General features: G+C 40.2%; 60 protein-coding genes (2 of these 60 running past the window's edge). 39 read left to right on the top strand and 21 right to left on the bottom strand.

The features are described 5' to 3' along the window. From CVS91_RS04180 to glyS, 17 genes are all read left to right on the top strand, one after another. On the top strand, nt 1-657 hold the 3' portion of the coding sequence (locus tag CVS91_RS04180; protein WP_107830516.1) for an AzlC family ABC transporter permease. Its footprint begins 6 nt before the window's first position; 657 of the gene's 663 nt are visible here — the last part of the coding sequence; the start codon falls outside the window, past its left edge; the stop codon is at nt 655-657. Beyond that, a complete protein-coding gene (locus tag CVS91_RS04175) occupies nt 654-989 on the top strand; it encodes a branched-chain amino acid transporter permease (protein ID WP_107830514.1) in 336 nt (111 codons plus the stop codon). The genes CVS91_RS04180 and CVS91_RS04175 overlap by 4 nt, the downstream gene beginning before the upstream one ends. A gap of 85 nt (nt 990-1074) precedes the next feature. Beyond that, nucleotides 1075-2121, top strand: a complete 1047-nt coding sequence (locus tag CVS91_RS04170; RefSeq protein ID WP_107830512.1) for a type II asparaginase — start codon at nt 1075-1077, stop codon at nt 2119-2121. A gap of 83 nt (nt 2122-2204) precedes the next feature. Then, a complete protein-coding gene (locus CVS91_RS04165; RefSeq protein ID WP_107830510.1) occupies nt 2205-2696 on the top strand; it encodes a DUF1877 family protein in 492 nt (163 codons plus the stop codon). A 291-nt stretch (nt 2697-2987) separates the two neighbouring features. After that, nucleotides 2988-3587, top strand: a complete 600-nt coding sequence (locus tag CVS91_RS04160) for a LysE family translocator (protein WP_107830508.1) — start codon at nt 2988-2990, stop codon at nt 3585-3587. Nucleotides 3588-3660: 73 nt separating this feature from the next. Then, nucleotides 3661-4020, top strand: a complete 360-nt coding sequence (locus tag CVS91_RS04155; protein ID WP_107830506.1) for a DsrE/DsrF/TusD sulfur relay family protein — start codon at nt 3661-3663, stop codon at nt 4018-4020. A gap of 17 nt (nt 4021-4037) precedes the next feature. Further along, nucleotides 4038-4931, top strand: coding sequence for a DUF4299 family protein (locus CVS91_RS04150; RefSeq protein ID WP_107830504.1), 894 nt, complete (start codon nt 4038-4040; stop codon nt 4929-4931). Between the two features lie 132 nt (nt 4932-5063). Then, a complete protein-coding gene (locus CVS91_RS04145) occupies nt 5064-6611 on the top strand; it encodes a flavocytochrome c (RefSeq protein WP_021084358.1) in 1548 nt (515 codons plus the stop codon). A 124-nt stretch (nt 6612-6735) separates the two neighbouring features. Next, nucleotides 6736-7221 carry a 3-isopropylmalate dehydratase small subunit gene (locus CVS91_RS04140; protein WP_107830502.1) on the top strand — a complete coding sequence of 162 codons (486 nt, stop codon included), beginning with the start codon at nt 6736-6738 and terminating at the stop codon, nt 7219-7221. A gap of 9 nt (nt 7222-7230) precedes the next feature. Next, entirely contained in the window at nt 7231-8298 is a 1068-nt protein-coding gene (gene leuB / locus CVS91_RS04135; protein WP_009294095.1) for a 3-isopropylmalate dehydrogenase, read from the top strand. Next, the gene (locus tag CVS91_RS04130; protein WP_002941772.1) at nt 8295-8540 is read left to right on the top strand and encodes a hypothetical protein; all 246 of its coding nucleotides are present in this window, start codon (nt 8295-8297) and stop codon (nt 8538-8540) included. The genes leuB and CVS91_RS04130 overlap by 4 nt, the downstream gene beginning before the upstream one ends. Then, nucleotides 8522-8962 (top strand): CiaD-like domain-containing protein, encoded by a 441-nt coding sequence (locus CVS91_RS04125; RefSeq protein WP_199906228.1) that lies wholly within the window; start codon nt 8522-8524, stop codon nt 8960-8962. The genes CVS91_RS04130 and CVS91_RS04125 overlap by 19 nt, the downstream gene beginning before the upstream one ends. Further along, nucleotides 8922-10094 carry a CCA tRNA nucleotidyltransferase gene (locus tag CVS91_RS04120; protein WP_107830498.1) on the top strand — a complete coding sequence of 391 codons (1173 nt, stop codon included), beginning with the start codon at nt 8922-8924 and terminating at the stop codon, nt 10092-10094. Before CVS91_RS04125 ends, CVS91_RS04120 begins: the two co-directional genes overlap by 41 nt. A gap of 74 nt (nt 10095-10168) precedes the next feature. After that, a complete protein-coding gene (locus tag CVS91_RS04115; RefSeq protein WP_107830496.1) occupies nt 10169-10648 on the top strand; it encodes a tRNA (cytidine(34)-2'-O)-methyltransferase in 480 nt (159 codons plus the stop codon). Then, entirely contained in the window at nt 10645-12027 is a 1383-nt protein-coding gene (locus CVS91_RS04110; RefSeq protein ID WP_107830494.1) for an endonuclease/exonuclease/phosphatase family protein, read from the top strand. The genes CVS91_RS04115 and CVS91_RS04110 overlap by 4 nt, the downstream gene beginning before the upstream one ends. A gap of 3 nt (nt 12028-12030) precedes the next feature. After that, the gene (locus CVS91_RS10285; RefSeq protein ID WP_199906227.1) at nt 12031-12183 is read left to right on the top strand and encodes a hypothetical protein; all 153 of its coding nucleotides are present in this window, start codon (nt 12031-12033) and stop codon (nt 12181-12183) included. Continuing rightward, nucleotides 12180-14198, top strand: a complete 2019-nt coding sequence (gene glyS / locus CVS91_RS04105) for a glycine--tRNA ligase subunit beta (RefSeq protein WP_107830492.1) — start codon at nt 12180-12182, stop codon at nt 14196-14198. Before CVS91_RS10285 ends, glyS begins: the two co-directional genes overlap by 4 nt. Nucleotides 14199-14239: 41 nt before the next feature. Here the strand turns inward: glyS and CVS91_RS04100 are convergent, their stop codons facing one another. From CVS91_RS04100 to alaS, 6 genes are all read right to left on the bottom strand, one after another. Then, nucleotides 14240-15748 (bottom strand): phosphoethanolamine transferase, encoded by a 1509-nt coding sequence (locus CVS91_RS04100; protein WP_234409661.1) that lies wholly within the window; start codon nt 15746-15748, stop codon nt 14240-14242. A 123-nt stretch (nt 15749-15871) separates the two neighbouring features. Next, nucleotides 15872-16186 (bottom strand): ComEA family DNA-binding protein, encoded by a 315-nt coding sequence (locus CVS91_RS04095; RefSeq protein WP_107830488.1) that lies wholly within the window; start codon nt 16184-16186, stop codon nt 15872-15874. Between the two features lie 8 nt (nt 16187-16194). Further along, nucleotides 16195-18123, bottom strand: a complete 1929-nt coding sequence (locus CVS91_RS04090) for a transglycosylase domain-containing protein (protein WP_107830486.1) — start codon at nt 18121-18123, stop codon at nt 16195-16197. Further along, nucleotides 18120-18662 (bottom strand): septum formation inhibitor Maf, encoded by a 543-nt coding sequence (gene maf / locus CVS91_RS04085; RefSeq protein WP_107830484.1) that lies wholly within the window; start codon nt 18660-18662, stop codon nt 18120-18122. Before maf ends, CVS91_RS04090 begins: the two co-directional genes overlap by 4 nt. Continuing rightward, nucleotides 18659-19159 (bottom strand): 3-isopropylmalate dehydratase, encoded by a 501-nt coding sequence (locus CVS91_RS04080; protein WP_107830482.1) that lies wholly within the window; start codon nt 19157-19159, stop codon nt 18659-18661. The genes maf and CVS91_RS04080 overlap by 4 nt, the downstream gene beginning before the upstream one ends. Continuing rightward, nucleotides 19156-21714 (bottom strand): alanine--tRNA ligase, encoded by a 2559-nt coding sequence (alaS, locus tag CVS91_RS04075; protein WP_107830480.1) that lies wholly within the window; start codon nt 21712-21714, stop codon nt 19156-19158. The genes CVS91_RS04080 and alaS overlap by 4 nt, the downstream gene beginning before the upstream one ends. Nucleotides 21715-21886: 172 nt before the next feature. On the opposite strand from alaS, the gene CVS91_RS04070 reads away from it, so the two are divergent. Genes CVS91_RS04070 through CVS91_RS04060 form a run of 3 tightly spaced genes read left to right on the top strand, consistent with a single transcriptional unit; the run spans nt 21887 to nt 24218 of the window. After that, nucleotides 21887-22756, top strand: a complete 870-nt coding sequence (locus CVS91_RS04070) for a Gfo/Idh/MocA family protein (protein WP_107830478.1) — start codon at nt 21887-21889, stop codon at nt 22754-22756. Continuing rightward, nucleotides 22756-23709: a ferrochelatase gene (gene hemH, locus CVS91_RS04065; RefSeq protein WP_107830476.1), complete on the top strand. Its 954-nt coding sequence runs from the start codon at nt 22756-22758 to the stop codon at nt 23707-23709. The genes CVS91_RS04070 and hemH overlap by 1 nt, the downstream gene beginning before the upstream one ends. 47 nt (nt 23710-23756) lie before the next feature. Beyond that, nucleotides 23757-24218, top strand: a complete 462-nt coding sequence (locus CVS91_RS04060) for a hypothetical protein (RefSeq protein WP_021084467.1) — start codon at nt 23757-23759, stop codon at nt 24216-24218. Nucleotides 24219-24306: 88 nt separating this feature from the next. Here CVS91_RS04060 and CVS91_RS04055 read toward each other — a convergent pair whose 3' ends face one another. The 13 genes from CVS91_RS04055 to sstT all read right to left on the bottom strand — a co-directional run bounded on the left by CVS91_RS04055 (nt 24307) and on the right by sstT (nt 36049). Further along, entirely contained in the window at nt 24307-26139 is a 1833-nt protein-coding gene (locus tag CVS91_RS04055) for a peptidoglycan D,D-transpeptidase FtsI family protein (protein WP_103611221.1), read from the bottom strand. An 8-nt stretch (nt 26140-26147) separates the two neighbouring features. Further along, on the bottom strand, nt 26148-26441 hold the full coding sequence (gene fliE / locus CVS91_RS04050) for a flagellar hook-basal body complex protein FliE (RefSeq protein ID WP_107830474.1): 294 nt from the start codon (nt 26439-26441) through the stop codon (nt 26148-26150). Continuing rightward, on the bottom strand, nt 26441-26941 hold the full coding sequence (gene flgC, locus CVS91_RS04045) for a flagellar basal body rod protein FlgC (RefSeq protein WP_012139981.1): 501 nt from the start codon (nt 26939-26941) through the stop codon (nt 26441-26443). Before flgC ends, fliE begins: the two co-directional genes overlap by 1 nt. An 8-nt stretch (nt 26942-26949) precedes the next feature. Continuing rightward, a complete protein-coding gene (flgB, locus tag CVS91_RS04040) occupies nt 26950-27384 on the bottom strand; it encodes a flagellar basal body rod protein FlgB (protein ID WP_009294075.1) in 435 nt (144 codons plus the stop codon). Between the two features lie 62 nt (nt 27385-27446). Continuing rightward, the gene (locus tag CVS91_RS04035) at nt 27447-28043 is read right to left on the bottom strand and encodes a thioredoxin (protein ID WP_012139980.1); all 597 of its coding nucleotides are present in this window, start codon (nt 28041-28043) and stop codon (nt 27447-27449) included. 8 nt (nt 28044-28051) lie between these two features. Beyond that, nucleotides 28052-28504 (bottom strand): SsrA-binding protein SmpB, encoded by a 453-nt coding sequence (gene smpB / locus CVS91_RS04030; RefSeq protein ID WP_035142320.1) that lies wholly within the window; start codon nt 28502-28504, stop codon nt 28052-28054. A 14-nt stretch (nt 28505-28518) separates the two neighbouring features. Beyond that, complete coding sequence (locus CVS91_RS04025; protein WP_107830472.1) at nt 28519-29262, bottom strand: 4-(cytidine 5'-diphospho)-2-C-methyl-D-erythritol kinase; 744 nt, start codon at nt 29260-29262, stop codon at nt 28519-28521. Then, complete coding sequence (gene csrA, locus CVS91_RS04020; protein ID WP_002941828.1) at nt 29259-29489, bottom strand: carbon storage regulator CsrA; 231 nt, start codon at nt 29487-29489, stop codon at nt 29259-29261. The genes CVS91_RS04025 and csrA overlap by 4 nt, the downstream gene beginning before the upstream one ends. Then, nucleotides 29483-30304 (bottom strand): tRNA pseudouridine(55) synthase TruB, encoded by an 822-nt coding sequence (gene truB / locus CVS91_RS04015; protein ID WP_107830470.1) that lies wholly within the window; start codon nt 30302-30304, stop codon nt 29483-29485. The genes csrA and truB overlap by 7 nt, the downstream gene beginning before the upstream one ends. Then, a complete protein-coding gene (locus CVS91_RS04010; protein WP_107830468.1) occupies nt 30301-32370 on the bottom strand; it encodes an ATP-dependent helicase in 2070 nt (689 codons plus the stop codon). The genes truB and CVS91_RS04010 overlap by 4 nt, the downstream gene beginning before the upstream one ends. 51 nt (nt 32371-32421) lie before the next feature. Then, nucleotides 32422-32871, bottom strand: coding sequence for a hypothetical protein (locus tag CVS91_RS04005; RefSeq protein WP_107830466.1), 450 nt, complete (start codon nt 32869-32871; stop codon nt 32422-32424). 1 nt (nt 32872) lies between these two features. Then, nucleotides 32873-34594: a M3 family oligoendopeptidase gene (locus CVS91_RS04000; protein WP_107830464.1), complete on the bottom strand. Its 1722-nt coding sequence runs from the start codon at nt 34592-34594 to the stop codon at nt 32873-32875. Between the two features lie 87 nt (nt 34595-34681). Then, entirely contained in the window at nt 34682-36049 is a 1368-nt protein-coding gene (gene sstT / locus CVS91_RS03995; protein ID WP_413784152.1) for a serine/threonine transporter SstT, read from the bottom strand. Nucleotides 36050-36187: 138 nt separating this feature from the next. Between sstT and metK the strand changes: the two genes are divergently transcribed. Continuing rightward, entirely contained in the window at nt 36188-37393 is a 1206-nt protein-coding gene (gene metK, locus CVS91_RS03990) for a methionine adenosyltransferase (protein WP_002942025.1), read from the top strand. Between the two features lie 41 nt (nt 37394-37434). Here the strand turns inward: metK and CVS91_RS03985 are convergent, their stop codons facing one another. Further along, nucleotides 37435-38727, bottom strand: coding sequence for an apolipoprotein N-acyltransferase (locus CVS91_RS03985; protein WP_199906226.1), 1293 nt, complete (start codon nt 38725-38727; stop codon nt 37435-37437). Between CVS91_RS03985 and yajC the strand changes: the two genes are divergently transcribed. The 14 genes from yajC (at nt 38703) to CVS91_RS03915 (ending at nt 54044) form a co-directional block, all read left to right on the top strand. Beyond that, the gene (gene yajC / locus CVS91_RS03980) at nt 38703-38975 is read left to right on the top strand and encodes a preprotein translocase subunit YajC (protein WP_002941849.1); all 273 of its coding nucleotides are present in this window, start codon (nt 38703-38705) and stop codon (nt 38973-38975) included. The two genes, CVS91_RS03985 and yajC, sit on opposite strands and share 25 nt — an antisense overlap. After that, the gene (gene secD, locus CVS91_RS03975; protein ID WP_107830460.1) at nt 38975-40555 is read left to right on the top strand and encodes a protein translocase subunit SecD; all 1581 of its coding nucleotides are present in this window, start codon (nt 38975-38977) and stop codon (nt 40553-40555) included. The genes yajC and secD overlap by 1 nt, the downstream gene beginning before the upstream one ends. A gap of 2 nt (nt 40556-40557) precedes the next feature. Continuing rightward, on the top strand, nt 40558-41529 hold the full coding sequence (secF, locus tag CVS91_RS03970; RefSeq protein WP_021092267.1) for a protein translocase subunit SecF: 972 nt from the start codon (nt 40558-40560) through the stop codon (nt 41527-41529). Between the two features lie 9 nt (nt 41530-41538). Then, nucleotides 41539-41877, top strand: coding sequence for a DUF6394 family protein (locus CVS91_RS03965; RefSeq protein ID WP_002942000.1), 339 nt, complete (start codon nt 41539-41541; stop codon nt 41875-41877). 8 nt (nt 41878-41885) lie between these two features. Further along, nucleotides 41886-44351: a leucine--tRNA ligase gene (gene leuS / locus CVS91_RS03960; protein ID WP_107830458.1), complete on the top strand. Its 2466-nt coding sequence runs from the start codon at nt 41886-41888 to the stop codon at nt 44349-44351. Nucleotides 44352-44354: 3 nt separating this feature from the next. Beyond that, complete coding sequence (lptE, locus tag CVS91_RS03955; protein WP_087580875.1) at nt 44355-44894, top strand: LPS assembly lipoprotein LptE; 540 nt, start codon at nt 44355-44357, stop codon at nt 44892-44894. Continuing rightward, nucleotides 44875-46449, top strand: a complete 1575-nt coding sequence (locus CVS91_RS03950; protein ID WP_107830456.1) for a diguanylate cyclase — start codon at nt 44875-44877, stop codon at nt 46447-46449. The genes lptE and CVS91_RS03950 overlap by 20 nt, the downstream gene beginning before the upstream one ends. Then, entirely contained in the window at nt 46446-47648 is a 1203-nt protein-coding gene (locus CVS91_RS03945) for a Mur ligase family protein (RefSeq protein ID WP_107830454.1), read from the top strand. The genes CVS91_RS03950 and CVS91_RS03945 overlap by 4 nt, the downstream gene beginning before the upstream one ends. Beyond that, nucleotides 47629-50574 (top strand): transcription-repair coupling factor, encoded by a 2946-nt coding sequence (gene mfd, locus CVS91_RS03940; RefSeq protein ID WP_107830452.1) that lies wholly within the window; start codon nt 47629-47631, stop codon nt 50572-50574. Before CVS91_RS03945 ends, mfd begins: the two co-directional genes overlap by 20 nt. After that, nucleotides 50571-51335: an ATP-binding protein gene (locus tag CVS91_RS03935; RefSeq protein ID WP_107830450.1), complete on the top strand. Its 765-nt coding sequence runs from the start codon at nt 50571-50573 to the stop codon at nt 51333-51335. The genes mfd and CVS91_RS03935 overlap by 4 nt, the downstream gene beginning before the upstream one ends. Then, a complete protein-coding gene (locus CVS91_RS03930) occupies nt 51332-52000 on the top strand; it encodes an endonuclease III domain-containing protein (protein WP_107830448.1) in 669 nt (222 codons plus the stop codon). Before CVS91_RS03935 ends, CVS91_RS03930 begins: the two co-directional genes overlap by 4 nt. A 94-nt stretch (nt 52001-52094) precedes the next feature. Continuing rightward, nucleotides 52095-53000 (top strand): cysteine synthase A, encoded by a 906-nt coding sequence (gene cysK / locus CVS91_RS03925; protein ID WP_107830446.1) that lies wholly within the window; start codon nt 52095-52097, stop codon nt 52998-53000. A gap of 4 nt (nt 53001-53004) precedes the next feature. Next, nucleotides 53005-53556 carry a serine O-acetyltransferase EpsC gene (epsC, locus tag CVS91_RS03920; protein ID WP_009294053.1) on the top strand — a complete coding sequence of 184 codons (552 nt, stop codon included), beginning with the start codon at nt 53005-53007 and terminating at the stop codon, nt 53554-53556. Nucleotides 53557-53765: 209 nt separating this feature from the next. Next, nucleotides 53766-54044, top strand: a complete 279-nt coding sequence (locus CVS91_RS03915; protein ID WP_234409659.1) for a hypothetical protein — start codon at nt 53766-53768, stop codon at nt 54042-54044. Between the two features lie 24 nt (nt 54045-54068). Here CVS91_RS03915 and CVS91_RS03910 read toward each other — a convergent pair whose 3' ends face one another. After that, the gene (locus CVS91_RS03910; RefSeq protein WP_009294052.1) at nt 54069-54371 is read right to left on the bottom strand and encodes a c-type cytochrome; all 303 of its coding nucleotides are present in this window, start codon (nt 54369-54371) and stop codon (nt 54069-54071) included. Between the two features lie 92 nt (nt 54372-54463). On the opposite strand from CVS91_RS03910, the gene gmhB reads away from it, so the two are divergent. The 4 genes in view from gmhB to gmhA are tightly spaced (each overlapping or abutting the next) and all read left to right on the top strand, a layout consistent with a single transcriptional unit that may run on beyond the window. Next, nucleotides 54464-54979 carry a D-glycero-beta-D-manno-heptose 1,7-bisphosphate 7-phosphatase gene (gene gmhB / locus CVS91_RS03905; RefSeq protein ID WP_107830442.1) on the top strand — a complete coding sequence of 172 codons (516 nt, stop codon included), beginning with the start codon at nt 54464-54466 and terminating at the stop codon, nt 54977-54979. Beyond that, nucleotides 54976-55965: an ADP-glyceromanno-heptose 6-epimerase gene (gene rfaD / locus CVS91_RS03900; protein WP_021091057.1), complete on the top strand. Its 990-nt coding sequence runs from the start codon at nt 54976-54978 to the stop codon at nt 55963-55965. The genes gmhB and rfaD overlap by 4 nt, the downstream gene beginning before the upstream one ends. Next, the gene (gene rfaE1, locus CVS91_RS03895) at nt 55958-57376 is read left to right on the top strand and encodes a D-glycero-beta-D-manno-heptose-7-phosphate kinase (RefSeq protein WP_107830440.1); all 1419 of its coding nucleotides are present in this window, start codon (nt 55958-55960) and stop codon (nt 57374-57376) included. The genes rfaD and rfaE1 overlap by 8 nt, the downstream gene beginning before the upstream one ends. Beyond that, nucleotides 57351-57417 carry the 5' portion of a D-sedoheptulose 7-phosphate isomerase gene (gene gmhA, locus CVS91_RS03890; RefSeq protein WP_002942109.1) on the top strand. 503 nt of this gene lie beyond the right edge of the window, so 67 of the gene's 570 nt are visible here — the first part of the coding sequence; its start codon is at nt 57351-57353; its stop codon lies beyond the right edge, outside the window. Before rfaE1 ends, gmhA begins: the two co-directional genes overlap by 26 nt.

The raw sequence follows: 57417 nt of genomic DNA, 5'->3' as shown, positions 1-57417 counted from the left end.
TTTAGCTACGTTTTTAAACTATCCATTCCTATTTTTATGGGCTATTTTCCGCTTGGTGTCGCCTTTGGCGTGCTGGCAAAGAGCATGGCAGTGAGTGCATTTATCGCCATGGCGCTTAGCATGCTTGGATACGGCGGAGCAGCGCAGTTTATGATGCTCTCGCTCTTTAGCGTGGGCACGAGTTACGTTGAGGTCTTTATCGTGAGCTATCTTGTAAATTTGCGCCACACTTTTTATGGGATTTCACTTTTAAAAGAGTATAGCGGGATCAAATTTAAGCTTTTAAACATCGCTTTGCTAACAGATGAGACCTTTGCGATATTTAAAAATTTAGGGCTAAAAGATGCAAGTGATCGAAGTTTTGTCTTTACCTGGCTAAATCTTTTATCTTGGTCATACTGGGCGGCTGGAACGCTGCTTGGAGCGATACTTGGTGACTTTATAAAGACCGATACAAGGGGACTTGAGTTTAGCTTAACAGCGCTTTTTACAGTAGTCGTCATTGAGATGTTTAAAAGTGATAAAAACTACCGCGTGCTCTTTGCGGCGGTCTTTTTTGGAGTGCTTGGAGTGAGCCTCTTTCCAGCTAAATTTGTGCTTGTTGGCTCAATGGCGCTTTGTTTTGTATTTTTGCTTTTGTTTAAGGATAAAATTTGATAAGTGTAAGTTCAAGCGAGATGGTGCTTTTTGTGGCGGTGCTTTTAAGCGCCTTGGCTACTTTTATAACGAGGGTGACGCCATTTTATGCGTTAAGAAACTATAAGTCAAACCCATATTTAGACGCCATTGAGAAGCACATGGGTATGATGATAATGGTCGTTTTGGTCTGCTACGGGCTAAAAGATACGAAATTTAGCGAGTTTCCATATGGCTTAAGCGAGATAGTGGCGGTTTTTACGGCTATTTTGGTGCATTTAAAGTTTAAAAACGCCCTTCTTAGCATAGTCGTTTCGACTGGAATTTATATGTTTTTGATAAGAATTTTTTAAATAAATATAAATTTTGAAAATTAATAAATTTTTTAAATATATGACGTTATAATGCTCTAGCAAATTTTAATGCAAAGGAGTTAAAATGCGTTTAATCTTTAAGGCGGTGTTACTCATGATTTTAGGTGCTACTTTAGCGGTTGCTAAGCCAACCATCTACATCCTAGCTACTGGTGGAACGATAGCAGGAAGCGGCTCAGGCTCGCTTGATTCAAGCTATACTTCTGGAACTGTTACGGTCGATAAACTAATCGCAGCCGTGCCAGATATCAACAAGATCGCTACCATAAAAGGCGAGCAAATTTCAAATATCGGCTCACAAGATATGAACAACGAAGTTTGGCTTAAGCTTGCTAATAGAATAAATGAGCTTCTAAACAGCGGCAAAGCTGATGGTATCGTCGTTACTCACGGCACAGATACTATGGAAGAGACAGCTTACTTCTTAAATTTAGTCGTTAAAAGCGACAAGCCAGTCGTGCTTGTAGGTGCGATGAGAAATAGTGGCTCACTAAGCGCAGACGGCCCACTAAATTTATTTAACGCTGTAAATGTAGCTATCAGCAAAGATAGCGTAGGCAAGGGCGTTGTAGTTGTAATGAATGATGAAATTCACGCGGCTCGTGAGGTTACAAAAACTAACACAACAGGCGTTGATACATTTAAATCACCAAACAGCGGCAAAATCGGCACAGTCTTTTATGGCAACGTAAAATACTATATGAATCCGATCAGAAAACACACAGCAAGCTCAGCTTTTGACCTAAGCGGCGTAAAAGAGCTTCCAAGAGTTGATATCATCTACTCTCACGCAAATGACAACCCTGACTTTGTAAATGTAGCTGTTAAAAACGGTGCAAAAGGTATCGTTAGCGCTGGTCTTGGCAACGGCAACCCTTACTTTAGCGTGCTAGACGCACTTGGCGAGGCTTCAAAAGCTGGCGTAGTGGTAGTCCGTGACTCACGTGTGGGAAGTGGCGAGACAACTATGAACGGCGAAGTTGATGACGCAAAATACGGCTTTTTAACAAGCGACAACCTAAACGCTCAAAAAGCTAGAGTGCTTTTGATGCTTGCTCTTACAAAAACAAGCGACAAAGCTAAAATTCAAGAGTATTTCTTAACTCACTAAATCTAAATTCTCGTGGCGGAACTATTAAATTTATAGCTCCGCCCCCTCTTTTTTCAAATTCAAATTAAATTTAAGGCTCTAAAATGGGTATCAGTGCGCACTACTACGCCTACTTGCAAGATGATATAGAAAAGATCAAAAATGGCGATGTCGGCGAGCTTTTGGACGAATACGACTTGAATAATTTTTGGGACGCGATGTGTAAGATGCTAACTGGTAAAAATTTCTCCCAGAGGCTTAAGACTGGCGATATTTTTAGCTCAAATGAGCCTTTTAGCTGGGCTATTTTTGGGCGTAGTGCGCTAAACGAAGAGCTAAGCGAGATGATCTCTTACACAAATGCCACAGATGTAAAAGAGGTGGCTAGGGCGATGAAAAATGTTGAGATTAGCGCACTTTTAGCAAAGATAAATTTAAAAGAATTTGCAAGCTCAAAGACATATCCTGACATTTTTGGGAGCGAGAGCGAATTTGAAGATATAAGGGCGAGTTTAAAAGAGCACTTTACTGGACTTTTAAAATTTTATCAAAATGCCGCCAGTAAAGGGCTTGGCGTGATAACAGTAATAGCCTAAATTTATAAATTTAAAAATGAAAAATGAGCTATTTTGCTTTAAATTTAGCCAGCTTTAAAGGCAAATAAATTTATAGAGTGCCTAGATGGCAAAAGATAAATTTGCCATCTAGGCTGCGAAACACATATAAAATTGCCTTTGTTTTTGCACTAAATTTATTAAATTTATATGCCTAGCGCCAAAAGCCAAATTTCTCACGTCCAAAAGCAGGCTAAATTTGTTAATAAAGCGCTCTTTATCATAAATTTATAGATTTTGATTTAGCATTTCACTAAAATTTCAAGGCATCTCATGAATTTCTTGCTATTTTTTATCACCCTTGCGCCCATCTCGATGATGCCAGGCATCAACATGACTTATGCGATGAGCGTTGGTATGAGCTTTGGCTACAAGCACTCGTTTTTCGTGATGGCTGGGCAGCTTTTAGCGATCACGTTTGTCTCGTTTAGCTGTATGCTTGGCGTGGGCGCGGTGCTACATCATTTTGAGTACGCATTTAAGGCGCTAAATATCATCGCAGGCCTTTATATGCTCTATCTTGGCGTGATGCTCTTTTTTGGCAAGGGCGAGCTTAGCATCACAAAGGTCTCAAATTTGCCAAGCAAAAAGCAGATGTTTATAAATGGCCTCATCGTTAGCGTCTCAAACCCAAAGGCGTGGATATTTTTCTCAGCCTTGCTGCCTACATTTTTGGATAAAGACGATCCATTTAGCCTCACTCGTATGTGCATGATCACCGTAACGCTCGTTTTCATCGAGTTTTGTGCGCTAAATATCTACGCACTTGGCGGAGCTATGCTAAAGAAATTTTTACAAACGCACCTAAGGCTACTTGAAATTTGCACTGCCATCATCGTCTGCACGATCGGCGTGCTCTTGCTTTTTAGATAAATTTATCCCCATTTTACCTAGCTTGGCTAAAATTTGTCCAGTTTGCACTACATTTTTAGCAAAAGGATAAGAGATGAAAAAATTTCTATTTATATTTACAAATCAGCCATATAACGGCACAGATAACGCTTACAACGCACTAAGGCTGGCTAGAGCGCTAAAAGAAAAGGGCGAAGAGGTTAGGATCTTTCTTATGAACGACGCAGTCGATCTTGCGCGAAATAGCACTAAAAAGCCAGAAAACTACGACGTCGATCTAGTAGCGATGCTAAAGGAGCTTTACGCTGGTGGCGCGATGCTTAAGGTTTGTGGCAGTTGCCAAACAAGGTGCGGTTTGCATGTGGGAGAGCCTTATTTTGAGGTTGAGGTGAAAGGCAGTATGGATATCTTATCCGAGTGGGTGAGAGAGTGCGATCAGGTGATGACATTTTAGAGCAAAAAGGAGAATTTATGAGTTTGACATTTAGTGTAAAAAATAAAAAGAAGCTGCTTGGCGGATACGCAAAGCCGCTAAGCGAGCGTGAAATTTCAGCTCTTGTTGAGGGGCTTTTCTTTTTTAACAGCGAGCAAGAGGAGCCAAGCGCAAATGAGCTGGGCGCTGACGTGATGATAGCAGGCGTGTGGCAAAAGAGCGCTCGTGGTTTTGAGCTAAACTACGAAGATGGCGAGTATATCGTGCGTGTTTATACTCCAAGTGGCGTCGGCGACTGGCAGATCGCACTTGAGCTACTCTCAAAGCTCTCAGCTCAAACTGGCTCAAAAATAGAGTGTGACAACGAAAAAATTTATGATAGTGAGCAAATTTTAAAATTTGACTACGAGACTGACATCATGTGGGGGCTTGAAGCGTTAAAAGATGCAAAAGAGAAAAATCAAACGCTTTATATCTCTGGCGTGGAGCGAGACGTGGCGTTTGACGCGGTTATGGTAGATGAAATCTTTACAAGTGCCAGCCCTGCGGCTAAATTTGATGAGATGATGAGGCAGGTGCAGTATCTTGACGCATACAGCGCAAGAGAGCACCTCTATCAAGACAAAGACGGCAACGAAATTCTTGGCACATATACACTTAGTGAAAATTTACCGACCATCTTGCCTTATGCTCCATCTCCGTCGTGGCAGGCGCAAGAGGCGCTTGGGGATCGCAAGGTATCGCGCTGGGTGCTTACGCTAGTTGTGGGCGTGGATGATAGTGACGCTCACGTGCTTGATGAGTGCGAATATGGAGCTTTCATGGCAAATTTACCAAAAGAAAAATACCACTTCATCGACGCTGCAAACGTGCTTGTTGAGCCACTTAGTGAAGATGAGATGAAAGAAATTTTGCAAAAGGCAAAGGCTTAAATTTGGAGTTTTAAGGGCTAGTATTAAAATTTGCTTTATAAATATTTTTAGTCAAATTTTCATAATTAAGTTTTATTTTATGCGTAATTGACGTATAATTTACTCCAAGAAATTTAAAAAAAGGAGCAAACAATGAAAGAAATTTCAAGGCGAAATTTTATGAAAATGGGTGCTACTGGTGCATTGGCACTTGCTGCTAGCAGTGCAAATGCTGGAGTTTTAGAGGCAAAAGATATTAAATTTGACGAGGAGTATGACGTCATCGTCATAGGCACAGGCTTTGCAGGATCGATGGCTACTTTGCAAGCGCTAAAACGCGGTAAAAAGGTGCTAATGATCGAGAAAATGGGACGAAGCGGCGGCAACTCAGTCATAAATGCTGGCAATATGGCTGTTCCAAATAATGAATTTCAAAAAGCAGCAGGCATAAAAGATAGCAAAGAGGCTTTTATCGCTGACTGCCTAAAAGATGGTCAAAATTTAAACCATGTCGATCTGCTTGAAGTCATCTACGACCGCGCAAATGACGCTTTTGAATACCTAAAAACGCTTGGCGTTGAATTTACTGGCAAGGTGATCTCAGCGAGCGGTCACTCTATAAAACGTGCTGTTCAGTCTAAAAACACAAGTGGTGCAGGATACGTTTTGCCTATGCACGATGCGATCGATAAAAATCCAAATGCCGTGACAAAAAGAAGGACTAAATTTGATGATTTTATCATCGATGAAAATGGCAGGGTTGTTGGCATAAAATGCAGGGAGGATTATAGATTTGATCATCAGCTTGCAAATGATGATAAAGAGAATAAAACTGGCACGCCAAAATGCTTTAAAGCAAAAGATGGCGTCATCCTTGCAGCAGGAGGTTTTAGCTCTGATAAGTGGTTTAGGATGCAGCAAGTGCCATATCTAAAAGATAATATCGAGACAGTTAGTCAGCCAGGTGCAACCTCTGGAGCGCTAGTAGCTGCGATGAAGCTTGGAGCAAACCCTATCCAACTTAGCTGGATCCAGCTAAACCCATACACAAACCCAACTGAAAGAGGCTTTGGCACATCTGCACTTTTTACAAATCACTGCGCAAATGACTACGGCTTAAGCGTCAATCCAAAAACTGGCAAACGCTTTATGAACGAGCATGCAGGCCGTAAGGTAAAGAGCGATGCGATCTTTGCTTGTATGGCGCAAAGCGATAAAAACGATAACTATCCAGTAAATATCTGCGATCAAGCAGCCGTTGATGCAAATAATATCGCTTATACTAAAAAGGGCGTTGAAGAGGGTTCTATAAAGAAATTTAACACACTTGAAGAGCTTGCAAAAGCTTATAATATCCCGCTTGAGCCATTTTTAGAGACTATTAAAAATTTCAACGAATATGTCAAAAATGAAAAAGACCCTGAGTTTGGCAAACCTTTGACAAAAGCTGATGTAAATGGCATTGGCATTACAAAAGCACCATTTTATGCGAGTGAGACCACGCCAAAGATCCTTTACTGCATGGGTGGTGTCGAGATAAATACAAAAGCGCAAGTCATAAGCGCAACTACTCACGAGCCTATCGCAGGTCTTTACGCAGCTGGCGAGATCACTGGTGGCGTGCATGGAGCAAGCCGTCTTGGCACGATGAGCATGGCTGATTGTATGGTATTTGGCATGGTTGCTGGAGAGAATATCTAATTTATTTTTACTTAAATTTAGCGGTTTAAATGCCGCTAAATTTAGCTTGCAAGAGCGCTTTTGATTATTTATTTAGCTTCTTTTGGTTAAAATCAGCCCAAATTTACAAAACTAAAGGTTAAAAATGAAACAAGGCAAAGTTTGGAAATTTGGCGATAACATCGACACTGACATCATCATCGCCGCAAGATATTTAAACACTTCAGACGAAAAAGAGCTAGCAAAACACATCATGGAAGACGCTGATCCTAAATTTAGCTCAAAAATAGCAAAAGGCGACATCATCGTAGCTGGCGAAAATTTTGGTTGCGGTAGCTCAAGAGAGCACGCCCCACTAGCGCTAAAAGAGGCTGGCATAGCAGCTGTTGTGGCTAAAAGCTTTGCTAGGATTTTTTATAGAAACAGCTTTAACACAGGGCTTTTGATACTTGAGATAAAAGAGACTGACGAGATAAACGAGAGCGATACGCTAAAGATCGACGTAGATAACGGCGTCATCGTAGATGAGAGCACAAAAAAAGAGTATAAATTTAACGCTATCCCGCCATTTATGCAAGAGCTTTTAAACGCTGGCGGCCTTATAGAGTACGCAAAAGCGAAGATGAACTAAGGAGCGGCGATGAAAAACTATAAAATTTGCGTTATAAAAGGCGATGGCATCGGCCCTGAGATCATCGACGAAGCGATAAAGGTTTTAGACGTTGTAAGCGCTGAGTTTGGTATCAAATTTGAGTACGACTACAAGCTTATGGGCGGCGCAGCCTACGACGTTTTTGGCGAGCCATTACCTGATGAGACGCTAAGCTCAGCGCTTAGTAGCGACGCTGTGCTTTTTGGTGCGATCGGTGGCGAGAAATGGGACAGCCTGCCAAGACACCTAAGGCCAGAGAGCGGACTTTTAAAGATCAGAAAAGAGCTAGAAGCTTATGCAAATTTACGCCCAGCTATCATTTTTGACGAGCTAGTGGATGCTAGCACGCTAAAGCCAGAGGTTTTAAAGGGCGTTGATTTTGTCGTGGTTCGCGAGCTAACTGGCGGGCTTTATTTTGGACAGCCACGTGAAAAAGGCGAAGATAGAGCGTTTAATACGATGGTTTATACTAAATTTGAGATCGAGCGCATCGCAAAGATCGCCTTTGAGACGGCTATGCTTCGCAAGAAAAAGGTCTGTATGGTCGATAAGGCAAATGTCCTTGAGACTAGCCAGCTTTGGCGCGAGGTGACAAGCGAGGTGGCAAAGGGCTATCCTGAAGTAGAGCTTAGCTTTATGTATGTCGATAACGCAGCGATGCAGCTAGTAAGAGCGCCAGCAAATTTTGACGTCATACTTACTGAAAATTTATTTGGCGACATTTTAAGCGACGAAGCGAGCATGGTTTGTGGCTCGATAGGACTTTTACCAAGCGCTAGCATGGGCGGCAAAGTGGGAATTTATGAGCCAATTCACGGCTCAGCTCCAGACATCGCAGGACAGGGCATAGCAAATCCGATCGCGACCATTTTAAGTGCAGCGATGATGCTAAGATACGCTTTTGGCGAGAGCGAAGCTGCAAATGCTATAGAAAATGCCGTAAAAACAGCGCTTGCAAAGGGATATAGAACAAAAGATATCGCCGCTTTTAACGCAGTTGAAATTTGCTCAACAAGCGAGATAGGCGACGTGATAGCAGGATTTATCAAAAAATGAAAAACACGATCACTGAAGCACTGATCTACGAGGCGCAGGGGTTAAAAGACGATGCGCTTGAAATTTACAAGAACATCTTAAAACAAGACCCGTCAAACAAAGACGCCCTTAGCGCGATAAACCGCCTGAGCGGACTTCGCAAGGAGCGCGTGATAAAAAACGAGCAGATGAAAGAGTTTTTTATCAGGATGAAAAGTGACGAAGAGATAAATGAATTTAAAAGGTGGTTGATAAGATTATGAAGCTTGATGATATCGCTAGGATGGCCATTAGTGAGGTTAGCGCCGAGCTTGAAAAGATAGAGGCACTGCAAAACAAAAAGCAAGAAGAGTTAGAGAGAGAAAATTTAAAAAAAGAGTTTTTAGCAATAGAAACTGCTGATGAGCAAGTGCTTGAAGAGCCAAAAGTAGAGGCAAGCGTGCTAAGCGTGTCAAGTGTGCAAAGCGAGCCAGAGCCAAAGATAGCGCAAATTTCGCCAAAGAGCAGGGAGATAAGTGATGAAGAAATTTTCTTAGCAAACCTTGCTGAGCGCATCGAGGTGCTTTTTGAGGGGCTTAAACAAACTAGCGAGCAAGACCTTAGCCAAAGACTCGAGCTAACGACTAAATTTTTAGAATTTACCCTTGCAAACATCGAAAATAGACTACAAAATCTCTCAAAATAATAAATTTGAGGCAAAAACTGGTACAAGCATTTACAAAAATAGCGAGCTAGACTTTTTTAGGTCGCTATTTGCCCCTTTTAGCAAGCGCGTCTATCTAGTCGGTGGCTGCATGAGAGATGCACTTTTGGGGCGAGAAATTTATGATTATGACATCGAAGTTTATGACATAAGGCCAGCTAAATTTGACGAGCTAATGGCTGGCATAAGAGCTAGTGGTGTTGGCAAAAGCTACTTCATCTACAAATACAAAAACTACGATCTTGGTCTGCCACGAAGCGAGAGTAAGACTGGAAATTCGCACAAAGACTTTGCCGTAAGCTACATAAATGATCCAAGCCTTGCAAGTCTTAGGCGTGATTTTACGGTAAATGCCATGATGATGAACATCTTTAACGGCGAAATTTTAGACTTTCATGGCGGCAAAAAGGACCTTGAGAGCAAGACGCTAAGGCACATAGATAGTGAGAAATTTAAAGAAGATCCGCTAAGGGTGCTACGTGGCGTGCAGTTTAGCGCGAGACTTGATTTTAGCATAGCTGACGAGACGCTAGAGCTTATGAAAACGCTTGATCTAGCGCATCTAAGTAAGGATAGGATAAATACCGAACTCATTAAATTTTTTCGCTCAGAGCATCTTGAAAAAGGAGCGTTTTATCTTTTTAAACTTTCACTTTTTAAAGAAATTTTTGGCGTGCAAATTTGCGAGAATGATGAGTTTTTGTCTGAGCTAAAGAGCGCTAGAAATTTCGTGGATGATGAGAGACTGTTTTTGTATATGCTTTTTGGTAAATTTGAGCTCGACGCAAAAGAAATTCTAGAGAAAATGCGCCTGCCAAAGAGCTACTTTTCTATCTTAAAAGAGCCATTTTTTAAAGGTATGCCAAGCGATAGAGAGCTACTAGAAATTGCTCTAAATATGCCCTTAAAATCGTGGCTTGGAGGTTATAATAAAGAGCGCATTGAGCGTGCAAAAGAGCTTGGGGTCTATGAGCGTAAATTTGAGCCAAAGATAGATGTGAGAGATATCTTGGCGGCTGGCTTTAAAAATGAGATGATCGCAGCTGAGATAAAACGCAGACAGGAGCTTGAAATTTCAAACTATCTTAGCGAGCACAAATTTAGAAAATCTTAATCTTTAAAACTCTTAAAAGCCCATTTTGGCTAAAATGAGCCAGTTTATAACACTTTTTAAGGCAAGAAAAACTTATGTTTAACATAGTCCTAGTCCATCCTCAGATACCGCAAAACACCGGAGCTATCGGCAGAATGTGCGTAAATGCAAATTTAAAGCTGCACATCGTTAAGCCAACTGTCTTTGATCTGAGCGAAAAGGCTGTTAGACGGGCAGGGCTTGATTATTGGAAAATCCTAAAGCCACAAATTTGGGAGAGTTTGGATGAATTTTTACAGGCAAATTTAAGCCACAAAGAGCGATTTTTCTTTGCTACGACTAAGACAAACAGACTTTACTACGACGCTAAATTTGAGCCAGGAGATTTTATATTTTTTGGCGGAGAGAGCACGGGACTGCCAAGAGAATTTATGGATATAAATTTCAAAAACGCCATAACGATTCCAATGGGAAAAGAGGGCAGGAGCTTAAATTTAGCCATGAGTGCTGGCATCATCGCGTATGAGGCGATCAGGCAAAATATCTCTAAATTTGACTTTAGGAGCGAGGTTTGAGAGCGCTCTTTGCACTAGTCTTTGCCGTTTTAGTCGCGTTTGCAAGCGAGATAAGTATCGCAACTTATAATGTGCAAAATTTATTTGACTGCAAGGATGATGGCAGCGAATATCCTGACTTTAAATCTAGCACTTCAAAGTGGGACTGCGAGGCGGCTAGCTCAAAACTAAAAAGAACAAGGCAGGTCATAGACGCCCTAGATACCGACATCATCGCACTTCAAGAGGTCGAAAACGAGCAGGTTTTAAAGGCTTTGGTTGATGGCAGTGGGTATAAATTTATAGCTTTTAGCAAGGCAAAAAACTCTCCAGTTGGGCTAGCTCTTATATCAAAGATAAAGCCAAGTGGCAGTGAAATTTTTGAAGTGCCAAATGTAAAAACTAGAAACATTTTAAAGGTTGTTTTTGAAGTGGATGGTAAGAAATTTAGCGTTTTTGTTAATCACTTCCCAGCTTATAAAAACGGCATAAATATGCAAAAAAAGGCTGAAAGAACGCTAAGAGCGGCCCTTGGCAATGAGCAAAATGCCATAGTTTTAGGTGATTTTAACTCACCTTATGGGCAAAAATCCATCTTAAACGATATCATCGCAACTCGTGGATTTTATGATCTATATAGCTTTTTAGCCCCAAAAGATAGATACTCTCATGCAGTCCATGGCAAAAAGCGAGCTATTGACCACGTTTTGCTCTCGCCTAGCTTTATGGCAAATGGCGATCTAAGCTACGCCCATGGCAGTTTTGAAGTCTTTAAACCAAGCTTTGTGCTTGATGAGCATGGCTTTGCAAAGAGTGATCTTTATTCAGACCACTTTGCACTTAAATTTAAAATCTCAACCAAACCAAGTCCTGCTAAATCAAATGAAAATTTAAAAAAAGAAGCTAAAAAAGTAGAAGAACAAAACTATAAAAAAACTGACATAGAGACGCTTTTTGAACGTCCTGAGGATGTGCCAGTCGTGATTGAAAGAGCCGTTGTCATCTTAAAAGATAAGCATGGCTTTATCATCTCAAAAAATCGCCGTGGAATTTACGTTTTTGATCCTAAAAATAGCGTCGGTGTGGGCGATGAGCTAGACATTTTGGTCAGGCGAGTGAAATTTTACAAAGAGGCGCTTGAAGTAAGCTCTTATGAGATCATAAATGAGCATGGCACAAAAGATGTAAGCGAAAATTTGCTAGATAGCTCAAAGCTAAGCATTGCAAGAAGCGGCGATGTGATCGCTAAAATTTCAGGCAAACTAGAGGGCGGCTACTTGCATACACTGCATGGCAAGATCAGAGTTTATAGCAAAAAAAGACTAAAAGATGGCGAGTATGGCTTTGAGAGGGCGAGGGTGAAAATTTATAAAAACGAAAAAGAGATCGTTGTGGAGTAGATGGTGCAAATTTTAGATATTTTTATGATCGCAGCGTTTGTTTTGTTTGTGATATTTATGATAAGAGGCGTCATTTTGCAGGCGCAAGAGAAGGAGAGAGCAAGAGAGATGATAAGAGAAAAAAGAGAAAATCTTAATAAAAAGAGTGAGATATGAAAGAGTTGTTACTAGAGATCGGAGTCGAGGAGCTTCCAGCGATACCATTTTTAAGGGAGCTACCAAACATCAACGCTAAATGGCAGGCTGTGCTTGAAAAATATAACATCAAAAGCGAGTTTAAATTTTACTACACTCCGCGCCGTTTGGTCTTTTTCCATGAGAAATTCCCATTAGCTCAGCCAGATAGCGTGGCTAGTTTCGTTGGCGCGCCAAAGCAAGTGGCTCTAAAAGACGGAGCTTTTACAAAGGCGGCACTTAGCTTTGCAAATAAATGTGGCATAAGCGAGAGTGAGCTTAAATTTAAAGAGATAGACGGCAAAGAGGTGCTTTACTACGAAAAAGAGGTGAAGGGCGAGCCGGTTGCTAAGATAATGGGCGACATGATCGAGGAGTTTTTAAAGAGTCTTAGCTTTGGCAAGTCTATGCGCTGGGGCAACGGCGAGTTTGAATTTATCCGCCCGATAAGATCGTTTTTGTGTTTGCTCGGCGATGAGGTCATTAAATTTAACAAATTTGGCGTAGAGAGCAGTAACTCTACCTATCCTCACAGAAGCATCAGCTACGATAAGATAAAAATTTCAAGTATAAAAGAGTATTTTGATGGCTCAAAGAGCCGTGGGGTCGTGCTTGAAGCGGATGAGAGAGAAAAAATAATCCTTGATGAGTTTGAAAAGATTAGCCAAAAAAGTGGGCTAAAGATCGAGATAGATAAAGAGCTGCTAGCTGAAGTCGTGGCTATCACCGAGTATCCAACGGCGCTTCTTGGCTCGTTTGAAGAGGAGTTTTTGGAGGTGCCAAGCGAGGTCATCATCACATCAATGAAAGAAAACCAGCGCTACTTCCCAGTCTTTAAAGATGGCAAGCTAGCAAATGGCTTTGTTGTCGTTAGCAACGCCATCACAAAAGACTACTCGCTCATCATCAAAGGTAACGAAAAGGTGCTAAGAGCAAGACTAAGTGACGCGATGTTCTTTTGGCAAAGCGACCTTAAGGCCGAATTTAGCCCAGAAAAACTAAAAAATATAACCTACCTAAAAGAGCTTGGAAGCATCTATGAAAAAGAGCTTAGAGAGCTAAAGGTGGCTAAAAAACTAGCTAGCAACTATGGTGAGCTACTTAAAAAAGAGGCTGGCGAGTACGCGGCTAAGCTAGAGCGAGCTGTGATGCTAAGCAAGGCTGATCTTACAACGCAGATGGTTTATGAATTTACCGAGCTTCAAGGCATCATGGGTGCTTACTACGCAAAGGCTAAAAATGAGGATGAAAACGTCGTTTTAGCCATAAAAGAGCAGTATCTGCCAGACGGCGAGGAGGCGCAGTGCCCAAGCAAGGTCTTTAGCTCGGTTGTGGCGCTTTCAAATAAGCTTGATACGCTAATGGGGCTCTTTAGCATCGGCAAAATCCCAAGCGGTACCAAGGATCCATACGCTCTAAGACGCGCAGCAAATGGCGTGATAAAGATCGTTTTGGCGCATAATCTGAAATTTAACGTAAAAGAAATTTTAGAAGATATCGCAAAAGATTATAAGAAATTTGACGTCGAAGTGCTTATAAATTTCATCCTTGATAGGCTCTATACCTTCTTTGACGCAAACGCTTCTATCGTAAAAGCTTGCATAAAAAGCGGCGAAAAGGACATCTTGGAGCTAACCAAGATGATAGGGGCGCTTGCTAAAATTTCAAGTGAGCCAAATTTTAGAGAGAATTTCTCGACATTTAAGCGCCTTGCAAACATCATAAAAGATGATAAATTTAGCAAGGTCGATGAGAGCCTCTTTGAGATAGATGCTGAAAAGGCCTTAAATGACGCGTTTAAAGCCGTCGATAAGAGCCTAGCATACGAGCCAAGGCTAAAAGCGCTATTTGCACTAAAGCCGCAGATAGATGAGTTTTTTGACAAAGTTATGATAAACGTTGAAAACGAGAAAGTACGAAATAACCGCGTCGCGATCATCGGTCAAATTTATAGCGAGATACTAAAAGTAGCTGATATAAAAGAGATCAGCTTTTAAATTTGGGCCAGCTTCGGGCTTTGCCTAGGCTGGCTTTAAATTTACTCCTTAAAAATATCAAATTCTGGCTCATAAGCCTTAGTTTTTACCCCAAAATATCCAAGAACTGAGCTAAAGATAAAATCATGCGAAAGGCTCTCATCTCTCTTGCTTCTTAGCCTTTTTAAAAGCTCGCTATCGCTTGAAAAGATGATGGCTGGGATGTGTTTTTGCTCATCTGGAGCGATGGAGTAAGGCAGGCCGTGTAAATATATGCCATTTTCACCTAGGCTCTCTCCGTGATCTGAGAAAAAGAACATGGCAACTTCAAATTTATCTTTTCTTGCTTCAAGGGCGCTTATTAGCTCGCTTTGTAGATAGTCCTCATATAAAATGGTGTTGTCATAGGTGTTTGCTATCTCATCTGGCGTGCATTTGTTTAGCTCGGCAGTGTCGCAGGTTGGGGTAAATTCTTTAAATTTACTTGGGTAGCCTTTGTAGTAGATAGGGCCATGTGAGCCTTGCAAATGTAGCACGATAAATGTAGTGGAATTTGCATCTTTTATGACCTTTTTTGCCTCATCAAATATCACTTCATCAAAGCCAGCTGCTCTGTGCTCTGAAGTGTGGTTTTGATCAAGATTGTCGCAAACGCCCTTGCAGCCGCCGCTATTGTTGCCAAAAAAGTATGTTTTTATGCCAAGTTTATTGATGATATCAACTAAATTTTCACGAGCCTTAGCCTTGCGGTTGCTAAAATTTTCTCGCTTTAAGTCTGAAAATAGGCAAGGCACACTAGTCTCTGTGGCAGTCCCGCATGAGTAAAAATTTGTAAAACTTACCACATCTTTTTGTTTAGTAAATTTGTTTGTATCGTTTTTAGCGTAGCCATTTAGCGAGTAGTTTTTGCTCCTTTGTGTCTCGCCAACTATCAAAACTAAAATTTTCTTTTTATCGTTAGTAAGAGTTGCGTCATCTGCCACGTAGGTAAAAGGGAGCGGTTTTTGAAGCAAAATTTGAGCCAGCTTTATGGCAGAATATACTGGATAAGACGGAAGTAAGACTGTTTTTAAGTAAATGTGTTCTCTAAAAAATGGTATAAAAATTTTTGAAGTTAATGAAAAAATAATAGCGATAGTAACGATCGAAAAAGCGATAATCTTTAATCTAATTTTTAGACTATTTTTAAAGCTACCATAATTGATTTTTACGAAAATAACATAAATACATGGCAAAATAGTTGCAAATACAAACCACAATACTAAATTTATGCTTAAATAGCTAAAAGCTTCTTTGTTATCAGTATGTAGGACGTTTAGTAACATCTCTTTGTTTATGATAACGCCGTAATTTGACATAAAATAAGAACAAATCGAGCTAACAATAATTATAAAAATAGCAAAGGGTTTTAATAAATAAGGCAAAAATACAATGCAAAATACACTTGCAAAAAGTGATGCAAGAAATATGCACATAATTGTGAAAAATAAGGTAGAAAAAGAAAGCGAGTTTGTTTCTAAAAATCCTAAAAAAACGCCTTTATATAAAAATATATGATTTACAAAAAGCATATATATTATAAATAAAGTTAAAAATTTAAAAAAACTTACTTCTCTAAATTTATTGATATTAATCATTTAAAGATTCCTTTCACTTAAAGCATTTTTTTAAAAATTTAAATTTTTAAACTAAAGCTATTTCTTCTTTTTCTTACTTTTTAGCTTCTTACTTTTTGACTTCTTTTCAGGCTCAGCCTTTTTTGCCTTTTGGCTATCTTTTACACTAAGCTTTTCTTTGACTTTTTGCATGTCGTTAAAGCCGATGCCTTGAACCTTTTCAAGCTCCTCGACGCTTTTAAATTTATGAGCTTTTCTATATTTTATTACATTTAGCGCTTGGCTTTTATTTAGCCCAAGGCTCATTAGCTCGCTCTTGCTAGCTGTGTTTAGATCAGCGCCATACGCAAGGCTTGCAAACGCTAGACAAAGTAAAATTTTTAATCTTTTCATCTTATCTCCTAAAATAATAATCCATCGTTTTCTTGATCTTGAATAATGTCATTTGTTGGCGTATTTTGCGGCAACGGCGAGTCGTTTGTGTAGTACTCATCAGCGCCATTATAGTATCCTTTATAGACGCCATCAGGCTGTTCAAACGCACGCCTTAGAGTAGGGTAGAGCTTGATATAGCCCTCCATAAATTTCTTAAAGACAGGCGCCGCTGTCCTGCTGCCGCCCTCGACTTTTTTCATAGGGCTGTTATCGTCGTTTCCGTACCAGATGATGGCCTCGATATCAGGCGAGTAGCCGCAAAACCACGCATCGATGCTGTTGTTTGATGTGCCAGTTTTGCCAGCGATCTGGATGCCATTTACCTTTGCGTTGCGTCCGGTGCCGTTATTTACGACATTTTGAAGCAAGGTTGTCATCAAAAATGCCTGCTCAGGTTTTAGCACCTGCTTCTTTTGTGGCTCATAGTCCATAGACGCGCCAAAGCTATTTTCTATGTGCTTAATGAGCGTAGGCTCGACCACTTCGCCATCGTTTGGAAACATCGAGTAAAATTTTGCAAAGTCAAGTGGTGAAATTCCAAAGCTTCCAAGTGCGATTGATAAATTTTCAGGGATATCGTTAAAGCCCATATCCGTAAGCTGTTTGCGAACTGAGCTAAGACCAAGATCGTTTAGTAAATTTATGGTTGCGAGGTTGCGAGACTGGGTTAAGGCTGATTTTATCGTGATGTAGCCCTGAAAGCCGCCGCTATAATTCTTTGGCGTCCACTCTTTGCCGTTGCCCATGTCAAACGTCCTAGCGATATCAGCTACTTGAGAGACGACAGAGTAGCCACTATCAAGGGCTATTTGATAGATAAATGGCTTAAAGCTAGATCCTGGCTGACGCTTGCTCTGGGTGGCGCGGTTGTAGCTACTTTTTGCGTAGTCGATGCCGCCAATTAGAGCTAAAATTTGTCCGCTTTGTGGATGAGTGACGACGATAGCGCCATTTAGCATCTCTGGATTTGCCTTTTTATCTCTTTTTAAAATTTCATTGTAGCCATAGACTAGAGCGTCTTGAGCGATCTTTTGCACGTTTAGATCGACTGTGCTTTGTATCTTGTAGCCGCCAGTTTTTATATCGTCAAATTTCTTTGAAGCCTCTTTTATGATCTCATCGACCACGTAAGGGGCTTTATTGCGTGTGAGCGTATCATCAAAGACTGCTGGCTCTTCAAGCACGCCCTTTCGGTACTCGTCCTCGTTTATCCAGCCGATGCTATACATCCTCTCAAGTACCCTGTTTGCACGGCTAAGCGAGAGGTCGAGGTGCTTTGTAGGATCATAAGTACTTGGCGCTTTTGGCATGCCAACTAGCATCGCTATCTCTTTTATACTTAGCTCATTTAGCTCTTTTCTAAAGTACCCCTCTGCAGCCGTTTTGATGCCGTAGTAGCCATGACCGAAATATACGTGATTTAGGTATCTTTCGATGATGTCCTCTTTGCTAAGCTCGCTTTCAAGCTTCATAGCAAGCACAACCTCTTTTATCTTTCTTGTAAATTTCTTCTCGCGGCTTAGGGCTAGGTTTTTTATGAGCTGCTGAGTTAGCGTAGATGCGCCCTCTACCAGCTTTCTAGCTTTGATATCCTTTATCGCTGCTCTTGCCATGGCTTCTACGTTGATACCGCCATGCTCAAAGTAGCTCGTATCCTCGATAGCAACGAGCGCTTCGATGACACGTGGCGGGATGTCGTTATATTTGACGTAAATTCTATTTTCTTCAAAGATATTTGCGATAAGCTCGTTGTTTCTATCAAAAATTTGTGTCGCAAGCTTTGGCTTGTAGTCGATGATGGTATAAGCGTCAAATCTCACCTGCGAATAAAAGTATAAAAACGCTCCACCAAGTGCGACGGCAACTACAAAGATAAATGCCAATATGTATTTCATAAAAATGCCTTTAATATTTTTAAATTTAGCCCCATTGCCGTGCTCGTCTCGCCGTGCTGGGAGATTATGTATTTTTTATTAAAATTTTCTATCGTCATGGCTCCAGCCTTGCCTCGCCACTCGCCACTTTCTAGGTAGCTTTTTAGATCTTGCTCGCTAAATTTAGCAAATTTATATGTTGTCTTGCTCACATTTATAAGCTCAAATTCGCCTAAAAATATCATCGCCGTATAGACGCTACACTCATTGCCACTTTGTAAATTTAGCATAGCAAGTGCTTCGTTTGCGTCCTTTGCCTTGCCTAAAATTTTATCCCCACAAGCCACGCAGCTATCTGCAAAGAGTAAATTTAAAAGCTTGCCATTTGCCTTTAAAAACTGCTCTTTTTTAGCTTTTACGACGTTTTGGACGTAAATTTCAGGTTTTAGCTCTTTTGCTATCATGCTCTCATCAAAGCTGCAAGAAATTTGTTTAAATTCTATCCCAGCATTTTTTAGTAAATTTGCCCTTGTTGGCGAGCTAGAAGCAAGTGTGATCATAAAAAACCCATATAGCTCACGCCAAGATAGACAGCCGCAAGCGAGGCTAGTAAATTTAGAGGCGTGAAGTAGTAGATGATGACGATTAGGCTTTCGTTTAGCTCGATCATCTCGTGCGATCTTAGAGTTTTTAAAGCCTTTTTGTATCTATAAAAGATGTAGCTTAAATTTAAGAGTAAAAATAGCTCTATCGCCCATTTGGTCGCTACTATCGCACTTGCCATCGGATTTTGCATTTTGCCATCATCAAAGCAAAAGATCATTATTAAACTATTTAGCGCGATGCCAAGAACTAGCGCAAAGATGGCTAGCCCAAAGCGCCTTATGATGTGAAGCAAGATGTGATAGCGCTCTTTATCTTCAAATTTATTTTTTATAAAATAGCTTCCAGTAAGCACCAAACCAGCTTGTAGCCCTATAAAAAGAGCTACGAAGCTAATGTGCAAGAAGATGATTAGTTGATCAAATTTAAAAAAAGCGATCTCTTGATGAATCATTTTTCTAAAGCTTGTTTTGCATACTCAAGTGAGCTTTTTATGGCATCTTCGATGGCTAGGACATTTTTGCCGCCAGCTGTTGCAAAGTCGTCTTTTCCGCCGCCATTGCCGCCTAGAATTTGCGCTGCAAATTTAACCCAAGCGCCAGCTTTTAGTGGAGCATTTTTCACGCCAGCTGCAAGAGAAATTTTACCCTCTTCATCTGTTTGGATCAGTAAAATAGCAGCCTTTTCGTGCCCGTTTTTAAACTCATCTATCAAAGTTTTTATGTCGCCACCATCGATGCTTGCTACGCAAAGCTTGGTATCATTTACATTTATAAAGGCTAGCTCCTCAGAGCTTTTAGCGTTTTTTAGCTTATCTTTTAAGCCTTTTATCTCGCCTTTTAGCTTTTTGACGGCATTTAGAGGTTCTGTGCTTTTTAGCTCATCTTTTAGCTCTTCAAGTTCAGCTCTAAATGACCTTGCTAAATTTAGCGCAGCTCTTGAGCAAACAGCCTCTATACGCCTAACGCCAGCACTTACGCCACTCTCTTTTGTGATGAAAAACGATCCGATCTCATCTATATTTTTCACGTGTGTGCCGCCGCAAAGCTCTTTGCTGACATCGCCAAAGCTCACGACTCTTACTTTGTTGGCATATTTTTCGTTAAATAGTGCGATCGCTCCGCTTTTTTTAGCCTCTTCAAGCTCCATAACCTGCGTTTTTGCATTTGCGCCAGTTAAGATCCACTCATTTACAAGGTTTTCGACCTTTGAAATTTCTTCGCTAGTAAGCGCCTTTGGATGAGAGAAGTCAAACCTTAGTCTATCTGCCTCGACGTTTGAGCCAGCTTGAGCGATGTGTGTGCCAAGCACGCTTCTAAGGGCTGCGTGAAGCAAGTGTGTAGCGCTGTGATGACGCGCAGTCTCCGCTCTGTCGCTGCCCACTTCAAGCTCTACTTCGTCGCCAACTTTTAGCGCCGCGCTAGTTTTTACTAAAGATAAATTTAGCCCGTGGAATTTTTGCGTATCAAGCACATTTGCTTTGCCTGCTATCTTACCGCTATCGCCGCACTGACCGCCACTTTGAGCGTAAAATGGAGTGACGTCAAACATCACCCAGCCCTCTTTGCCAGCGTCTAAGCTATCAACGTTTTTAAATTCTTCATCAAGCAAGGCTAAAATTTTACTTTTACTCTTAAGCTCTTCGTAGCCTACAAATTTATTCTCGCCAAATTTCTCAAGTAGCTCTTTAAAATCGCCCTTTGCACTCTTGTCGCCACTGCCTTTCCAAGCAGCTTTTGCACGTGCTTTTTGCTCGCTCATAAGCTCATCAAACCTTGCCTCATCGACTTTTAAGCCCTTTTCTCTAAGCATATCAGCTGTTAGATCAAGCGGGAAGCCAAATGTATCATAGAGCTTAAACGCAGCCTCTCCGCTAAAAATTTCTTTTGTATTTTTAAGCTCACTCTCAAATAGCTCTAAACCACTAGCGATTGTCGCTAAAAATCTCTCTTCTTCAAGCTTGATCTGTTCTTTTATAGCCGCTTTTTTATCGTTTAGATAGGTGTAGTGTCCGCCCATGAGCTCGCAAACTTTATCGACAAGCTTATACATAAATGGCTCTTTTATGCCTAGTAAATATCCATGGCGGATCGCACGGCGTAAGATACGGCGAAGCACGTAGCCACGGCCTTCTTTATCAAATGTCGTGCCCTGAGCTAGCAAAAATGTGACCGAGCGGATGTGATCGCTTATGACGCGGTAGCTGGCGCCACTTTCATAGACGTATGGCTTGCCACAAAGCTTTGCTACTTCGTTTATGAGCGGCATAAAAAGTGTGCTGTCGTAGTTACTAAATTTGCCTTGCAAGATGGCAGTAACGCGCTCAAGTCCCATACCTGTATCGATGCTTGGCTTTGGTAGTGGGCTTAGCTTGCCATCCGCACTTCTTTCATACTGCATGAAAACAAGGTTCCAGATCTCTAAAAATCTATCTCCATCGCCACCCATGTAGTCTTCAGGTGTGTTAAAGTGTTCAGCCCCTTGATCGTAAAAAATTTCACTGCAAGGGCCGCATGGACCAGTATCGCCCATTTGCCAGAAGTTATCGTGGTCGCCAAAGCGGTAAATTCTCTCTTTTGCGATGTGAGTGCTCCAAATTTCAAACGCCTCATCGTCGCTTTCATGAACGGTTACATAAAGCTTATCTTTTGGTAGTTTTAGCACCTCTGTGACAAATTCCCAAGCGTAAGAGATCGCCTCTTTTTTGAAGTATTCGCCAAAGCTAAAGTTGCCTAGCATCTCAAAAAATGTGTGGTGGCGCGCTGTGTAGCCGACATTATCAAGGTCGTTGTGCTTACCTCCAGCTCTTATGCAGGTCTGACAGCTGGTGCGGATAGGTGGTGTCGGGCGTGGCACTTCGCCTGTGAAGATGCTCTTAAATGGCACCATACCAGCGTTTGTGAAAAGTAGTGTTGCATCGTTTGGCACGAGTGGTGCAGAAGCTACGACTTCGTGACCTTTTGATTTAAAAAAATCAAGATATGCCTTTCTTATATCTAAATTTTGCATTTTTATCCTCGTTAGTTTTAAAATTTTGCTTGATTTTAGCCAAAATTCGTTTGTGAAATTATAAAAAGATAAAAAAATAGTGATATTTTGAAAATGAATATCTTGTTTTATCTATTTAAAAGCGATTTGTAAATAAAATAATTAAAATTTTCTAAAGTTTTAAAGGGTAAAGGTGAAGCTAAGAATCGGCATTATCGGCTATTGCAGCACTGGCAAAAAGCATTATTTAGAGCTAAGACGCTCAAATGAGTTTGAAATTTGTGGCATTTTTGACAAAGAGAACAGTGACGAGTTTTGTAGAGCTGATTTTTATACTGATTTTAAAGAATTTATAGAGGTTGCCCAACCCCAAGCAGTCGTGCTTTGCTCGCCAAGAGAGGAGATGGTGGAGGCATTTTGTCAGTGTGCAAAATACTGCCAAAATATCCTTATCTCGCGCCCAGTTTTTAAAAATATCGCCGATCTTAAAGAGATAAAATACGCCGCCAAGACAAACAAAACTAGGGTTTGCACTGGAATTTCTGAGCGCTTTAACCCAACCATCGTTTCGCTTAAAAAGGCACTTTTAAAAGAGGAAGAAATTTATAGCATCTCGATCGCTCATTTTAAGCCACTTTGCGATGGAAATATCATAAATGAGCTCTCTGTTTCAGACATCGACCTAGCTAAAAACATCATAAATTCAGAAGTTAGCGACTTTTACTACACCCAAACAAACAAGACAAATGCCAAAAGTGCCGATAACGCGGCGATAAGCTTTAAAAGTAAAAATCAAATTTTAGTGCATATCACTAACTCATTTTGTGGCTCACTGGAGCGCTTTAAGATAGAGGTAAATGCGAAAAATGGCGTCTATTTTGGCGATCTCATCGATCACAAGCTTCATCAAGTGAGCGAAAATGGACAGATGAATTTAAAGATAGATACAAATAATAGCGAGCTAAAAGCGCAATACGAGGCCTTTTACGATCTTTGCCAAAGTGGCGAGAGCAGCGAACTTTCAAACATCGATGACGCTATAAAAATAAGAGAACTATTTTGATGAAAAAAGCTCTTTTGCTTTTAAATATGGGCGGTGCAAATAGCCTTGACGATGTCGAAATTTTCTTAACAAATATGTTTAATGACCCATATATTTTGGGAATAAAAAATAAATTTATAAGAAAATTTGTGGCTTTTATGATCACAAAAGGCAGGCTAAAAACCGCGAAGCACAACTACGAGCAAATAGGCGGCAAGTCACCACTTTGCGAGCTTACAGCAAAGCTTTGTGACAAAATTTCAAGCATGCAAAGCGAATTTGACGTGGTTGATTTTGCGATGAACTACACTTCTCCATTTACAAAAGAGGTGCTAAAAAAGTATGAAAAATTTGACGAGATAGTGCTTTTCCCGCTCTATCCGCAGCACTCTACGACCACGATATCTTCAAGCCTTGATAGCTTTAAAAAAGCTGCTAATGAGCTTAGTTTAAAAGCTAAAATTTCACTTTGCGGGACATTTTATGATGATGACGCTTACAATAAGATCATTATCTCCCACATCCGTGAAGCTATAAAAGATACCGATATAAGCGATGTTAGTCTCATCTTTTCAGCTCACTCTTTACCTCGCAAGATCATAGAAAAGGGCGATATCTACGAAAAACACATAAACGAACATGTGCAAATTTTAGGCAAAATGCTAAAAGAGCAGGGGCTAAATTTTAAAGATGTAAGCCTTGCTTATCAGTCACGTCTTGGCCCAGTTAAATGGCTGGAGCCATCTCTAAATGATGCTTTAGCAAAGTGCGAAAATAAAAAAGCGCTTATCTATCCGCTATCTTTTTGCATAGACAACTCTGAGACCATTTTTGAACTAGTTATCGAGTATGCTAAGCTTGCTAAAGAGCTAAATTTTAGCTTTTACAAAGTCGTTCAGTGTCCAAATTTTAGTGATGAATTTGCTAGTTTTGTCCTAGAAAAGTCAAAAAACACTAGAGAATTTAGCCTTTAGGAATAAATCTTGCTTATAAAAAGCATCTCAAATTTAAAAGGAGATGTATGAAGGTTCAAAATAACGATATTATCGATTATTTGTTGCAGTCAGGCTCAAGCAAAGCTAAAGATAAAAAAAATAGTTTTGATGAAATTTTAAGTCTAACGCTTGATAAGATCACAAGCGAGGCAAAGGTTTCAGACAAGCTTGAGCAGTTTAAGAAAAGGCTTACAGAGATCGGTGCTGCTGGCTTTATAAATGAGCTAAATTCAAACAAGATAGAAGAGAAAATAGCTCAGAAAAAAGAGGAGCTAACTGAGCTTTTAAGCATAAATGATCCGACCAAAACGCAGGATCAAAAAAATGAGCTACTTAAAATAATGGATAAAATTTTAAGTGACTACCGCAAAGAGCTAAACATGGCACTTACGAGCCAAACACTGCTTGAGAAGCAAAATAGCCTTGGCAAAAATACAAATAATTCTGTAAATTTAAGCTCTGTCTTAAATGAACTTGGACTTGCATAAATTCTGGATTTAGGCCGCTTGCCTAGATCCAAATTTCTACTTTAAACTCTAAATTTGAAATTTAATATTTATATCTTAGAAGTTAAAATTAATCTAACGCTGGTTTTTGCTTTGCTTTGTCGTTTTTGAGCTTATCTTTTTTAGCTTCAAACTCAGCTATGACATTAGGATCTGGGAATAAATAGCCATCTTCAACCATTAGATCAACGGCCTTTTTAAATGTCGGCAACGCACTTTGCGCACCAAAGTAGTAGTAAGGCTTTTTAGGATCTCTTGCTAAAACACCTATGGTGTAGCTGTTGCCTCTTGTGTCATTTACGAAGCCAAAAAAGGAGCCATTATAGGTGTTGCTATATCCGCCTTTGCCAGAAGCGATATGCGCGGTGCCAGTCTTACCACCTATCTCAAGACCTGGCGTAAATGCCTTTAGGCCAGTACCTTTTTCAACTGTTTTTATCAAAATTCTCTTCATTATCTTTGCGGTCTCTTGTGAGATGACTTGTGCTGGCTCTGCTTTTGGCAGATCGTAGCGCTTGCCATTTCGCTCAAGATATGCCACCATGTGCGGCGTCACCTCTATGCCTTTATTGTTAAAGGTGTTATAAGCTTTTAAAAGCTGCATAAATGTCGCTTGTAGGCCGTATCCGTAGCTAACCGTCGCTTTATAGGTCGATGAGTTTAGCTTTGTAACCGTTGGCATCATACCCACTTGCTCGTATGGCAGGTCGATGCCTGTCTTTCTTGAAAAGCCAAAATTTAAAAGCCCTTGATAAATTTGCGGGCCATTTAGCCTATCTACTAGCTGGATCATACCGATGTTTGAGCTGTGCACAATGATGTCTTCAGCGCTCATAAAAGGCTCTGGGTGGGTATCTTTGATGATCCTTTTGCCTAGCTGATAGCGGCCGTTGTAGGTATTTACTAGCTCAAAAGGATTTACCTTTTTTTCTTGAAGCAGTATGGAGAAGATAAAAGGCTTAAAAACCGATCCAACCTCGTATGCATACTCGCTTGCGCTTGAATTTAGCGCACTGTAATCTTGCTTTCTTATATTTGATGGATCATATCTTGAGCTAGAAGCTAGGGCTAGAATTTCTCCATTTTTGCTATTCATTATGCAGATGATTAGCTCTTTTGCGTCTAAAAATTCGCGCTTTTCATCTAAAATTTGCTCTAGCTTGGTTTGAAATTTAAGCGGTACAGAAAGCACTGCGTTATAGCCATCGACTCTTGTTGCTAAATTTGAATCACTGGTTAAGATTATATTATTGCCAATATCACGAGGACCGAGGATTTTGGCGTTTTGTATCGGAGCTAGGTAGTCCTCGTAGTATCTCTCAAGCCCTTTTACGCCTTTACTTTTGGTAAGTGCGTCGCTTTCTGTTTTGCTCACGTAGCCAATAGCTGGCGTTAAAGCGTCTTTTGACATAAATTTACGGTTTTGACCACTCTCCATCACGCGCATACCTTGAAACGAGGCAAGGCCTGTTTTTGGGTCAAGGTATGAGATTAAAATGCCCTTGCGGTTTAGCTTTCTAGAGAGCTCCTGAAGGTAGGTAGCGCCCTTTGCGTCGATGCTGTAAGAGAGCGTGACAAGGCCTTTTGTGCCGTTTATGATCTTTCTTACTTTGTTTGGATCGTCGCCGCTGTAAAGCGAGTAGAGCTTGATAAACATCTCTTTTTTATTTGGATCGATGTTTCTGGTGTCAAGCATCACTTTGTAGAGTTTTTGGCTTGATGAGATACTAAAGCCATCTTTTGTTACGATGTTGCCGCGGATTGCGGTATTTACGTCGCTTGTTTGAAGCTTAGGAAGCTTTCGCTCGATGCTTGCTCTATAAAATATAACAAGCACAAAGATTGAAATTCCAAAAGTAATTAATAAAAAAAGTATGGTTATTTTTGATTTTCTGGAATTCATTCAATGGCTTAAATTTGCGTTCTTGAAATTTCTTTGTATGCGCTTAGCGCTTTGTTGCGAATTTCTAGCATAAGCTTCATGCTAGTCTCTGCTTTGCCTATGGCGATAGCTGCTTGATGCAAGTCTTTTACCTCGCCAGTTGCGAGATCAGCTATGGCTTTATCGGCATTTATTTGAACCTTGTTTAGCTCTTTTAAAGAGTCGTTTAGTGCGTTTTCAAAGCCGCCTTCTTCGCCTACTTTTGCTATTTTGCTTGAATTTTCGTTTTTGTTTAACTTATCTAAATTTATGCTATTTATCATTATGCTTGTCCTGAAATAAGTGATATCGCACTTTGTGCTATTGTTTTTGCGTTTTGAAATGACGCTACATTTGCTTGATAAGCTCTTGTCGCCTCAAGCAAGTCAGCCATCTCGATGACTGGGTTTATATTTGGAAATGCGACGTAGCCATTTGCATTTGCGTCTGGGTGGCTTGGGTCGTATTTTAGTTGAAAGTCCTTGTCATCGCGCACTACTTTATCTACGATCACGCTAGTTAGGGCAGGGTGAGCGTTTTTAGGTGAGCTTGGATCATCTAGTGGATTTTCATAATCAAGCAGACTTTGTGAGTTTTTAAGCTGATCGTTTAAAATTTTATCAAAGTTCATCTCTTTAAAGATGACCTCTTGCCTTCTGTAAGGGCCACCTTCAGCCGTTCTTGTGGTTTGAGCGTTTGCTATGTTTGAGCTGATGACGTTCATCCTGAAGCGTTGCGCGCTTAGTCCGTATCCACTAATATCAAAATCATTTAAGTATGACATCATCTCTCCTAGTTCTTAGCACTTGCGTCTATTACGCTTTTAAAGATATTGCCCTGAGCCTTGTAAGCGCTATCAAGGGCGTTTATCATGACTGTATTTTTGCCCATTTCTGTTGTCTCAACATCAAGATCGACTGTGTTTGCATCGTTTCTAGCCATGTGACCATCACGCAAGAAAATTTGAGCCGTGTCGCTTTTTGGAAAATCAACCGCAGCCATGTGCGCTTCGTTTGTTTTAGCTAAATTTAGTTTTTTGCTCTCTGAAACGTTGTAAATTTCATTTGCTTTTTCTCTTAAAACATCTTCAAATCTTACATCTCTAGCCTTGTAAAATGGCGTATCAACATTTGCAAGGTTGCCAGAGATGAGCTTTTGGCGTAGCTCTCTGCCTGCAAGGGCTGATTCGACTAATGGGCTAGATTTTGATCTATCTAAAACAAACATTTAAAGTCCTTCTAAAATTTCACACATTTATAAGCAAATGATGTTCCAAATGTAAGGCAAATTTATTTTGTTTCATAGATTTTTGCCAAATCTTCTTTCATTTTTGTGACTTTTATGCCGCCAAGATAGTATTTAACTCCGTATTGTCCGCTATCTACGTCTGTTAAAATTTGATATTCACCGTTTTTTATCACCACTTTAAAAGGTAGTGCGATCTCATGTTTGTATTCGATATCTCTTACGATCTGCTCGGCAAGCCTGTCATTTATCTTTTGATCGTTTGTTATGAAGTAGTAGGCGTTAAATTTTTGCATAAATTCATGCAAAACATACTCATTTGTGACATTTTCAAAGTGAGTTAGCCCGATTAGCGTAAATTTATCTTTGTTTTCAAGCTGATATTTTGTAAGCTCGGCTGCCTCTTTTTGACAAGGTGGGCAAAATGTGCCAAAAATGTCGATCATTAAAACCTTATTTTCATCATTTTTGATAGCAAAACCGTGATCTTTACGCACCAAAGTAAGCTCTTTGCCGCTTACATCTACAAGTTTGACCTCTTCGTTTGGGCTAAATTCTTTAAAATTTGCGCTGCTGCTCTCATCATCACCGCACCCAAAAAAAGCAAATAAAGCGATTATTAAAACAAGTAAATTCTTCATCTTATCCCTTAAACATATCTTTTTATGGCAGCTCTTGCCTCTTTGTCTGCCTCGCGTCTTTTTAAAGTCTCGCGCTTGTCGTGTAAATTTTTACCTTTTGCAAGGGCTAGCCTTGCTTTTACGATGTTTTTATCGCTTAGATAAAGTGCTAGAACAACCAAAGTAAGCCCATCTTGTGAGACTTGACCGAAAATTTTATCGATCTGCTTTCTGTGCATCAAAAGTTTTCTGGCGGCCCGCTCATTTGGACGAAATGCGCTGTGTGTAGTTTCAAGATAGCTGATATGGGCGTTTAGTAAGAAAAGCTCACCCTTTATGACGCGCACAAAGCTATCTTTTAAATTTGCTCTGCCAGCCCTTAGAGCCTTGACCTCGCTGCCTTTTAAAACGATACCAGCCTCAAAGGTCTCAAGTATGCTAAAGTCGTGCAAAGCTTTTTTGTTTTTTGCTAGATCTTTTATCAAAATTTTACCTTTTATTTTACGCTAAATACGCTACTGCCGCTGCCGCTTAGAAATTTATCCCTAAACTCGTTCATCTGTGGATAGAGCTTAAAGCATGGGACAAAAAGATCGTTTAGCTCCTCGTTTTTATAAATTTCAAGTAGCTCTTTGCTCTTTAAATTTTGCATCTTTTTTGCAGCATTAACGTCTATGTATTGTAAGAAATTGCTTCTAAATTCTTGATAAACCATCGGTGTGGAGCAAAAAACATTTGGCGTGAAGATATTTAAATTTGGCACTTCATCGTCAAATTCTTCTATGATCTCGCCTATGCCGCTTACATTTGCTGCCTTGTAGCCGCTTACAAAAAAGGCTACGTCTGCGCCGATTTTAGAGGCTATTTGCATCAAATTTTCGCATTTTATATTTAAATTTAGCTCGTCATTTACCATTAGTAAAAAGGTGGCAGCATTTGAACTGCCTCCTCCTAGACCAGCACCTATTGGGATTTGTTTGTTGATGATGATTTTATGAGAGCTAAAAAACTCATCTAGCTCGTTTGAAAAGCCAGCTCTTTTTAGCTCGTCTATCGCTTTTTGGATGATGTTTTCTTTTATCTCTTTGTTGTCGCATTCGATAGCAAAAGAATTTGACTTTTCAAAATAAATTTCATCAAAAAGCTGCTCGCAAAGAACAAAACGTGACAAAATTTCGTGGTAGTTGCCTCTGGTGCCAACTACCTTCAAAAAGACGTTGATCTTTGCAAAGCTTTTCATTTCTCGATTTTTTTCGCAAGCTCGTGGATATCGGCTTCGCTTGCTTTTTTAGTGGCGTGGATATTTTCGTTTTTGATATCGTTTGCCAGCTCGCTTCTTAGTATCATTGTGTTGCGCGGGGCCTCGATACCAAGCTTAACGGTGCTTTTTGAGATACTTACTACGACGACTTTTATGTCGTTACCTAGTAAAATTTCTTCGTTTTCTTTTCTTGCTAAGATTAACATTTTTCTACCTTGTTTAAAGTGTAATTGATAGTATCATCCATGATTTGGATTACGCTCATAAATTTATCATAATTTAGCAAATAAATTCCTTGTGTTTGTGTTTCAAAATCGTTAATTTTTAATTTCTTGCCGTCAAGTATGTTGTTAATATCTCCAAAATACGTGTTTTGCTCAATATTTAAAAAATTGCAAATATTTAAAAATTTTTCATTTTCATAGCGAAATTTACCCTCGCTTACCCTCTTTAATGAGCTTAAAGTTACATTATAACCAACTTTTTGCCCAAAAATTTCTGCATAAGAGCGGATGTAACTCCCCTCACTTACACTTAAACGAAGTGTCAAAAAAGGGTGTGAATAATTCAAAATTTCACTCTCATAAATTTCCATTGTCTCTGGCTTTAGCTCAAATTCTTCGCCATTTCTTGCTAGTTTGTAAGCTCTTGTGCCATTTATATGTTTGGCGCTAAATTTTGGCGGGATATAGCTTATCTTACCAGTTAGCTCGCCTCTTATAGCTTCAATTTTTTCTAAATTTAGCTCTTTTACATTTGAAATTTCAGTGATATTTTCATTATCCATGCTAGGACTGCTAGCCCCAAGCCAGATCGTCGCCTCATAGACCTTTGGGTTTTTGTCTAAAAATCTAAAAAATTTCGTATATGAGCCAAAAGCGACTATTAGACAGCCGCTCGCAAATGGATCAAGCGTGCCTGAAAATCCAGCCTTTTTAACGCCATGTTTTCTCTTTAGTCGTCCTAAAAAGTGGTTTGAGCTCATGCCAGCAGGCTTGTTTGCCACGAAAATGGCGTTCATACGGCCTTTTCCACGAAGCTTGACATGATCTCTCTTACATTGCCACCAAAATTTATAGTCAGTTTAAACTCTTTTTTGATCTTGCTAACCGCGCTCACCCTGCCGATACCAAAAATTTTATGTTTAACAAGGTCGCCTTTTTTAAATTCATTGCTCTGTTCGATAACTAGCGAGCCATGCGTGATACCGCTCTCGCTTAAAAATCTACTCTTATTTAGCCTTGTGCGCTGACCTTTGTAAAAGCGCGAATTTGCAAAGCTTAAGCTAAGTGTCTTTTTGGCCCTTGTTATCGCCACGTAAGCGAGCCTGCGCTCCTCTTCGATGTCGCTACCATCGCCGATGAGCGGGAAAAATCCCTCTTCAAGGCCGATCACAAAAAGGTGCTCAAACTCAAGCCCCTTGCTCGCATGCACGCTCATAATGCTAATAGCCTCGTCGCTAATGCCGTCTTGCTCGCTTGTTAGCGTGATCTCGTTTAAAAACTCTTCTAGATCAAAGCTTGGATTTTGCTTGATCTGATCTTTTAAAACGGCGTAAAACTCGTCGATGTTCGCTGCTCTTTCAGCGCCATCTGGTAAGCTCTCGTAGTATTTTTTCACGCCAAATTTTGCTTCAAATTTATCTATGAGGTCAAAAACCGAGCTGCTTTCTTGAAGCTCTTTTAGGTTGTTTGCAAACTCAAGAAGGGCTGATTTTACCTTTTTACTAAAGGCTTCGTCGTTATCAGAGATGTTTGAGATTGCTTCAAAAATGGAAATTTTGCCCTCAAATGCCATCTTTTCAAGCTTATCAAGGCTTACTTTACCAAGGCCGCGTTTTGGGCGATTAATGATACGTCTTATTGAAAAATCATCATTTGGATTGTTTATCAGCCTTAGGTAGCTTATGATATCTTTGATCTCGGCTCTTTCGTAAAATTTAACGCCGCCAACCATTTTATAGGCGATCTGCTCTTTGTTTAGCCCATCTTCAAGTGAGCGAGAGAGTGCGTTTATGCGGTATAAGATCGCGATATCTTTTGCTTGCACGCCTTTGCTTAAAAGCTCTTTTATATTCTTTGCGATCTTGCCAGCCTCGACGCTCTCATCAAAGCTCTCTATCAAATTTACAGCTTCGCCTTCGCCTTTTGTGCCTACAAGCTTCTTGCCAAGACGGTTGCGGTTATGATCTATCAGTTCGTTTGCAGCTTTTAGTATCGCCTCACTCGAGCGGTAGTTTTTCTCAAGTCTGATGATCTTTACATCTTTAAACTGATCTTTGAAATTTAAGATATTATCGATCTTCGCACCGCGCCAGCCATAAATACTTTGGTCATCATCGCCTACGACGCAGATGTTTTCGTGGCATAGACAGAGTTTTTTTAGGAGCTTATACTGAAGATCGTTTGTATCTTGATACTCATCGACCATTATGTATTTGTAGTGGTTTGAAATTTCTCTAGCAAGATCTTCGTTTTCATCTAAAATTTTATATGTAAGCCCTAGCAGGTCGTCAAAATCAACAAGGTTATTCGCCTTTAAATAGTCCTCGTACTTTTCATAAATTTGCGCTGCTTGCTTGTAAAAGTTGTCCTTGCTCTTGTCAAATGAAGAGAAATTTGCATTTTTATAGACCTCTTCGACGCTTAAAAGTGAGTTTTTATAGTTTGAAATTTCACTTGATAAAATCGCCGTAGCGACTGGGCTTTCAAAGCTTTTGATGATGCGTTTTTTATCGTCTGTGTCGATGATGACGAAGTTGTTTTTTCTGCCAAGCTTTTCTATGTAGAGCTTTAAAAACAAAAGTCCAAATTTGTGAAATGTACAAAGTAGCGGCGAGTAGTTTTTGCCGCTTTGGCTTAGCATCGCCATGGCTCTGCTGCGCATCTCGTTGGCGGCTTTGTTTGTAAAAGTAAGAGTTAGCGTGTTTGCCGCATCTATGCCGACCTCGCCGATGAGATAGGCAAGCCTAGTTGTGATCGTCTTTGTCTTGCCACTGCCAGCACCTGCAAGTATGAGCATCGGACCATCTATGTGAGTGGCTGCTTCGCGCTGGGCTTCGTTTAAATTTGATAGTAAATTTTCCATTTTTCGCTTTTTAAATTTTCTTTTGATTTTAGCCAAAAATGCTTAAAATTACTATTTTTTCTTAAATATATCTTTATTTTTTGGGTTTTGCAAAAAGACTGAGGCTGATTTTTTAGCGTGATCGACTTGCTTCTCTTTTGGCTTGTAGATAGAGAAATTTACAAGGATCGGGCTATTTTCAACCAAAATTTGAACCACCGCGCCAAGTGGAAATGATACCACTGAGGCAAAATTCTCACTACCAAAGCCAGCCTCAAAGCTAAGCTCATCTTGCGTTAGCCTAGCACTTTCAAGCGTGTAGCCACCAAGTGAAAACATAATGACTGGCATGCTAAAGCCACTGCTTATCTCATCTGGCAAGCTAGGCTCAAAGCTAACTAGTGGTAAATTTGCCATAACTGAGAAATTTAGCCCCTTTTCAAGTAAATAATCAATGCACTCATAGACGTGCATCTTCATCAAAAGCGCAAATTTCTCATCGTCTAAAATTTCGTCTAACATCTTAATCCTTTGAAATTTCTAAAAACTCATCTACTAGCTTTTTGACCTCGTTTATACCGATCTGCCAGAAATTTTTATCATCTATGTCAAAGCCAAATTTACCCACAAGCTCCCTTGGGCTGAGGCTCCCACCAAGGCTCAAAAACTCGGTGTAAATTTCGACAAAATTTTTACATTTGCCGCTTTTATAAAGCCCAAAAAGTGCAAGCACAAGAAGCTGCGCATAAGAGTAGGCATAGCAGTAAAATGGCGTGTGGATGAAGTGCGGGATGTAGCTCCACCAAATTTTGTAGTAGTCATTTAGCGTGACACTTTTGCCAAACATCTTTTTGCTCTCTCTTAGCCAAATTTTATTTAGCTCATCTAGGCTGATCTCGCCCCCATGTGCGTGCACAGCCCTTTCAAAGGTGGTGAAATTTATCTGGCGGTAAAGCGTGGCAAATATATCCTCGATCTTGCCAGCGAGCAGTGAAATTTTCTCTTTTTTGCTAAGGCCGTCTTTTACGTGGTCAAAAACTAGCATCTCGCAAAAGACTGAAGCCGTCTCAGCCGTGGTTAGCGGGGTGTCTGAGTTTAGGTAGCTTACGCTATATGATAGCTTTTGATGCACGGCGTGGCCAAGCTCGTGAGCTAGTGTGAAAAGGTCTCTACGCTGGTTTGTGTGATTTAGCAAAACATAAGGGTGAGTGTCGCTTGATCCAGAGTGAGAAAATGCTCCACCTCGCTTGTTTGGTGCTGGATAAACGTCGATCCAACCGTCACTAAAGGCGCTTTTGGCTATATCGCCAAATTTAGGTGAAAATGTCCCAAACGCCTTTAAAACTATCTTTTTGCACTCATCAAATTTATACTCACCTTCGCTGCTAAGAGGCGCGTATCTATCGTAGTCATAAAGCTTTTTAAGGCCTAAAATTTCTCTTTTTCGCTCGTAAAATTTAGAGACTAGGTCAAAATTTTTCTCAGTTACGGCAATTAGCGAATCAACGCTTTTTTTACTGATTTGATTTTCAAGGTGTCTTGGCTCTTCAGGAAGCTTGAAATTTCGCAGCTCGCAGCTCGTTTTTAGATCAGTTTTTATCATATTATATATGTAGCCAAGGAGGTGCTGGTGCTTGCTAAGCTCGTTTGAAAGGCTTTTGGCGGCTAGTTTTCGCACGCTTTGATCACTCTCATGAAGCTTAGCTAAAATCTCTTCTTCATTTAAAAGCTCGCCTTTAAATTTAAACCTCATCTTGCTTATGCTCTCATCAAAAAGCCTTGAAAAGCCCTCAGCTCCGGTGCTTGCCGTGCGAAGTAGCACTCTTTCTTCGGCAACGCTTAGCTGGTGTGGTTTTGCTTTGGCGAGGTTGCTTAGATAGTAGCCGTATTTTTTAGAGCTTTTTATGATCTCTTCTTGTTTTTCAGGGGCAAACTCATTAAATTTGATCTCAAAAAATATTAAATTTTCATTTGCTTTTGTCGCTATCTCATCGATCTTTGCGTAAAATGCACCCTTGCTTGTATCTTTGGCAAAATTTAAAAAAGCGTAAGTCATTACCTTTGAAATTTTAGCTATCAAATTTTCATATTCAGAAAATGCCTTTAAAAACTCGTCTGCTTTTAAATTTTCATAAATTTCAAGGTATTTATCTTTAAATTTCTCGCACTCTTTTTGTAAATTTAGTGCGTTTTGCTCGCACTCTTTTTCGTTTGCAAAAAGTGCTTTTAGATCCCAAATTTGCATATTTATCCTTTAAATTTTTGGGACATTTTACAAAAAAATGGATAAAAGTAAAATTTCAGCCAAAATTTAGCTGAAATTTTATGAAGGTTAGTTTGAATTCTCTGAGGCTACGGCTGTAAAAAGCACGTCTGATGAGCTATTTAGCGCAGTTTCAACTGAGTCTTGGATGACGCCTATCGTAAAGCCAACTGTGACAAATTGCATAGCGATGTCATTGCCGATACCAAAAAGTCCGCACGCTAATGGCACTAGAAGCAGTGAGCCGCCAGCCACGCCAGATGCGCCGCACGCACCAAGAGCTGAGATGAAGCATAGAAGTAGCGCATCGCCAAATGTAACTGTGATAGATGGGATAGAATTTACCGCAGTAAGCGCTAGGATGCTAATGGTAACAGCTGCACCGCCCATGTTTATGGTGGCTCCTAGTGGGATAGAGATCGAGTAGAGCTCCTCTTTTAGTCCAAGCTTTTTACAAAGCGCCATATTTACTGGGATGTTTGCAGCTGAACTTCTTGTAAAAAACGCTGAGATCGCGCTCTCTTTTAAGCAGATCATCACAAGTGGATAAGGATTTTTCCTAGTTAGTGCAAAAACCATCGCTGGATAGACGATAAATGCCACTACAAGCATCGCTCCAACAAGAACTAAGATCAGTTTGAGATATCCTGCAAGTGCCTCAAATCCAGTGTCATGAATGCTGATAGCAACCATACCAAAGATACCAAACGGAGCTAATCTAATGATAAATTTAACGATATGAGTTACGCCGTCGCTTATATCTTTAAATACTTTTTTGGTCTCAGGTGTAGCGTATCTCATAGCGATGCCACCACCAATCGCCCAAGTGATGATGCCTATATAGTTGCCGTTTGCTAGGGCGGTTATCGGATTTTCGACCATTTTATAGATAAGGTCTTTTAGCACGTTTGTGATGCCTTGAGGTGCTGACATATCAGCGCTTTGCAGACCTTTTAGCGGTATCTCGATAGGAAATAAAAAGCTAGCAATAACCGCCACAACAGCTGCTAAAAAGGTGCCAACAAGGTAGAGTGTGATGATCTTTTGCATGCCTTTTGTGTGGCCAAAATCTTTTAAAATGATAGAGGTTGCAACTAGGACAAAAACAAGAATAGGTGCGATCGCTTTTAGAGCGCCTTTAAACAAATCTCCTAAAACTGAGGCTGAAGCAGCGATAGAATCAGCCGAACTAGCCTTTTCTTTGGCCTCATCAAGTTGCTTTGCTTCATCTTGGCTAAGGCGAGTTTTTATGACTTCATCTACGCTTAAGCCACTCTCTTTTTGGATGGTTTGAATTTTAGCTGAGAGTTGGTTGTAAGGGGCTGCTTGATAATGTGTGTAAAAGCCAACTAGGGCACCTAGGATGATACCAACTAAAATTTGAACGATCAAATTTCCATCGGCGTATCTTCTTGCAATGTTTTTAAACATATTCATTTGACACCTTAATAAATTAGTTTTTTGTTGATTTTAGCTAAATGATTTTTAAATATAAAGAAATTTAAAAAGATTAATTCGTTTTTTATATGGATTTGTTACAATTGCACGAAAATTTAACCAAGGAAAAGGACGAAAATGTATCTATTTACTTCTGAAGTTGTAAGTCCAGGTCATCCAGACAAATGCGCTGATATCATCGCTGATAGCATTGTTGATACTATCTTAACGCAAGATCCAAATGGACGCGTCGCAAGCGAAGTTTTTGTAGCTGGAAAAAATATAGTAATAGGCGGAGAGATAAACTCAAAGGTAAAACTCTCTTATAAAGACTACGAAAAGATCGTAAAAGACGCTCTTGCGCATATTGGATATGACGGAAAGAGCAACTTTACAAAAGAGCAGTGCTTGCACCCAGATGATATCGAGGTCAAAGTCTGCTTAAATCAACAAAGTCCAGATATAAATCAAGGCGTTGATCAAAGTGACGGCGAGATCGGAGCAGGTGATCAAGGCATCATGTTTGGCTTTGCGAGCTGCGAAGCGAAAGAATTTATGCCAGCAGCTATAACTTACGCAAGAATGCTTTGTGAAAAAGTATATAAATTTGCCAAAGCAAACCCTGATAAACTTGGTGTTGATATAAAAACTCAAGTTACGATTGATTACGGCAGTAAAGACAACTTTGAAAACTGCAAACCTCAAAGTATCCATACCATCGTCGTTTCTGCGCCATGCGTGGAGAGCATGAAGATAGAAGAGCTTCGCGCACTAATACAAAATTTAATAGACGAAACTGGCCTTCCAAAAGAGCTATATAATAAAGAAAAAACTATCATCTATATAAACCCAACAGGCAGATATGTAAATCACAGCTCACTTCACGATAGCGGCCTAACAGGCAGAAAACTAATCGTCGATAGCTTTGGCGGATATAGCCCAATAGGCGGTGGTGCTCAGTCAAGTAAGGACTACACAAAGGTTGATCGCAGCGGACTTTACGCAGCGCGCTGGATAGCTAAAAACATAGTCGCAGCTGGCCTTGCTAAAAAATGCATTGTCCAGATAAGCTACGCGATCGGCGTTGCAAAGCCAACTTCAGTTAGTGTTGATACTATGGGAACTCACGCAAACGGCGTAAATGACGATATGCTTTCAAATTTTGTAAGCGAGCATTTTTCTCTAACACCTCGCTGGATAACAAATAAATTTGGTCTTGATAAGCCAAGCAAAGATACATTTTTATATGCAAAAGTAGCTGCAAAAGGTCAAGTAGGAAATGCAAAATATCCTTGGGAAAAGCTTGATGCAGTTGATACTTTCAAGGCTTTACTAAAAAAATAATCAAAAAAGTGGCTTTATATAAAAGCCACTTTAAATTTCTTTTAAAACTCATCCCAAAATGCTTTTTTAGGCTTTATGATCTCACTTTTTGAGCCATTTACGCTGTGATAGACCGCTTTATTATACTTTGTAGCAAGGTGTTTTATAAGTAGTCTTTGAAGCACAGGCTCGCTACTTGGCACAAACCAGCCGTTGTTTGTGATAGCAACGACCACGTCAAATTCGCCCTTATAAAGCTCCTCTCTTGTCGCTTCATAGCAGATGGCGTTTCTGATCTTAACTCTGTCTATCTCATAGTCACTAAAATTTTCAGCTTTTTTAAAGTCACTAGCTCCGCCAAAAAATAGCTTATTTACGGCATCTTGCATAAATTTTGGCAGAGGGATTTCTTCTCCAAATGGCACTAAAAATTTCTTATCCATTCGTCTAAGAGTGCTATTTTGAAACAAAAAGGCAGAGTTATAAATTTGCTTATTTTCATAAGCAAGCGCGCCAGCTACGATAGTTATCTGTTTTGAAAGCTCTTTTAACTCATCAACAAGCAGCGGCTCATTTGTCATAAATAATGGAAACGCACTCTCTGGAAGCACGATGAGACGTTTTTGCTCGGCTATGGCGCTATTTATCATGTCTAAATTTTCATTTGTAAATTTCATGCGCAAGTTTTTATCCCAGCGCACTCTTTGAGCGACATTAGTATTTACTAACTCCACATCAAATGGCAGAGTTTTTGCCTCGTTACTTTTAAACTGCAAAGCAGCGATGAGACAGATAAAAGCTAGGATAAATTTTAAAATTTTACCTTTTAAACTCAAAGAAATGGCTGCTAAAAATATAAATATAAGCCCTCTAGTATTTGGCTCAAAAGCACCTAAAACAAGTGTCGCTTCAAGGTTAAACCAGTTAAAGCCAAATGGGTGCACGTAGCTTATTAAAAATAATAAAACAGCTCTTAGTGCTACAAAGCTTGGAAAAGAGGCTATCCAAAATAAAAGCCCATAAACAAGGGCTACAAAGAGGATGACAAATGGGATAAGCCAGACAAGCTCATAGTAGATAAAACTAAAGCCGATCCAGTAAAACCACAAAATCCCAGTGAAAAATCCAGCTGCGAAAAAGCCAGCTCTGCTTAAATTTATGATGATGTAAATTCCAGCTAGCGTGAGAAAAGGTGAGATGAAATTTAAAATTTGATTTTCAGCCATGGCTAAAAAAATGAAATTAGAAAGCAAAAAAGCACCGACAAAGGCTTTTATTATAATTTTAGTGCTAAAATGTCCGTTTAAAAATCTTACAAATAAGGAAATCCATGCAAAACGCTGATTTTTTAACATCATTACTACCTCTTGTTGTGCTTTTCGCCATATTTTACTTTTTGGTTATCAGACCTCAACAAAAACAACAAAAAGCCCACGCAGCAATGCTTGCAGCTCTTGACAAAGGCGATAAGATAGTAACTAATGGCGGACTTATATGCGAAGTGATTAAAGCCGAAAATGATTTTATCAAAGTTAAACTTAACGATGATGTAATCGTTCGTATAGCACGCGAGTTTGTAGCTAAAAAGATCGAAGATAAATAATGCGTAACGCAAGAGTTACATATAGGCTGATTATATTAATATTAGCCTTGGTTTTTGGTTTTGGCTTTTCGGTGCCATCTTTTTTTCAGACTCAAAGTGGAGCTAAAATTTCGCTAGGACTTGACCTTCAAGGCGGTCTTCATATGCTTCTTGGTGTTGAAACTAATGAAGCCATCCACTCTAAGATCAAATCAATCGCTGGAAGCATAAATTATTATGCTAAAAAAGAAGATGTGCTTATTGATAAATTTAAGATAAAAGAAGATAGTGTTGATTTTGCGCTGCTTGATAGTGACGAGGCTCCAAAGGTTGATAAGGCTTTGACTGAGATAAAAGGGCTTGATATCAAAAAAGATGGTCTAAACTATCACATCACTCTAACAGAGCAAGAGAGGCTTGATACGATCGAGTATGCGATCTCTCAAGCTGTTGAGACTATTAGAAACAGGCTTGATCAGTTTGGTCTAGCTGAGCCAACAGTCGCTAGACAAGGCAAAGACAATATCCTAGTCGAGCTTCCTGGCATAAAAACAGAAGAGGATGAGCAAAGAGCGAGAGATCTTATCGCAAAGGCTGCTCACTTACAGCTTATGGCAGTTGATGATAAAAGACAAGATCAGGCTAATACCATGAGCGAGGCCGAGGCTGAAAGCTATGGTGATGTGATCTTTAAAGATGCTAAAAATGACCGCGTAAAATATGTCGTTAAAAATATCCCTGTGCTTGATGGCTCGATGCTAACTGACGCAAAGGTTGCGTTTTCTCAGCAAAATAACCTACCGATCATAAATTTCACACTAAATTCAGAAGGTGCTAGAATTTTTGGTGATTTTACTGGTGCAAATGTCGGTAAAAGGCTTGCTATCGTGCTTGATGGTAAGGTCTATTCAGCTCCAGTTATAAATGAAAGAATAGGTGGCGGCAGCGGTCAGATCAGCGGTGGCTTTACACTTGACGAGGCTCACGACGTAGCGATCGCGCTTAGAAGTGGCGCACTTTTAGCACCTGTTAAGATGCTAGAAAAAAGAAGTGTCGGTCCATCTTTAGGACAAGAGAGCATCAATCAAAGCATGGTAGCTCTTGCTGCCGGATCTATTTTAGTCGTACTATTTATGCTAGTTTATTATGGAATTTCTGGAATTTTTGCAAATATCGCGTTAGTTGCAGACGTTGTTATATTAGTCGCTGTCATGGCGCTTTTTGGAGCGACGCTTACTCTGCCAGGCATGGCTGGTATCGTGCTAACTATCGGTATGGCGGTTGATGCAAACGTCATCATAAATGAGCGTATACGTGAGCTTTTGCGTGAAGGCGTGGCGATAAGAACGGCCGTGCAAAAGGGCTATGAGCACGCTATGAGTGCGATCATCGACTCAAATTTAACTACTATCATCACAGTTGCAGTGCTTTATGCTTATGGTACTGGTCCAGTTAAAGGCTTTGCTGTGACAATGGCGATAGGTATCATGGCTTCGATGCTAACGGCTATTTTAGGTACTCATGGTATGTTTGATGCTGTCATGGACAAGATAGAAAAAAGCGGAAATACCAGACTTTGGTTTGGTTATAAAAGGAGCTAGGGATGCAAATTTTTACTAAGGCAAAAGTTTATGATTTTATGCGGTTTAGATTTGCTTCATTAGCACTTTCTATATTTTTATTTGTTGGTTCGATCTTTTTGCTAGCAACAAAGGGTCTAAACTACGGCATCGACTTCTCTGGTGGCACGCTTATACAGCTAAAATACGACACCAAAGCGCCACTTGATAAAATCCGCGACGCTTTTGGCACAAATGAAGTGCTTAAAAACGCCTCTGTTACTGAGTTTGGAAGCGAAGATGAGGCTGTTATTAGATTTTCTGGATCAAGCTCAAATTTAACTGGTGACATCGGCACTGAGATAAAGCAAATTTTAAAAGATACTGGAAATTTTGAAGTAAGACGTGTTGATATCGTTGGTCCAAAGGTTGGTGACGAGCTTAGGCAAAAGGGCTTGATGGCTCTTGGAATTTCACTAATTGGCGTGCTTCTTTATATCACATTTAGATTTGAGTGGAGATTTGCGCTAGCTGCGATCGCAACTGAAATTCACGATATCGTTATAACCGTCGGTGCTATTTCGCTATTTGATATCGATGTAAATTTAGACACTCTAGCGGCTGTATTAACGGTGCTTGGCTACTCGCTAAACGATACGATCATCATTTTTGACAGGATAAGAGAAGGCATAAAAGAGAGCAAGAGAACTGATATCGAAGGCGTTATCAACGAGTCAGTTTCAGCCACACTTTCAAGAACTATCCTAACTTCAGCCACTACGATGATGACTGTTGTTGTGTTATTTTTATTTGGTGGAGATATGATACATGGATTTTCATTTATCCTTATCGTTGGTATCGTTATAGGAACGATCAGCTCGATCTACATCTCATCGCCATTTCTTATCTGGTTTAAATTTAGCATCGAGCATTTTAGGGCTAGAGAGGCTGAGAAGCAAAGGATCAAAAAAGAGCGTGATAAAGAGCGTGCTATGTTTGAAAAAGGCGTTGTGTAAGGAGGGATAATGAACTGGGGAAAAGTTATCTACATATTTTTTGCGCTGATGAGTCTTACGACTACGGCGGAGTTTTTATATGATAAAAACGAGATTGCCCTTTTTGTGGCGGCTAGTATAAATTTGGTTTCAACTTTACTTAAGATCGGTGTTAAAAATTTACTATCAGCTGAGCTTTTTGCTAGCTCGCTGGTTGCTGATTTGCACCTTATACCAGCTTTTGTTATTTTGCAAGTATCTGAAAATGCAACGCTTAGCTACTCGCTAGCCATTGGCGCGGTCATCGCAAATATATTTTCACTAGCCTTGGTATTAATAGAATCAAGCAAATCACAAGAAGAATTTTAGGAGAAAAAATGGCTGAGAAGAGAAAATATGAGCCTTTAAAGATAGAAAAAAAGTGGCAAGAAATTTGGGATAAAAATGAAGAATTTGAACCAAAAGATGATCTAAGCTTGCCAAAAAAATATATCCTAAGTATGTTTCCATATCCAAGCGGACGCATACATATGGGACATGTAAGAAACTACTCTATCGGCGATGCGCTGGCTAGATCATATAGAAAAAGCGGCTACAACGTGCTTCATCCTATCGGCTTTGATAGCTTTGGTATGCCAGCTGAAAATGCAGCCATAAAACATAAAATTCACCCTAAAATTTGGACTTACGAAAATATCGACTATATGAAAAAGGAGCTTGCAAGCCTTGGCTTTTCATTCTCTAAAAAGAGAATTTTAGCTACATCTGATCCGCTTTACACAAAGTGGGAGCAAAGCTTTTTTATAAAGATGTTTGAAAAAGGGCTTGTTTATAGAAAAAATGCCATCGTAAACTGGTGTGAATACGATCAAACTGTGCTTGCAAACGAGCAGGTTGAAGATGGTAAATGCTGGAGATGCGGTAATGATGTTGTACAAAAAGAGCTTCCAGGATATTACTTCAACATCACAAAATACGCTAGCGAGCTACTTGAAGATCTAAAACTTCTTGAAGGCAAATGGCCAAATCAAGTCATTACAATGCAAGAAAACTGGATCGGCATAAGCTACGGCTTGGAGTTTAAATTTAGCCTTGATGAAGCTTCAAAAGAGACTTTGGGTGGTAAATTTGATGGTTTTGAGGTATTTACAACAAGACCCGATACTATTTATGGCGTTAGTTACACAGCTCTTGCACCAGAGCATCCTATCGTAAAAGCGCTTCTTGAAAGTGATAAATTTGATGAAAGTAAAAAGGCAAAGATAAAAGCAATACTTAATCAAAGCCCAAGAGAGCGTCAAGCAAGCGATAAAGATGGAGAATTTTTAGGAATTTACGTCGTTCATCCACTCACTAATGAAAAGATCCCAGTTTGGGTTGCAAATTTCATCCTAGCTGACTATGGCAGTGGCGCTATCATGGCTGTTCCTGCGCATGATCAAAGAGACTTCGAGTTTGCAAGTAAATTTAATCTACCTATAAAACCAGTCGTAAAGCCGCTTGAGGGCGAGAGTGACGGCTCTAAGGCGTATTCAGAATACGGAGTTGCTATAAATTCTGAGCTGATAAACGGTCTTGGCTCAGAGGAGGCCAAAAGCTTTATAATAGAGAAATTTGAAAAAGATGGCCTTGGCAAAAGGATCACAAACTACAAACTAAGAGACTGGGGAATTTCTCGCCAAAGATACTGGGGTGCGCCGATACCTGTCGTGCACTGCAAATGCTGCGGCGTAGTGCCTGAAAAAGAGGAAAATTTACCTATCGCACTGCCTGAAGATGTCAAGATCACAGGCGAGGGCAACCCGCTTGATAAACATCCAACTTGGAAATTTACAAAGTGTCCAAAATGCGGCCAAGACGCGATCAGAGAGACCGATACGATGGATACATTCGTAGAGAGTAGCTGGTATTTTGCTAGATTTGCAAGTGATGAGAAGAGTTGGGAGCAAAAAGCACTTGATGAAAAGAGCGTGAATTATTGGATGAATGTAGATCAGTACATCGGCGGTATCGAGCATGCGATCTTGCACCTTTTATACGCTAGATTTTTCCAAAAGGTCTTAAGAGACCTTGGCTATCTAAGAGATGATGAGCCGTTTGAAAATTTACTAACTCAAGGCATGGTCTTAAAAGATGGCAAAAAGATGAGTAAAAGCAAGGGCAATGTCGTAGATCCTGATGATATCATAAATAGATACGGCGCCGATACGGCAAGGCTTTTTATCCTTTTTGCCGCTCCTCCTCAAAAAGAGCTTGAGTGGAATGACAGCGCAGTTGAGGGTGCATTTAGGTTTTTAAATAGGCTTTGGGAGAAGGCGCAAACTATCAAAAAGATAGATAAATTGCCTGAGATAGATCACGAAAGCTTAAATAAAGATGAGAAATTTGCAAGGCTAAAAATTTATGAAGCGCTTAAAAAATCAACCGAGGTTTTTGGCGATACATTTGCTTTTAATACTTTAATCGCTGCTTGCATGGAGGCACTAAATGCTATAAATGCGCAGGATAATGACGATGTAAATGCTGAAGGCTTTTTCATCATCTTAAATTTACTAGAGCCTATCGTGCCGCATATCGCAAATGAGCTTAGCGAAGAGCTTTTTGACAGAAAGAATTTCACAAAGATAGCTGTAAAAGAAGAGGTCTTTGTGAAAGATAGCATTGCTCTTGCAGTTACAGTCAATGGCAAGAAAAGGGCTGAGTTTGAAGTGGCAGCGAGCGAGAGTGAGAGTGAAATTTTAAAACAAGCTAAGCAAAATGTGGCTAAATGGCTTGAAGGAAAAGAAATTTTAAAAGAGATTTATATAAAAGGCAAATTAGTAAATTTTGTCATTAAAGGATAAATTTTGAGATATTTTTTAGCGTTTTTTATTGCGATATTTATATGCGGATGTGGCTATAAACCAGTTTCAAAGATCTCGCAGGATTTGGTTGGAGATAGAGTTTATGTTGATGTTATTATCAGCAAAGAAGAGCCAAAAAATAGTGTCTGGATAAAAGATGCCGTAAAAGAGGGTATGGTTGCAAGGCTGCATAAATCACTATCAAGCAAAGATAGCGCTGATACTTCGATAATAGTTTCGGTAAAAAGTTTAAATTACGAGGCAATCATCTATGATGAATACGGCTATATCACATCTTATAAAGCTCTTTTAACTCTAAACTATAAAACCAAATTTAAAGATGGTCGTGTCATAGATATACCTGCTACTGGCGAGTATGATTTTAGTGTGGCAAGACGTCAAAAGAGCGTAAGATACGCAGATAGTGTCATTAGCGATACTCAAAAGTATGAAGCTATAAAAGAGGCTTCAAAAGAGGCGTTTGATGAGTACATCGCAAATTTAGCTGTAAAAGGATATAAAAATGGCAGCAGTAACCGTTAGTCAAATAGTCAAGGAAGCCTTGAGCGAGATAAAAGATCGCCATTTGATGCTAACGCCAGAAAATTACACCGAAGTTTATAATGAAATTTCTAAAAAATATGGCTTTACAACTGAAGAGAGCAAAAAGATAGAAAAATATATCTCAAGGCTTGGTGATGACTATAAAGCGCAAGCTATAAGCCTTCATATAAAAACGGTTGATGAGTTTGTAGCTTTTATGACCGCTAGGCTCTCTCACGGTGCTAAAAATGGCACAGCACAAGTGGTCGATGATAAAAAGTTAAAGTCACTAAATGCCTTTGCAAGAAGAATTCTCCAAGCCATCTCTATGCTTCACAACAAAGATGCAAAAGCCCTAGCAGAGCAAGGCATGCAGCTACTTGCTAGAAGATATGATGAGAAAAATCTTGAAGAGATGTGCCTTAAATGGTTTGACTTTGTAAGCTCTTACGATACTGAATTTTTGGACTTTTTGAAATATTATGGCGTGAGAGACTTTGACGATCTAAAGACTATGAGCGCTGAGCTTGAGAAATTCTTATCTCAAAAAAATGAAAACGCAGAAGAAAACGCTTTAGTTGAGCTTTTAAATTTTGCGCTTGAGCCTTCTATCACAAAGGAGCTTGGCGAAGAGCTTAGCAGCATTAGAAGCGTTTTGAAACAAAATCCACAAAGCCTAAATAGCAAAGAATTTCAAGATAAGATAAAAGGTTTTGTTGATCGCAGGATCGAAGAAGATAGAACCGAGATCATCGAAAAGGTTGGCTCATTAAACAACATCTTGCAAAGCATAGGCGAGAGGATTTCAGATATCGCAGCTAGCTCTCAAAGTAACTCAGCTAAGGTGCAAAGCATCAAAAATGATCTTAAAAATGTAAATTTAAATGCAAATAGTATCGATCATGTAAAGAGCATGCTTATCGAGATCGCAGGTGCTTTAGAGATCGAGAGTAAGGAGCTTGGCCTTGAAATGAACAGCAAGCAAGCGACCATTTCTGAGCTTCAAAACAGGGTCACAAGTCTAGAAAAAGAGCTTGAAGCTGCGAAGCTTGAGAGTAAAGAGGACTTTTTAACAAAAGTGGCTACAAAAAGAGCTTTGATGAGTGAAATTCAGCGTATCGAAGAGGCTTATAAGCGTTACGGCACGGACTATTCGATCTGCTTTGTTGATATCGACTTCTTTAAAAAGATAAACGATACCTACGGACACGAAGCTGGCGACGTGATCCTTTCTGCCGTGGCTCAGGTGCTTAAGAAAAATGCTAGAAAAGTTGATTTTGTAGGTAGATATGGCGGCGAGGAATTTGTCATTTTGCTACCAAGCACGAGCCTCAAAGATGGTGTTAGATTTGGTGATAAGTTAAGAAGCATGATTGAAAATTTCAAATTTATCTATAAAAACGAGCGCATCAAAGTTACCATTAGCTCTGGTGTGGCGACAAGAAGTGCAAATTTAAGTGACACTATGACGCTTGAGGGCGCTGATAAGATGCTCTATCTTTCAAAAGAGGGCGGCAGAAACCAAGTCATGCCAAAGATAATCGAGGAAAAATGAGCCTAGCGAAATTTCTTGATGGCAAGCCACTTTACTACAAAGAGATCGACTATGGTAGGATCATAAGGGCTTATGATACGATCAAAGGCCATCTAAAGCCTTTTAAGATAATCCACATCATCGGCACAAATGGTAAAGGTAGCACGGGTCGCTTTTTAGCGCAAATTTTAAGCCAAAAGGGCGCAAAAGTAGGCCACTACACGAGCCCACATATATTTAAATTTAACGAGCGATTTTGGTTAAATTGTGAGGTCGCTAGCGATGAAATTTTAGAGAGAGCTCATGAGCGTTTGCAAGCTCTTTTGAGTGATGAGTACAAGATAAAAACGAGCTATTTTGAGTATATGACGCTGCTTTCTGCGGTGCTTTTTGAGGGTTGTGACTACTTTGTCTGCGAGGCTGGCATGGGCGGCGTGCTGGATGCGACAAATGTCTTTGAAAAAGAGCTAAGCATCTTTACTCCGATCGGCTTTGATCACACGGCGATATTAGGCAATAGCTTAGAAGAAATTTCACGCACGAAATTTGAAGCTATGGGCAAAAGAGCTATTTTAAATGATGAGATGAACAAGATAAGTGTGGCTATCGCAAGAGAGATCGCGAGCGAGAAAGGCGCAACTCTGAGCTTTCCAAGAGAAATTTTGACCAAAGAAAATTTAAACGAGATCATAAACTACGCAGATAAATTTAATCTTCCAGAGTTTTTGCGCTCAAATTTAACTCTAGCCTACGCCGCAGCTAAAATTTTAGATAGCAGCATAGATATCAAAAAGCTTGGCGCTTTATCGCTTCGTGGCAGATGCGAAAAGATCGCTTCAAATTTATACGTTGATGTCGGTCACAACGAGCTTGGCGCAAAGGCTGTGGCTAAGAAATTTAGCCAAGAAGAGTTTAGCGGCAAGAAGCTAACGCTAGTTTATAACTCGTTTTTAGATAAAGATTTCAAGGCGGTCTTAGCAGCTCTAAAGCCAGTCATTGATGGCGTGCTACTTTATCACTACCACTGCGAGGGCAGGGAGCTTGGCGGAGAGCTTATAAATAAAGCTTTAAACGAGCTTGAAATTTCGCATAGGGAGTTTGAGCCAAGCGATATGAACGATATAAAAGAGGTAAAAAACGGCAAAATTTACCTAGCATTTGGCTCGTTTCACCTGGTCGAAGCCTTTTTAAAAGAGTACTATGCAAGCAAAGGTCTATGAGTATCTTTTAACACACGCCCCACAAATTCTCATCTGCGAAGATGACAAAGAGGCGGCACTCTGCGCTGATGCGGCCAGTTTTGCTGGCTTTAGCGCATTTAAACTACCTGATTTTAGAGCTAAAAAGGGCGATGATCTAAGAAGCTTTAACGAAGAGCTTTTTGAAATTTCATCCGTTCTTAGCAAATACTATAAATTTGATGGCAAAAAGATCATCATAAGCCCATTTAGCACGCTTTTAAACCCACTTCCAACGCAAAAAAACTTAGAGAGCTCAACGATCAAGCTAAAAGATAATCTAAATTTAAGCGAATTTGCCGACTTGCTCATACGATTTGGCTACGAGTGCGTCGATATCGTTGAGAGCGTTGGCGAGTTTAGCATACGCGGCGAAGTGATCGACATTTATGGCGTAAATATGGACGATCCTGTTAGAATTTTACTCTTTGGCGATGAGGTGGAGAGTATCAGAAACTACAATACCGCCACGCAAATTAGCAATAAAGCCGAGCTAAGCGAAGCTGAGATCGTGCCATTTATCGCAAATTTGAGTAAAGATGAGTTTGAAAAAGTGAGCCAAAAGATCGAGGATATGCAAAGCGATGCTTTGGTGAGCGATCTAAATTCACTTGGATTTTGGGCGATAGATAGCTTTAGCGACTACTTGAAAGTTTTTGACTCAAAGCTTGTTAAAAAGATCGATTTTGAAATTTATGATGTGGCTGAAGATAAATTTAAGGGTATTGAAATTTTGCCCGAGCCAAAGGTCTATAAAGACATAGAAGTTACTTTAAATTTTGACTTTTTTGAGCTAAATAAGAGCAAAAGTATAACCGTTCTTTCAAGAAATGAGTGGCTTTTTAAGGGCTATGAGCTTGATGGCTTTGCAAATGTAAAGCTTGAAATTTCGCCCCTTGTAGTAAATTTAACCTCAAACGACAAGATCGTAGTCTCTCTTAATAAATTTGAGAAAAAAAGGCGGATTAAGCGCTCAAGCCTCGTGGTTGATGAGCTAAAAGTAAATGACTACGTCGTGCATGAAGATTATGGTATAGGCAGATTTTTAGGGCTTGAAAAGATCAAGGTTTTGGGTGCGACGAAAGAATTTGTGGTTATTGCCTATCAAAATGACGACAAGCTTCTTTTGCCGGTTGAGCATCTAAATTTGATAGATCGCTACATCGCTCAAAATGGCTCTATGGCGGTGCTTGATCGCTTAGGCAAGGCAAATTTTGCCAAGATAAAAGAGAAGGTTAGAGAAAAACTCTTTGCGATCGCCTCAAAGATCGTGGCGATGGCGGCAAAAAGGGAGCTAATCGCAGGCAAAATTTTACAAAAAGAGGATATCTCTTATCTAAATTTCGTCCAAGACGCTGGCTTTTCATACACGAATGATCAGCAAAAAGCGGTAAATGATATAAAAGATGAGCTAAAAAGCGGCAAGGTGATGGATAGGCTGCTTAGCGGAGATGTTGGCTTTGGTAAGACTGAAGTTGCGATGAATGCCATATTTACCTGCATAAAATCAGGCTTTAGCGCATTTTTCTTCGTGCCAACGACACTTCTTAGCTCGCAGCACTACAAGACGTTAAGCCAAAGATTTAGCAAATTTGGCATAAAGGTCTTTAGGCTGGATCGCTTCTCAAGCGCCAAAGAAAAATCAAGCTTGCAAAAAGCACTAAAAGAAAATGCGCCTATAGTTTGTGTGGGAACGCATGCACTTCTTGGTGTAAAGGCTGAAAATTTAGGGCTTATCGTGGTTGATGAGGAGCATAAATTTGGCGTTAAGCAAAAAGAGCAGCTAAAAGAAATTTCTCAGCACTCACACATCTTAAGCATGAGCGCCACGCCGATACCAAGAAGCCTAAATATGGCGCTTAGCAAGATAAAAACATATAGCATTTTAGCCACTCCGCCAAGCTCAAGGCTGGATGTGAGAACAAGCGTGAGAGAGTGGGACGAAAAGGTCGTCAAAGAGGCTATCATGCGTGAGCTAAGACGCGGCGGGCAGACCTTTTACATCCACAACCACATCGCAGACATCGAGCAGACGGCAAATGATCTAAGGAAAATTTTGCCAAAGCTTAGAATTTTGATACTTCACTCAAAGGTAAATGCAAAAGTCACTGAAGATGAGATGATGAAATTTGAGCGGGGCGAGTATGACTTGCTACTTTGCACCAGCATCGTTGAAAGCGGCATCCACCTGCCAAATGCAAACACCATAATCGTAGAAAATGCCAATAAATTTGGCATGGCTGACCTGCATCAGCTCCGCGGTCGCGTGGGTAGAAGCGACAAGCAGGCCTACTGCTACTTTTTGGTGGAAGATAAAGATGCCATTAGCAAAGACGCGCTAAAACGACTTGTGGCACTTGAGGGCAACTCATTTTTGGGCGCTGGCTCGGTGCTAGCCTATCACGACCTTGAGATAAGGGGTGGGGGTAACATCATCGGCGAGGCGCAAAGCGGTCACATCGAGGCTATCGGCTACTCGCTATATCTAAAGATGCTAGAAGATGAGATAAACAAGCTTCTTAATCAAGACTCCGCAAAGCTTGACAAGATCGATCTAAAACTTAGCGTAAGCGCCTTTTTAAATCAAGAATTTATAAGAGAAGATAGGCTAAGGCTTGAAATTTACAGGCGCCTTAGCAAGTGCAAAGAGGTCGCTGAGGTCTATGAGATACAAAGCGAGCTTGAGGATAGATTTGGCAAGATAGATACATTTACAAAGCAGTTTTTAGACCTTATCATCATCAAAATTTTAGCTCTAAAAGCTGGTATAAAGACGATCTCAAACAGCGAACAAAATATACTAATAACAAAAAATGACGACGAGAAGATCAGGCTAAAGTCACGCAGCAAGGACGATGACGATGTTTTGGCTGAAATTTTGGTCTATCTAAGAAAGGATAAGAGATGATAGATTGGGGCGTGAAGTACGCAGCGATTTATAGAAGTACAAAAGGGATGTTAAAACCGGTTGAGGATATCGATTTTGTCGATATCGACTCACTTTATGGACTGGAGAAACAAAAAGAAATTTTGCTAAAAAATACTAGAAATTTTATAGCTGGCGACGAGGCAAATCACGTGCTTCTTTGGGGCGAGAGAGGATGTGGCAAGTCAAGCCTTGTAAGGGCTGTTTTTACTAAATTTTATAAAGAGGGACTTCGCATCATTGAGATTGGCTGCGAGGATCTAAAATACCTTGGCGACATTATCGATGAGATCAGAAAGAGCGAGTTTAAATTTATCATTTTCTGCGACGATCTAAGCTTTGAAAATGGCAGCAATGAGTATAAATTTCTAAAACCTATCATGGATGGCTCTATCCAAAAGCCGCCAAAAAACGTCCTTTTATACGCCACATCAAACCGCAGACATCTAATAAGCGAGTTTAAAAGCGAAAATGAAAACTCGCAGCTAATAGACGGAGAAATCCACTATAGCGACGCAGCTCAGGAGAAAATTTCGCTCTCAGATCGCTTTGGTCTTTGGATCAGCTTTTATCAAGGCAACTACGATGAGTACCTAAAAATGGTTGATTTTTACTTTAAAGACTACGCAGGCGACAAAGATGAGCTTCACACGCTTGCTAAAAATTTCGCCACCCTTAGAGCTAGCAGAAGCGGTAGGACAGCAAAGCAGTTTTATCTAACTTTTAAAGAAAATTTAAAATGAGATCAACTGATCTGTTTTTAGCTCTACTAAATCACAAAAGTAGAAATTTTGACGAGCTAAAATGGCCAGGCGAGGGCACTTTTGAGGTTATTTTGGGCGCTATTTTAGTGCAAAATACCAACTGGAAAAATGTTGAAAAAGCGCTGGATAATCTAAAAAAAGCGAGCAAAGATAGCCTGCAAGGCATTTGCACGCTTGAAAACAGCGAGCTTGCCACACTCATAAAGCCAAGTGGCTTTTACAACACAAAGGCAAAACGGCTAAAGACGCTTTGTCTAGCTATAAAAAATGAATTTGAGAGCTTTGATAACTTCAAAGAAAACGCAAGCCGTGAGTGGCTCATAAGCGTAAAAGGCGTTGGCGCTGAGACTTGTGATGCGATACTTGCTTATGCTTGCGGCAAGCCTTATATGGTCGTTGATGCCTATGCGCTTAGGATAATGGCATATTTTGACTACATTTTTGAGAGCTACGACGATGCGGCTGAGTGGTTTAGCTCGCTTGATTATGATGAAATTTACAAATTTCTTGATAGTGAGAAATTTGACGAGAGTGAGGTTTTAAAGCTCTATCATGCGCTTATTTTGGAGTTTTGCAAAGAGAATTTCAAAGGCAAAATTTTAAGCCAAAACGGACAAGAGGTGCTTGATAGCATTAAAAATTAAAAATTTTATTTTAAATTTAGCGCAAATTAGGACTTTTTATGTTTTATTTTAAATTCTATGCTAAATTTACGAGAAATTTATTTTAGGAGGAGTGATGATCTACGATAACATCGTAAAAACGATCGGTAATACACCTATCGTAAAGGTTAAAACAGGTGCTGATGAGGCTGAAATTTACGTAAAATTAGAGTTTTTTAACCCAGGCGGCTCTGTAAAAGATAGGATCGCATTTAATATGATCACAAAAATGCTAGCTGATGGCACGCTAAAACATGGCGACACTATCGTTGAGCCAACAAGCGGCAATACAGGTATCGGCGTAGCTATGTGCGGTACTGCGCTTGGCTTTAAAGTGATCCTTTGCATGCCTGAGAGCATGAGTATCGAAAGACGCAAGATTGTTGCAGCTTATGGCGCTCATCTTGAGCTAACTCCTGCAGCTGGCGGTATGAAAGCAGCGATCGCAAAAGCTACTGAGCTAGCTTCTCAGCCAAACCACGTAATGCTAAGCCAGTTTGAGAATAAATACAACCCACAAGCTCACGAGCTAACAACAGCTGCTGAGATCGTGGCTGATTTTAGTAAGCTTGATGCCTTTGTAGCAGGCGTTGGCACAGGCGGCACGATAAGCGGCGTGGCAAAGGTTCTAAAAGAAAAAGGCTATGACACTAAGATCATCGCAGTAGAGCCTGAAGCATCACCAGTTTTAAGTGGCGGCAACCCAGGACCACATAAAATTCAAGGCATAGGAGCTGGATTTTTACCAAATACAATGGATATGAGCCTAGTTAGCGAAGTAGAAAAAGTAAGCAACGATGACGCACTAAACGCAGCTAGAGCGATAGCAAAGAGTGATGGCTTGATGATAGGCATAAGTGGCGGCGCTTCTTACGTGGCTGCAAAAAGAGTGGCTAAAAGACTTGGCGCTGGCAAAAAAGTGCTTTTCATAGCTCCAGATAACGGCGAGAGATACCTAAGCACAGAGCTTTACGGAGCGTAAAAATATGTGGGAGAGTCTAAAAGAGCTAGTTCAAACCGTCCGTGAAAAAGACCCATCGGTGCATAGTTGTTGCTTTTTGGCGATACTTATAAACACTCCTGGCATCCATGCGGTTTTGTTTCATAAAATTTCTCATTTTTTATATGAAAAAAAGTGGTTTTTTCTAGCTAGACTCATCTCGCAAATCGCAAGATTTCTAACAGGCATCGAGATCCACCCTGGGGCAAAGATTGGTAGGAGATTTTTCATAGATCACGGCATGGGCGTGGTTATCGGCGAGACGGCTGAGGTCGGTGATGATGTGATGATGTATCATCAAGTGACACTTGGCGGCACCGGCAAAGAGTGTGGCAAGCGCCATCCAACCATTAAAAATGGCGTCACTATCGCCGCTGGCTCAAAGATACTTGGCGCCATAACGATCGGTGAAAATGCTAAGATCGGTGCAAACTCGGTAGTACTAAAAAACGTCCCAGCAAACGCAACTGTCGTTGGCATACCAGCAAGAGTTGTCAGGGTAAATGGGACGAAATTTGAACCAGAATTTATCATTTAAAATTTAAATTTACTCTCGCTACACCATAAAAATGCAAATTTTTGATACGGCAAATTTACTATCCATAATGTTGCTAGCGTTTTTTAGCTTTGCGCTACCTATTATAATATTTGTCATTTTAGTAAATTTGATAACAAAATTTATCAGGCGAAAGCTGTGCCAAAAATCTTACGTAAAATTTAACCAAAAAAATATAGCTGATACATGTAGTGCAAACTTTTACTGAGGGCATAGCTTACGCTTATGAAAAAAGAGTGCCGATGAAAGAAGATGTCTATTGTGATTTTTACATACCAAAAGGCAAGGTCTATGTAGAATTTTGGGGCTTGGAAGATGACGAGGCGTATATAAAAAGAAAAGAGCAAAAGATAGAGCTTTATAAAAAATACAATTTAAATTTAATAGAGATAGATAACGACAAGATCGGCAATTTAGATGACTATCTGCCAAGAGAGCTTTTGAAATTTGGTGTGAGTTTAAATTTGTAGAAAAAGGGGCGAGCGCCCCTGTGATTATTTTAAAGTTTGGATGTATTCAGCTACTGCTTTTGCATCTTCATCGCTCATTGGAGTAGCGATAGGTTTCATCATAGCACCAAGACCAAATTTATTTGCTCCTGTTTTGTAGCCTTTTAGAGCTGCTTCGATAGCTGCTGCATCAAGTGATGTTAAAGCTGGAACTTTGTTATTGAAAACTTTTTCAGCTTTAGCGCCATGACAGGCAACGCATTTTTTATAGATAGTAGCGCCATCTGCAGCGAAAGCAGCAGTTGAAAGTAGTGCTGCAACACTTGAAACGATTAGTAATTTTTTCATTTTTCATCCTTTTTAAAAAACGTGCCGGCATTATAATACAAAAATGTAAATTTGCAAGGGGTGGGTTAAAATATTTTGGCTATAATCACCAAATGATAAAAGAAACAGCCAACAAAGCACTTTTTTTAGACCGAGACGGCGTCATAAATGAAGACGCTGGATACGTTTGCGAGATCAAAGACTTTAAATTTATTGATGGCATTTTTGATGCATTAAGAGAATTTGCTGGAGCTGGCTACAAGCTCTTTGTCGTGACAAATCAATCAGGCATCGGCAGGGGCTACTACACGCAGGAGCAGTTTGACGCTCTAAACAAATTTATGCTTGAAAGCTTTAAAAAAGAGCAAATTTTTATCACCAAGGTCTATTTTTGCCCGCACGCTCCAGAGCAAAAGTGCACCTGCAGAAAACCAAATCCAAAAATGATACTTGATGCTTGCAAAGAGTTTGACATAGAGCTTGAAAACTCGCTAATGATAGGTGATAAGCCAAGCGACGTCGAGGCTGGCAAAAGGGCTGGTGTGGGCAGAAATTTCTTGCTTGATGGGATAAATTTTAAAGATGTAAGAGATGTTTTAAATAAGCTAAAAAAGGAAAAATCACTATGAATTTAAACGGAAAAAAGATAGTTATAACTGGCGGCGCTGGCTTTATCGGCTCAGCTTTGGCGCACTATTTTGATGAAAACTATAAAGATGCTCACGTGCTTGTCGTGGATAAATTTAGAAACGACGAGACATTTAGCAACGGCAACCTAAAAAGCTTTGGACATTTTAAAAATTTACTTGGCTTTAAAGGTGAAATTTACGCTGGCGATATCAACGACCCTAGCACTCTTGAGAAGATAAAAAGTTTTCGCCCAGATGTCATCTATCACGAAGCAGCAATCTCAGACACCACTGTAAAAGAACAAGACGAGCTAATAAAAACAAATGTAAATGCCTTTGTAAATTTGCTTGATATCTGCGAGAGTTTGGGCGCAAAGATGATCTACGCTAGCTCAGGTGCGACTTATGGCAACGCAAAGAGCCCACAAACAGTTGGCGAGTGCGAAGCGCCAAATAATGTCTATGGTTTTAGCAAACTAAGCATGGATAATATCAATAAAATTTACGCAAAGCGCGGCGTGAGCGTGGTTGGACTGAGGTATTTTAATGTCTTTGGCAAGGGCGAGTTTTTCAAAAATAAAACCGCCTCGATGGTGCTTCAGTTTGGCCTGCAAATTTTAGCTGGCAAGACCCCAAGGCTCTTTGAGGGCAGCGACCAGATCAAGCGTGATTTTGTCTATATAAAAGATATCATTGACGCAAATATAAAAGCGCTTGATGCACCAAGCGGCGTCTATAACGCAGCTACTGGCAAGGCTAGAAGCTTTCAAGATATCGCTGACATCTTGCAGCGTGAGATCGGCGTAAATTTAGGCAACGAATATATCAAAAACCCATTTATCGGCTCATATCAATTTCACACAGAGGCCGACGTGGCCCCAGCTCGCGAGGCATTTGGCTTTAGCGCGACTTGGAGCTTGGAAGAGGCGATAAAAGACTACTTACCAGAGATAAAGAGAATTTATAAGGAAGAGATAAATGGCTAAGAGAGTTAAAATTTTAGTAGTCGGCGATCTTATGCTAGATCACTACATCTGGGGCAGTTGCGAGCGCATCTCGCCTGAAGCGCCAGTGCAAGTTGTAAAGATAAATAACGAAACCTACACGCTTGGTGGCGCTGGTAATGTGGTGAGAAATTTACTCTCGCTTGGCGCAAACGTGAGCGTGGCTAGCGTCTTAGGAGATGATGAGGCTGGCAAAAAGATAAAAGAGAAGCTTGCTGAGCTAAATGTAAAAGATGAGCTGATCCTTACTGAAAAAGGGCGCGAAAGCTCGATAAAAAGCCGCATCATGGCATCTCATCAGCAAGTTGTCAGGATCGATAAAGAGAGCGTTGTCAAGATAAATTTAGAAGATGAACTAGTCTTAAAAGTAAAAGAAAATCTTGCAAATTTCAAGGCTGTCTTGCTAAGTGACTACGGCAAAGGCGTGCTTAGCGAGAAGGTCTGCCAAGAGATCATAAATGAGTGCGTGAGGCTAAAAATACCAGTGCTCATAGACCCAAAAGGCAGCGACTACTCAAAGTATAAAAACGCGACCCTTCTAACGCCAAATAAAAAAGAGGCGAGCGAGGCTACAAATTTAAAGATAAAAGACAAAGCCGAGCTTGAAAAGGCGATAAAACAGCTAAAAGATGAGCTAAATTTGACCTATTCGATCATCACGATCTCAGAAGATGGCATTGCGCTATATGATGATAAATTGCACATCTTTGCGGCAAAAGCAAAAGAGGTCTTTGATGTCACTGGCGCTGGAGATACGGTGCTTGCTACACTTGGCTACATGCTAGCAACTGGCGCTGATATAAAAGAGGCGATCAAGATAGCAAATCTCGCAGCAGCCGTCGTCGTGGCAAAGATAGGCAGCGCAACGGCTAGCTTTAGCGAGATCGAGCAGCTACTAAATAGCTCATTTGGAGCAAATTTCGAACACAAGCTTAAAAGCGTTGAGGAGCTAGAAGAAATTTTGAGCCAAAAGGGCAAGAAAAAGGTCGTTTTCACAAACGGCTGCTTTGATATCTTGCATGCTGGACACGTAAAATATCTAGCCCGTGCAAGGGAGCTTGGCGATCTTTTGGTAGTTGGGTTAAATTCAGACGCTTCAGTTAAGAGGCTAAAAGGCGAGGCAAGGCCTATAAACTCGCAAGATGACAGAGCCTGCGTGCTAAGTGGGCTTGGATTTGTTGATTATGTCGTGATATTTGATGAGGATACGCCATTAAATTTAATAACAAAGATAAAGCCTGATGTGCTTGTAAAAGGGGCTGACTACAAGGGCAAAGAGGTCGTTGGCAGCGAGATCGTAAAAGAGGTCAGACTGATCGACTTTGTCGAGGGCAAAAGCACAACAGGGATAATAAAAAGGATAAAAGATGCTAAAAACAATGATAAAAAATGAGCTCGAGGCTCATCAAAAGACCTTTAGCGAGCATGTAAATT

The organism is Campylobacter concisus (assembly GCF_003048985.1).
GTDB lineage: Bacteria > Campylobacterota > Campylobacteria > Campylobacterales > Campylobacteraceae > Campylobacter_A > Campylobacter_A concisus_AY.
Note: the sequence above shows the minus strand (reverse complement) of the source record. Positions and strands in the feature narration are given on the sequence as shown.

Coding starts and splice junctions, on each gene's coding strand:
- cysK (WP_107830446.1), top strand. CDS start 52,095: ATGATCTACGATAACATCGTAAAAACGATCGGTAATACACCTATCGTA.
- CVS91_RS04005 (WP_107830466.1), bottom strand. CDS start 32,871: ATGTTAGACGAAATTTTAGACGATGAGAAATTTGCGCTTTTGATGAAG.
- glyS (WP_107830492.1), top strand. CDS start 12,180: ATGAAAGAGTTGTTACTAGAGATCGGAGTCGAGGAGCTTCCAGCGATA.
- gmhB (WP_107830442.1), top strand. CDS start 54,464: ATGATAAAAGAAACAGCCAACAAAGCACTTTTTTTAGACCGAGACGGC.
- secD (WP_107830460.1), top strand. CDS start 38,975: ATGCGTAACGCAAGAGTTACATATAGGCTGATTATATTAATATTAGCC.
- epsC (WP_009294053.1), top strand. CDS start 53,005: ATGTGGGAGAGTCTAAAAGAGCTAGTTCAAACCGTCCGTGAAAAAGAC.
- metK (WP_002942025.1), top strand. CDS start 36,188: ATGTATCTATTTACTTCTGAAGTTGTAAGTCCAGGTCATCCAGACAAA.
- yajC (WP_002941849.1), top strand. CDS start 38,703: ATGCAAAACGCTGATTTTTTAACATCATTACTACCTCTTGTTGTGCTT.
- CVS91_RS03935 (WP_107830450.1), top strand. CDS start 50,571: ATGATAGATTGGGGCGTGAAGTACGCAGCGATTTATAGAAGTACAAAA.
- CVS91_RS04055 (WP_103611221.1), bottom strand. CDS start 26,139: ATGAATTCCAGAAAATCAAAAATAACCATACTTTTTTTATTAATTACT.
- truB (WP_107830470.1), bottom strand. CDS start 30,304: ATGAACGCCATTTTCGTGGCAAACAAGCCTGCTGGCATGAGCTCAAAC.
- secF (WP_021092267.1), top strand. CDS start 40,558: ATGCAAATTTTTACTAAGGCAAAAGTTTATGATTTTATGCGGTTTAGA.
- CVS91_RS04060 (WP_021084467.1), top strand. CDS start 23,757: ATGAAGGTTCAAAATAACGATATTATCGATTATTTGTTGCAGTCAGGC.
- CVS91_RS03985 (WP_199906226.1), bottom strand. CDS start 38,727: ATGTTAAAAAATCAGCGTTTTGCATGGATTTCCTTATTTGTAAGATTT.
- alaS (WP_107830480.1), bottom strand. CDS start 21,714: ATGCAAAATTTAGATATAAGAAAGGCATATCTTGATTTTTTTAAATCA.
- CVS91_RS04170 (WP_107830512.1), top strand. CDS start 1,075: ATGCGTTTAATCTTTAAGGCGGTGTTACTCATGATTTTAGGTGCTACT.
- leuB (WP_009294095.1), top strand. CDS start 7,231: ATGAAAAACTATAAAATTTGCGTTATAAAAGGCGATGGCATCGGCCCT.
- CVS91_RS04025 (WP_107830472.1), bottom strand. CDS start 29,262: ATGAAAAGCTTTGCAAAGATCAACGTCTTTTTGAAGGTAGTTGGCACC.
- CVS91_RS04140 (WP_107830502.1), top strand. CDS start 6,736: ATGAAACAAGGCAAAGTTTGGAAATTTGGCGATAACATCGACACTGAC.
- CVS91_RS04090 (WP_107830486.1), bottom strand. CDS start 18,123: ATGAAATACATATTGGCATTTATCTTTGTAGTTGCCGTCGCACTTGGT.
- rfaD (WP_021091057.1), top strand. CDS start 54,976: ATGAATTTAAACGGAAAAAAGATAGTTATAACTGGCGGCGCTGGCTTT.
- rfaE1 (WP_107830440.1), top strand. CDS start 55,958: ATGGCTAAGAGAGTTAAAATTTTAGTAGTCGGCGATCTTATGCTAGAT.
- CVS91_RS04160 (WP_107830508.1), top strand. CDS start 2,988: ATGAATTTCTTGCTATTTTTTATCACCCTTGCGCCCATCTCGATGATG.
- CVS91_RS04150 (WP_107830504.1), top strand. CDS start 4,038: ATGAGTTTGACATTTAGTGTAAAAAATAAAAAGAAGCTGCTTGGCGGA.
- CVS91_RS04095 (WP_107830488.1), bottom strand. CDS start 16,186: ATGAAAAGATTAAAAATTTTACTTTGTCTAGCGTTTGCAAGCCTTGCG.
- CVS91_RS04155 (WP_107830506.1), top strand. CDS start 3,661: ATGAAAAAATTTCTATTTATATTTACAAATCAGCCATATAACGGCACA.
- CVS91_RS03945 (WP_107830454.1), top strand. CDS start 46,446: ATGAGCCTAGCGAAATTTCTTGATGGCAAGCCACTTTACTACAAAGAG.
- CVS91_RS04115 (WP_107830496.1), top strand. CDS start 10,169: ATGTTTAACATAGTCCTAGTCCATCCTCAGATACCGCAAAACACCGGA.
- CVS91_RS04000 (WP_107830464.1), bottom strand. CDS start 34,594: ATGCAAATTTGGGATCTAAAAGCACTTTTTGCAAACGAAAAAGAGTGC.
- CVS91_RS03910 (WP_009294052.1), bottom strand. CDS start 54,371: ATGAAAAAATTACTAATCGTTTCAAGTGTTGCAGCACTACTTTCAACT.
- CVS91_RS03950 (WP_107830456.1), top strand. CDS start 44,875: ATGGCAGCAGTAACCGTTAGTCAAATAGTCAAGGAAGCCTTGAGCGAG.
- CVS91_RS04145 (WP_021084358.1), top strand. CDS start 5,064: ATGAAAGAAATTTCAAGGCGAAATTTTATGAAAATGGGTGCTACTGGT.
- fliE (WP_107830474.1), bottom strand. CDS start 26,441: ATGATAAATAGCATAAATTTAGATAAGTTAAACAAAAACGAAAATTCA.
- sstT (WP_413784152.1), bottom strand. CDS start 36,049: ATGAATATGTTTAAAAACATTGCAAGAAGATACGCCGATGGAAATTTG.
- hemH (WP_107830476.1), top strand. CDS start 22,756: ATGAAAAAAGCTCTTTTGCTTTTAAATATGGGCGGTGCAAATAGCCTT.
- CVS91_RS04165 (WP_107830510.1), top strand. CDS start 2,205: ATGGGTATCAGTGCGCACTACTACGCCTACTTGCAAGATGATATAGAA.
- CVS91_RS04010 (WP_107830468.1), bottom strand. CDS start 32,370: ATGGAAAATTTACTATCAAATTTAAACGAAGCCCAGCGCGAAGCAGCC.
- CVS91_RS04035 (WP_012139980.1), bottom strand. CDS start 28,043: ATGAAGAATTTACTTGTTTTAATAATCGCTTTATTTGCTTTTTTTGGG.
- csrA (WP_002941828.1), bottom strand. CDS start 29,489: ATGTTAATCTTAGCAAGAAAAGAAAACGAAGAAATTTTACTAGGTAAC.
- CVS91_RS04080 (WP_107830482.1), bottom strand. CDS start 19,159: ATGATTCATCAAGAGATCGCTTTTTTTAAATTTGATCAACTAATCATC.
- flgC (WP_012139981.1), bottom strand. CDS start 26,941: ATGTCATACTTAAATGATTTTGATATTAGTGGATACGGACTAAGCGCG.
- CVS91_RS04100 (WP_234409661.1), bottom strand. CDS start 15,748: ATGCTTTTTGTAAATCATATATTTTTATATAAAGGCGTTTTTTTAGGA.
- CVS91_RS03930 (WP_107830448.1), top strand. CDS start 51,332: ATGAGATCAACTGATCTGTTTTTAGCTCTACTAAATCACAAAAGTAGA.
- mfd (WP_107830452.1), top strand. CDS start 47,629: ATGCAAGCAAAGGTCTATGAGTATCTTTTAACACACGCCCCACAAATT.
- maf (WP_107830484.1), bottom strand. CDS start 18,662: ATGATCACACTTGCTTCTAGCTCGCCAACAAGGGCAAATTTACTAAAA.
- flgB (WP_009294075.1), bottom strand. CDS start 27,384: ATGTTTGTTTTAGATAGATCAAAATCTAGCCCATTAGTCGAATCAGCC.
- leuS (WP_107830458.1), top strand. CDS start 41,886: ATGGCTGAGAAGAGAAAATATGAGCCTTTAAAGATAGAAAAAAAGTGG.
- CVS91_RS04130 (WP_002941772.1), top strand. CDS start 8,295: ATGAAAAACACGATCACTGAAGCACTGATCTACGAGGCGCAGGGGTTA.
- CVS91_RS03965 (WP_002942000.1), top strand. CDS start 41,539: ATGAACTGGGGAAAAGTTATCTACATATTTTTTGCGCTGATGAGTCTT.